Source organism: Sorangium sp. So ce887, from assembly GCF_051521455.1.
GTDB lineage: Bacteria > Myxococcota_A > Polyangia > Polyangiales > Polyangiaceae > Sorangium.
Map to the genome: position 1 here is coordinate 2824596 of NZ_CP150354.1, position 57671 is coordinate 2882266.

Below are 57671 nucleotides of genomic sequence, written 5' to 3' on the forward strand. Positions count from 1 at the left end.
AGCCAGGCAGCCGAGCCACGCGAGCACCTGTCCCTGTTTGACCCGTCGATTCATGAGCTCATCCTCCGTGACGCGCTGCCGTGTGGTGCCCGTTGCCTCTGGAGCTCAGGCGGAAGAGCCGCCCGGGGGAGGCGCTCTGCTCAAGCAAACTCGGAGCCGGCCGGGACCGTCTGCGAGGTGCGCAGGTAGTTCAGCGGCGAGTGATCGCCCCAGGAGTATCGCGTGGGCAACCACTGGAGGAGCGGCAGCCCGGACAGCTGCGTCTGAACCCACGCCAGAACACCGACTACCGTGCTGCCCAGAAACGTGCGCACCTGGCTCGCAGACGTGCTCCGGTACACCCAGCCCCCTTCATCCGACTGGAATTCCCTGCCGAAGTGCACGAACGGCCCCGTCGTGCGCGGCGGCAGGCACGGCACGATGTCCTTGCCATAGACGTGCCGAAAGAGCTTCTTTCCGAATTCTTCGTCGAATCGCGCGGCGAAGTCGCTGAAGCCGACCATCGGTTGCCCGTACGTGTAGATGCCGCGCACCTTTCGCCTGATAGCGTCCAGCTCGGGATCGATGTGGATGAGCGCCGCGGCGACGACGGCGAGCGCGCCGCCGAGGCTGTGACCGGTGATGTAGAGCGCGTCCAACCCGCTCCGCTCTTCCTGTGAGGACCGCGGGCCGACGCCGCGCAGCGCCTCCGGCCCCTCCCCGCCGGGGGCGCCAGGCTGGCCGGCCTCGCCGCAAGCGTGAGGCGCCCCGCGGCAGTCCTGCACCTTCGCCCTTTCCTGCATGGCAGCCTCGCAGATCGAGTCGCCGTTCAAGGCGGATTGCAGCAGCGACCGGATCGTCGGCCACAGAAGCAGGGCGGCGCGGTAAAAGCCGCCGTGGACGCGTCCCGCGCTGAGGAACGTGTCCGGTCTGGCGCTCACGTCCGTCAACCAGTTGACGGTATTCTGCAGCCCGGTCCCGCGGAACGTGAGGATCGCGATTTTCCTGCTGGCGCTCTGGACCAGGTACGCCGTCGTATCCACGAAGAGCGCAGGGTTGGTGTTGGTGAGGCCGACGGTCTCGTTGTACGTCGCGATCCCGCGGCGGTGCATCAGCCTGGCGAAGGTGTCGATGTCGGAGTACGACCACGACGACGCGATACCGAGGAAATTGGCGATGTTGCGGTCGTGTACTCCCTCCCTCACATTCAGCATATATTCGGAGACGGCGCTTTCGGCGGAGGACGAGGCGCCCTCGAGGCGCTGGGATCTCTGGGAGAACTCAGCCTCGTGCGCGCTCCGCTGTGGCCTCGCAATACGGACACCCTGGATGATCATGCTCCACCTCTGCTCTCACGGTTCACTTAGCACCCGCGATGCCGCGGCTGTCGTGCAGCGGCGGAGCAGCGGCTGTGCCGGGCGCTCCCGCCGGGCGTGGTTCGCCAGGGGGGCCCGGTCGCTTCGCGCCTGACGGCCGCTCGTCCACGGGGCGGCCAGCGGCTGCCGACGCGCGCCGCGCTGCGCGTCCGCCGCCCGCAGCCGCTGGCCGCCCCGTGGACAGGACCCCGGAGCAGGACCTGCGCGCGGTGACGCGGTGACGGAGGCGGCGGCCGCGCTCTCCGACCTGGAGCTCGGCGAGATCCTTGACACCCACCGCCCGGCGACGCACCGTCCGTGGCTCGCGGAGATCGGAGCGAAGCTCGTGCTCACACGGCCAGGATCACAGCGAGTCGCATCGGGAGACGGTATCCTCGGCGCCATCGGCGATACGCCGCTCGTGCAGCTCAAGCGGCTGTTCCCCGGCGCGTCGCTCGAGATCTTCGCCAAGCTGGAGTACGTCAATCCCTCCGGCAGCATGAAGGACCGCTCCGCGCTCCGGATGCTGCAGGACGCCCTCGACGCGCGCCTGATCGATGAACACTCGGTGATCGTCGAGTCGAGCAGCGGCAACATGGGTATCGCGCTGGCGCAGGCGTGCGCGTATTTCGGGCTGCGCTTCATCTGCGTGGTCGACCCGAAGGTGACCAGGCACAACCTCGCCATCCTGCGCGCCTACGGCGCCGAGATCGAGATGGTGGAGGAGCCGGATCCCGAGACAGGCGAGCTCTTGCCGGCCCGCAAGCGCCGCGTCGCCGAGCTGTCGCGCCGCGTCCCGGGCGCCCACTGGCTGAACCAGTATGCGAATCCGGGAAATGTGATGTCGCACTGCGACGGCACGATGCGCGAGATCGCCGAGGCGCTGGGCGGCGAGGTCGACTTCGTCCTCTGCCCGACGAGCACCTGCGGCACCATCGCCGGCTGCCGCCGCTACATCGTCGAGCACGAGCTCAAGACAAGGCTCGTGGCCGTCGACGCCGTGGGGAGCGCGCTCTTCGGGGGGCGACGAGCGCCGCGCCGCCTGCCGGGGCTCGGCAGCTCCGAGCGTGGGTCCCTGTTCGACCCGGCCTGGGCCGACGTGGTGGTCCACGTCAGCGACGCCGAGTGCGTGGCGGGGTGCCGCCGGCTGCTGGCCCGCGAGGCGATCCTGGCCGGCGGCTCGTCGGGCGGCGGGGTCGCGGCGCTGGCAAAGCTGCGCGAGCGGATCCCGCCGGAAGCGCGCTGCGTGCTCATCCTCCCCGACCGGGGCGAGCGGTACCTCGATACGATCTACGCCGACGACTGGGTCCGGCGCGAGCTCGGATCCGTACCGGACCTCGCCTCATGACCGCTCCGCACCCTCCGCGCTCCGGCGACCTTCGCCTGCTCTCGGCCGCCGACGTCGCCAGCCTCCTGGCCGACAGCGAGCCGCAGGTGATCGAGGCCGTGAAGCGCGCGTACCTGGCCCATTCGGCCGGCGAGACCACCGTCCCCCACTCGCTCTTTCTGCCGCTGCCCGGCGATCCGCGCAATCGCATCATCGCGCTGCCGGCGTTCGTCGGGGGCGGGGTCGAGGCCGCCGGCCTCAAATGGATCGCGTCGGTCCCGGCCAACCTCGAGGCGGGGCGGCCGCGCGCGTCCGCGGTGCTCCTGCTCAACGAGGTGGCGACCGGGCGCCTGCGGGCGGTGATCGAGTCGTCGACGATCAGCGCGTGGCGGACCGCGGCGAGCGCGGCGCTGGCCGCCGCGCACCTCGTGCCCGCCGGCCGCGCGGCGCAGGTCGGTCTGGTCGGCTGCGGGCCCATCAACGCGGCGATCCTGCGCTTCCTCCGCAAGGCGCTGCCGATCGGCGGAGAGCTCCTCGTGCACGACCTCGACGCGGCGCGGGCGAGGGGCTTCGCGGCGAGCTTCCCGGCGGAGACCGAGGCGCTCGCCGTGCGCGCGGTCGACGGCATAAGGGAGGTGCTGGCCGGCAGCTCGCTCGTGTCGTTCGCGACCACCGCCGGGGCGCCGCACGTCGCCGATCTGTCGCCGTGCGCCCCCGGGACCACGATCCTCCACGTGTCGCTGCGCGACCTCGCGCCGGAGATCCTCCGCGACGCCGACAACGTGGTCGACGACATCGACCACGTGTGCCGCGCCAGCACGTCGCTGCACCTGTGCGAAGCGCTCGTCGGCCATCGCGGCTTCATCCGGTGCACGCTCGGGGACGTCCTGCGCGGCGCGCAGCCCGGCCGCCGATCACCCGGCGGCGTGTCGATCTTCAGCCCGTTCGGGCTGGGGGCGCTCGACGTCGCGGTGGGGGCCCTCGTCCTCGAGCGCGCGGAGCGCGAGCGTCGCGGGCTGGTGGTAGAAGGGTTCCTCGGCGGATAGGATCCCGCCGCCGTCCGACGGCGGCGACGCGAGGAAGACGGATGACGCGCATGCAACTGGATGACCCGGCGCCAGTCCGCCGGAGGACCTCCACCGCGCAGGGCAGCTCCGCCGCGCGCCCGAGGCGGGAGGCGCGGCGTTGAGCGGGGCGCCGGTCTCGTCCGCGCAGCTCCGGCTGCTTGTCGACCACGATCTCGATCCGACGTCGGCCGTCTACAGGTATCCGTACGCACTGTGGTGCAGCGGCCCCCTCGACGTCGGCGCGCTGGAGCGCGCGCTCGAGGGCCTGCTGGAGCGCCACGAGCCGCTGCGGACCACGTTCGCCGGTCCGATCGAGTCCGCGGTGCAGGTCGTGCAGGACGCGCCGAAGATCGCGCTGCAGGTCCACGAGCACGGCGACGCGCCGCCCGGCGCGCGCGACGAGATCGTGAGGAAGGTGGCGCGCGCGCTGGCCAGGCTCCCGATGGACCTGCGCAGGGATCTGCCGCTCCGCGTCGAGCTCGTGTCCTTCGCCCCCGATCTGCACGTGCTCGTGCTCGTGCTCCACCACGTCGCCGTCGACACGTGGTCGCTGGGCGGAGGCGGCCACCCGGGCCGGGGCGCGCTCGTGCGCGATCTGGCCGAGCTGTACGCCGCGCGCTCGGCCGGACGCGCCCCGCGCCTCGATCCCCCGGCGCTCGCCTATCGCGCCCACGCCGCGTGGCAGCGCGAGCGCGCGGCCAGCCCGGCGGTGGACGCGGCCCTGCGCGAATCGACGGCGCGGCTCGCCGGTCCGCCGCCCCTCGTCGATCTGAGCGGGGACAGGCCGCGCGATCGGTCGCAGAGGTCGCCCGCGGACGCCGTCTGCCAGGTGCTGTCCGCGGCGTCGGTCGCGGCGCTCCGGGCGCGGTGCCAGCGCGAAGGCGTGACGATGTTCATGGCCTTCCTCGCCGCGCTCGCCGTCGAGCTCGGGCGAGCGACGCGGCTCGATGACATCACCCTGCTGACGTCGTTCGCGGGCCGCGAGCAGCGGGGCACCGAGGCGCTGGTCGGCAACTTCATCAACCTGCTCCCTGTCCGTCTCGACCTGTCCGGAGCCCCGAGCTTCCGCGCGCTCCTGGCCCGGGCGCGCGAGGTCGTCGGCGGCGCGCTGCGGCGGCGCGAGGTCCCCTACGAGCGGATCGTGGGGGCGCTCGACCTGCCGCGCCACGCAGGGCGCGCGGTGCTCTCGCCGATCCTGTTCGAGCTGCTGCCCGAGCTGATGCCCCACCCCGTCGACGCGGCGGGCGTCTCGATGCAGCTCCGCGAGCTGCCGCGCGTGGAGCTCGACGTCGATCTGAACCTGGTCGTCACGGTCGGCCCGCGCGACATCACCCTCGTGGCGCACTGCGCGGCGGACGCGCTGGCAGGCGACGCGGCCTCGCGCCTGCTCGCGCGGGTGGCGTCGACGCTCGAGCGGGGCCTGGAGGAGCCCGAGCGGCGCCCGGCGTCGTTCCCGCTGCCCCGCGCCGAGCAGGCGCTCATCGACGCGTGGGGGCAAGGCGCGCCGGCGGTGGCCTCGGAGCCGGGCCTGCTGCCGGAGCTCGCGCGGATCGCGCGGGAGGACGAGGCGCGGACGGCGATCGTCGCCGGCGACACGCGCGTGACCTACGGCGCGATGCTCGACGCGGCGTCCTCCGTCGCCGCTCGGCTGCGCGCGGCCGGCGCGACGCTCGAGACCCTCGTCGCGATCCACGCGGCGCGGGGTCCGGGGTTCCTGGCCGCCGTGCTCGGCGCGTTCCTCGCGGGGGCAGCCTACGTCCCCCTCGACCCGAGGGACCCGCCGGATCGCCGCGCGCAGCTCCTCGCCGCCTCCGGAGCGCCGATCCTCGTGACGGACCGGGAGCTCTGCTTCGCGCCGCCCGCGGCGGTCGGGATCCTCGACGTGCGGGAGGCGCTCGAAGCGCCCGCCGGATCCCGGGCCGAGCCGGACGCGCGACCGCCAGGGACGCTCGCGTACGTGATCTACACGTCGGGCTCCACGGGCGCGCCCAAAGGGGCCATGGTCGAGCACCGGGGGATGGTCAATCACCTCCGCGCCAAGGTCGTCGACCTGGGGCTCTCGGCCGAGGATCGCGTCGCGCAGACAGCGCCCATCGGCTTCGACATCTCGGTGTGGCAGCTCCTCGCGCCGCTCCTCGTCGGGGGTCGGGTCCACGTGTACGACGACGACACGGTGCGCGATCCGGAGCGGCTCTTCGCCGCGATCGCGCGCGACGAGATCACCGTGCTCGAGCTCGTCCCGTCGCTGCTCGCGGCCGCGCTGGAGCTGCCCGGCATGCCCGAGCGCCTCGCCCTTCGCTGGCTGGTCGTCACCGGCGAGGCCTTCCCTCCCGAGCTCGCGCGCCGCTGGCTCGCGCGCTACCCGTCGATCCCGCTGGTCAACGCGTACGGCCCGACCGAGTGCTCCGACGACGTGACGCACCACCTCCTGGAGGAGCCGCCGCCGGCGGGCGCGGCGCGCGTGCCGATCGGTCGTCCGGTGCTCGGCACGCGCCTCCACGTGCTGGACGAGACGCTCGCGCCGGTCCCCGCGGGGTCGATCGGCGAGCTGTACGTCGGCGGCGTCGGCGTGGGGCGCGGGTACCTCGGCGATCCGGCGCGCACCGCGGCCGCGTTCGCGCCCGATCCGACCTCGACCGAGGCGGGGGCACGCCTGTATCGGACCGGCGATCTCGCGCGCTTCCTGCCCGACGGCGCCATCGATTTCCTGGGGCGCGTCGATCGGCAGGTCAAGGTCCGCGGCCACCGGGTCGAGCCGGGGGAGGTCGAGGCCGTGCTCGCCGCGCACCCCGACGTCCGGCAGGTCGCCGTGGCGTGCCGCGCGCGCGGCGGCGAGCACCTGGTCGCGTTCGTCGTGCCCCGCAGCGGCGACGCCGAGCGCGGCGCCCTCGCGGCGCAGCTGCGGGCCCGAGCGCGCTCCGCGCTGCCCGCGGCGATGGTGCCGGCGGCGATCTTCGTCCTCGACGAGCTCCCGCTGACGCCGAACGGGAAGATCGATTCAAAGGCGCTCGCCGCGTACGAGGCTGCGCCGGAGCCCGCCGCCGTCGAGCCCGCGGCCCTGTCGGCGGTGGAGCGAACGCTCGCCGCCAGCTGGTCGGAGGTCCTCGGCGTGCCGCGCGTCGGCAAGCGCGAGGACTTCTTCGCGCTCGGCGGCGACAGCATCCGCGTGCTCCACCTTGTCGCGCGCGCGGCGCGCGCCGGCCTCGCGATCCTCCCGTCGCAGGTGTTCACGCACCCCACGATCGAGGAGCTCGCGGCGGTCGCGGCCCCGGCCGGCGCGCCCCCCGAGCGCGGCCCGGCGAGCGGCGACGCGCCGCTGACCCCGTTCCAGCGCTGGAGCCTCACCCAGGCGATGGTCGATCCGTCGCAGTGGGCCTTCCTCGTCGAGCTGGAGCTCACGCGGCCCCTCCCGGTCGCGCTGATCGACGCGGCGCTCGACGCGGTGGTCGCGCACCACGACGCGCTGCGCCTGCGCGTGCTGCCCGAGCGAGGCGGCCGGCGGCAGACGTACGGCGCGGCCGCGCCTCGATCGCCGATCGCGCGTCACGACCTCGCGGGCGTCGAGCCCGGCGCGCGAGCCGGCGCGCTGGCGGACATCGCTCGCGGTCTGCGGGCGTCGCTGTCGCTCGACAGCGGGCCGCTCGTCGGCGCCGCGTTGGTCGACACGGGGGGGACGTGCGTCCTGCTGCTCGCCGTGTGCCACCTGATCGCGGACGGCGCGTCGCTCTCCATCTTGATCGGCGACCTGGAGACGGCCTGGTCAGCCCTCGAAAGAGGCGCCTGCCCGGCCCTCCCTCCCCGAACGGACTCCTTTCGCGCGTGCGGCGAGCGCCTCTTGGCCCGGGCGGCCGCGGCGGAGGACACGCTCCCCCGCTGGCGGGCGATCGTCGAGCGGAGCGAGCCGTTGCCGCTCGACCATCCGGACAGGCTCGGCGGGGACGTCGAGGACAGCGTCCTCGTGGTCCAGCGCGCGCTGTCCGAGCGCGAGACAGCGATCCTGTCCGCGGGCGCCCGGACGCGGTTCCACGCCTCCGTGGAGCAGCTCGTGCTCTCGGCGTTCGGCCGCGCGCTGACGCGCTGGACGGGGCGGGCGGTGCTCGTCGATCTCGAGCGGCACGGCCGCGACGTGTTCGAGGGCGAGCTCGACGTGACGCGCACGGTGGGCGCGCTCGCGACGATTCATCCGGTCCTGATCGACGCCGCCCCCGACGGAGGTCCCGCGGCGGCCGTCCAGGCGGTCAAGCTCGGCCTGGCCGCCGTGCCGGAGGATACGGTCAGCTACGGCGTCCTCCTCCACCTCGCGGAGCATCCCGCGCTGGCGCGGCTGCCGCGCGCGGAGGTGCTGCTCGACTACCTCGGCGATCTCGACCGGATCGTGTCCGCGGGCGGGCCGTTCCGCGTCGGTCGCCTCACGTCGGAGGGCGAGCGCGCGCCGCGCGCGCCGCGGCCGTATCGCCTCGAGCTCCGCGGCTTCGTGCGCCGGCGCAAACTCTGCCTCGAGCTGCGGTACGGTCCGGCGGTGCTCGACCGGGAGACGGTGGGCCGGCTCGCGGACGACCTCGAGGGCGCGCTCCGCGCGCTCGCCGCGACCGAGGACGTCGCGACGATCGAGGACGTGGTCCCGCTGACGCCGGCGCAGGAAGGGATCTTGTTCCACGCGCTGGCCGACCCGGCGAGCGACGCCTACGTCACGCAGGCGACGTGGGCGGTCGGCGCCGCGGAGGTGGCCGCGTGGATCGACGCGTGGCCGCGCGTGGCCGCGCGCCACGCCGTGCTGCGCGCCTCGGCGCTCTGGAGCTCGGTGCCGGAGCCGTTGCTCGTGATCCACCGGGACGCGGCCACCCCGATCGAGCGCCTCGACCTCACCGCGCGCGACGGCTCGCCGGACGCGCGGCTCACGGCCTTCCTCGACGAGGACCGGCGCCGCGGGTTCAGGCTCGCCTCTCCTCCGCTCCAGCGGCTCACGGCGGTGCGGGTCGCGGACGACGACTGGCGGATGGCGTGGACGCATCACCACTTGATCCTCGACGGCTGGTCGATCCAGATCGTGCTCTCCGAGCTGGCGGCGATCGTCGCCGGACGCGAGGGCGAGCGCGCGGCCGCGCCGCCGTCCCGCGAGGTCGCGCGACGGGCGCGCGCGCGGCCGGACGCCGCGGCGCAGGCGTTCTGGCGCGCGCACATGGAGGGCGCGCGCCCCGCCTCGATGCCGCCGGACGCGCCCGACGCGCCGCTCGACCCCGCCGGCGGCGGGCCGCGGTGGGGCGAGGTCCACGCCGCGCTCACGATGGACGAGACCCGAGCGATGATCGCGGCGGCGAAGGAGCTCCGGATCACGCTGAATACGGTCGTGCGCGCCGCGTGGGCCCTCTCGCTCGCCCGCGTCGCCGGCGCGCCGATCGTCGTGTTCGGCGTGACGGTGTCGGGACGCCGCGCCGATCTGCCAGGCTCCGACGCGATGGTCGGCATGCTGATGAACACGCTCCCCCTGGCGGCGCCGGTGCCGCTCGACCAGGAGGTCGGCGAGTGGCTGCGCGCCCTCCACCACCGCCAGGCCGGGCTCCTCGAGCACGAGCAGTCCGCGCTCGTGGACATCAAGCGGTGGTGCGGCTGGCCGGTCGACGCGCCCTTGTTCGAGACGCTCGTCGCGTTCCAGAGCTACCCGTCGCGGAGCGCGTCGCTCCGCGACCTTCGCCTGGCGGTCGCCAACCACTACCCGCTCACGCTCCGGGCCACGCCGGGGGACGCGCTCGCGCTGACCCTGCTGCACGACCTCCGGCGGTACGGCGCCGCGGCGGCGACGTCGCTGCTGTCCGACGTCGTCGAGGATCTGCGCGCCGTCGCCGCGGACCCCGCGCGGCGAGCCGGCGACCTGGTCCACCGGCGCTCGCGCTCGGCCCGGCAGCGCGAGCTCGCGCTCCTTCAGGCGGCCCGCCGCCGGCCCCTGAAGGTGGGGAGCGCGGCGCGATGACGCCGGACGCGCGGATCCCGCGGCGCCCCGACGGCGCGCCGCCCCCGCTCATGCCGGTCCAGGAGGGCATGTGGCAGCTGGCCGCGCTGCTGCCCGAGGTGCCGGCCTTCACGATGCCCGCCGCGTTCCGCGTGCTGGGCGCGCTCGACGCCGACGCGCTCCGCGAGGCGCTGCGCGAGGTGGTCGCGCGCCACGAGGTGCTGCGGACGGCGCTCCGCGCGACGGCGGACGGGTGCGAGTCGAGCGTCACGCCCCCGTCCGCCTACGACCTGCCGATCGTCGATCTCACGCGCGAGCCCAGGAACAAGGGCCTCCGCAGCGCCCTCGCGCGCGCGCAGCAGGTGGCCGTCGCGCCGTTCGATCTGGGGGCCGCGCCGCTGCTGCGCGCGACGCTCTTCCGGCTCGCGCAGGACGATCACGTCGTGCTCCTCGTCACGCACCACCTCGTGTCCGACGGCTGGTCGGTCGGGCTCATGTTGCGCGAGATCAGCGTCCTGTACGGCGCGCTCCGCGAGCGCCGGCCGTCGCCGCTCCGGCCGCTCGCCGCGCGCTACGGAGACGTCGCCGCCTGGATGCGCGCGCGCCTCGACGGGGGGCTGCGGGCCCAGCAGCTCGCGTACTGGACCGGTCAGCTCTGCGGCCCGCTGCCGGCGGCGCGCCTGCCTCCCGATCGGCCCGGCACGCCCGGGACGGCGCTGGGGAGGGCGCGCGTCCCCTTTCATCTCGCGACGGAGCTGTCGCTGGCGATCCGCGATCTGGCGCAGCAGGAGGGCGCGACCGAGTTCATGGTGCTGCTCGCGGCGCTCCATGTCCTGCTCGCCGCCGTCCTTCAGCAGCCCGACGTCCGCGTCGGCGCGCACTTCGCGAACCGCGCGCGCCCCGAGACGCACGATCTCCTCGGGCTGTTCGCCGGCACGGTGGTCCACAGGGCGTACGCGGACCCGACGCTGAGGTTCCGCCGCTTCCTGCGCCAGGTGCGGGCCACGGCGCTCGCGGCCTACGAGCACGCGGACGTGCCGATCGAGGAGGTCGCCGCGGCCGTCGCCGCGCGCGAGGACGCGTCGGCCGGCGAGCCGCTCTTCTCGGTCATGCTGCAGCTCCAGACCGCGAGCCCGGCCGAGCTGGAGCTCGGAGGCGCGATCGCCGCTCCGTTCCCGCCGCGCGGGCTCGTCGACGACCGCCTCCGCCTGATGACCCCGGATCTCATCCTGGATCTGACGCCGTCGGCGGCGGGCGTCTCGGGCACCTGCTTCTACCGCCCGGATCGGTTCGACGGCGGGACGGTCCGCGCGTGGCTCGAGGGCTACGAGGCCGTGCTGCGCGAAGCGACAGCGAGCCCCGACGCCCGGTTGCAGGCGCTGCTCTGAGGGTCAACCGTCCCAGGCGACGTGGAGAGAGCCCATCCGCCGCCAGAGCGGGTGCGGGAGCCACGTGACCGAGTCGGGCCCCGCGTGACGCAGGTTCGGCAGGCGGGTGAACAGCGCCTCCAGGGCGACGCGCGCCTCCAGCCGGGCCAGCGGCGCTCCCAGGCAGAAGTGGATCCCGTATCCCAGCGACAGGTGCGAGGCCGCGTCGGGTCGCGCCGGATCGAAGCGGTCGGGGTCCGCGAACCGGCGGGGATCGCGGTTCGCCGAGCCGTAGAGCAAGAGGAGCGAGCTCTCCGCCGGGATCTCCGCGTCTCCGACGCGCACGTCGCGGCGCGCGCGCCGGGCGAGGCACTGCACCGGCGCGTCGTACCGCAGCGCCTCCTCGAAGGCGCCGGCGACCAGCGCCGGTCGGTCCCGCAGCTCCTCCGCGAGCCCCGGGGTCTGAAGCACGCAATGGACCGCGATGCCGATCGCGTTCTTCACGGTCTCGGTCCCGGCGACGAGGATCTGTTGCAGGAGACTGACCAGCTCGGCGTCCGTCATGGGCTCATGCCCCGGCGCGCGGGCCGCGGCCATCTCGCTGATCGCGTCGTCCGTCGGGGCCGCGCGGCGCGCGGCGACCAGGCCTGTGAGGTAATCGCGCAGCGACCGGCGGGCCTCGTCGACGAGCGCCTGGTCCCTGTCATCGAGGATGCCGCCGAGCGATCGCGCGTCGATCTCCACCCAGGCGAGCACCTGTCCGAGATCGGCCGCGGGGATCCCGAGCACGGCGCCGAGCACCCGATCGGCCATGGGCGATGCGAACTGCGCGATCAGGTCAGCGTGTCCGGCCGGCCGCAGCTCGTCGACGAGCGCCGCGATCACGTCGCGCACAATGGGCCCGTAGACCCGGTGCGTGCGGCGGGCGGACCATGCTTCTTGCACGAGGCGTCGCTGCCGCGTGTGCTCGGGCGGGTCCAGCCCCGCGAGCGACTCCACCTCGTCCTCGGCCGGCCCGGCGGTGGGCTGGCAGAGCGCGTCGTCGCTCAGCGTCGCGACGACCTCGTGATAGCGGGTGACGACCCACGCGCCCTCGCTCAGCTCGATCGCGCCGCCTTCGTCGCGCATAAGCCGATAGATCTCGTAGGGATCGCCGCTATCCATCATTTGTCTGTGCCCGGGTTGAGGGTGATTGTTCGGTTGACCTGTCAAGAAGGATCGGCGTAGCCTCGTCGCGAGCCGCTACCATTCACGAGGAGCTACCCCATGATACTCTCCGATCCCTCGAACGGCGCGATCGCACTCGGCCTGATCGTGCTCGCCCATGCTCCCGCCATCCTCGGGAGCCGCAACGAAATCATCAAGATTCGCGACCAGTTCCGTGAATGGGTCTTCGCGCGCGCGGCCGGCAAGAAGGACCTCGAGGCCCCCGAGATCGACCCGGCCTTCGCCGAGGAGCCGGTCGCGACGATCGGCTTGATCAGCGGTCCCGACGTGCTCCTCGCCTCGAGCATCCTCGCCACCGCGATCGAGCAGGCGATCAAGATGAACAAGGATACGGCGCTCGCCGAGCAGCAGGGCAAGGTCCTGCGCGAGGCGCTGCGGGAGGCGATGGAGCTCATCAGCTGCGAGGGCACCACCATCGATCCCTCCGAGCGGCTGTACCAGGCCGCGATCGAGCGCCTCTCGAAAGCCGAGAAATGACCTCCTCGGCCGCGCCGCTCCCGCCGTGATCGGCGATGGAGAGGCGGCAGGTAGCGAGATGATCGATTGCCTGCTCATCGGCTTCCACGAGCCGAGCTTCGCGTCCTACGTGGAGCTGGTCGGGAAGATGGGTTCGAGCGACGGCGCGTACCGAGATCTCGATCTCGCGTTCGTGCGGCACCGGAAGACACCTCGACGGCTCCTCGACCTGTTGTCGGATGTCGCGCTGCCGGATCCATGTGGGTCCGCCCGCCCCTATCACAACGCCGATTTTCTCTGGCCCGTCCTCCTCGCGCTCGGGAGCTACCTGGCGCGCAGGGGGCTCACGTTCGACTACGTGAACCTGCCGCACCTCGAGGAGGGCTCGTTGAGGGCAAAGCTCGCGGCCGGCCCGCGGACGGTGGCGATCACGACCACGGTCTACGTCTCGCCGCTGCCCGTGCTGGAGCTCGTCCGCGCCGTCCGGGAGCACGCGCCCCACAGCCGGATCGTCGTCGGCGGACCGTACATCGCGAATCAGGCGCGCGTGCTCGAGCGCGAGGAGCTGGAGCGCCTCCTGCGGTACCTGGGCGCCGACGTCTACGTGATCGCGCAGGAGGGCGAGCGGACGCTGGCGGAGCTCCTCGGCGCGCTGCGCGCGGGCGCGCCGCTCGACGCGATCCCGAACCTGGCCTACGAGGAGAGCGGGGCCTACCGCACCACGCCGGCCGCCCCCGAGAACAACCCCATCGAGGAGAACCTCGTTGATTACACGCTCTTCTCGCCCGAGAGCCTGGGCTCGATGGTGTCGGTGCGGACGGCGCGCTCGTGCCCGTTCGCCTGCGCGTTCTGCGGGTTCCCGACGCGCGCCGGCAAATACACGTACGCGGGGGTCGACCTGGTCGAGCGCGAGCTGGACGCGCTGCACGCGCGCGGCGTGACGACGATAAGCTTCCTCGACGACACGTTCAACGTCCCCAAGCGGAGGTACAAGGATCTCCTGCGGCTGATGATCCGCAGGCGTTACGGCTTCCGCTGGAACTCGTTCTACCGCGCGGACGAGGGCGACGAGGAGGCCATCGAGCTGATGCGGGAGAGCGGCTGCGAGGGGGTGTTCCTCGGCGTGGAGTCCGGCAGCGACCGGATGCTCGCGCTGATGAACAAGACCGCGCGGCGCGCCGACTATCTCGCCGCGATTCCGCAGCTCAAGGCGGCGGGCATCGTGACGCACGCGAACCTCATCGTCGGATTTCCGGGCGAGACGCCGGGCTCGATCCGCGAGACAGAGGACCTGCTCGCGCGCGCGCAGCCCGATTTCTATCGCGCTCAGCTCTGGTACGCCGATCCGTCGACGCCGATCTGGAAGCGGCGGCTCGAGCTGGGGATCCGCGGCTCCGGCTTCTCGTGGCGACACGCCACGATGACGAGCGACGAGGCGGCCGGCTGGGTCGATCGGATGCTGCTGTCGGTGCCGGGCTCGACGTGGCTGCCACAGAGCGGCTTCGAGATGTGGAGCCTCTTTTACCTGCAGCGGCGCGGATTTTCGCTCGAGGCGGTGCGGCGCCTCGTGCGGTGCTTCAACGCCGCGGTCGCCGAGAAGCTGCTCGGGGACGCCGACGCCGACATCGATCCCGCGCTGCTGGCCACGTTCACGGAGGCGGCCCGCGCAGGGCACGCCGACCCGGAGGGGCCCGACGCAGGCGCCGTGCGCGCGCTCTCGAGCGCCGCGTACCTCGAGGCCGAGCGCTGGTGGTACGGCTCGCTCGGCGCGCCGTCTCCGGCGGAGGAGGGAGGGGCCATCACCGACGCCGGTCGCAGCGGCGCGCGGCGATGGATCACCACGTCTTCCGTGATCGACGGCGCGCTCCTCGACGGCGCGGCGCGCGCCTTCGGGGTGAGCCGCAGCGCAGCCGCCCTCGCGGCGTTCGGGATCGCGGTCCGCCGAGCGACCGGCGCGGCGCCGCTCCGCGTCCTCGCCGGACAGGGCTCCGCCGACGGGGACGCCTGGGGGCCCGTGCGGCTCGACGACCTCCCGCCCGGTGAGCTCGGACGCCGCGTCGAGGAACATTTCGCCGCGGCGGCGCGCCACGCGCGGTTCGCGCGGCGCCTCCTCTGCGGCTGGTGCGATCGGGCGGCCGGACGGCAGGGCGCCGTCGGGTGCGGGGCGTGGTTCGCGTGGCGCGAGCCGGGCGCGGGCGACGGCTGGGCAGCGCCGCTGCGCGACGCGATCGACGCGTCCGAGGGGGTCGGCCTGGGGCTCGAGGTCGTCGCCGGACCGACCGTCGAGCTGCGCGTATCCGGCTCCGGCGAGCGCGGGGAGCGCGTGATGTACCGGGTGGCCGCGGAGCTGCTCGCGACGATCGCGGGGTGCAACGACGCGGACCCGCCGCGCGAGCCCGCCCGCGAGGCGGTCAGCACGTTTCGGTTCTGAGCGCGATGAAGCTTCCAGCGCGCGTTCGCGAGGGAAAAAAGCGGTGTCGCGCGCCGCAGGCGCAAAGTAGACTCGCCACCTCTTCCGAGCTGAAGCGATGCTCACAGCGGAAATCCCCACAGCCAAGGACGCTTCATCGAGCGCCCTGCGATCCCTGCCGGAGGTCGTGGGCGCCGAGCACAGGGTCGAGATCCCGGGTCGAGGGCTGCGCCGGGTGGTGCGGCTCAACGCCGCGGCGACCACCCCGCCCCTGCGCGCCACGCTCGACGCGGTCACGCGGTTCCTCGGCCATTACGGCGCGCTCCACCGCGGCTCCGGTCCGCTCGCGCGGGCGGCGTGCGAGGACCTCGAGGCGGCCATCGCGTCGATCCGCAGCTTCCTGGGCTGCGGTCCGGAGCATCACCTCCTGTTCTGCGACAACACGAGCGGCGCGATCAGCCAGTTCGCGCGCATGCTCGCGCTGAAGCCCGACGACGCGGTCGTGATCTCCGAGGGCGAGCACACGTCGAACAACCTGCCCTGGCGCTTCACGACCCGCGCGCGCGTCGTCGATGTGCGCTCGTTCGACGACGGCTCGATCGACGAGCAGCACCTGGGAGAGGTGCTCGGCGACGAGCGCCTGCAGATCCGGGTCGTCGCCGTGTCGGGCGCCTCGAACCAGACCGGGTACATCCCCGATCTCCGGCGCCTCTCGGAGCTCGCCCGCTCGAGGGGCGCGCTGCTGTTCGTCGACGCCGCGCAGCTCGCGCCGCACCGGCCGATCGATATGGTCGCCTCGGGGATCGACGCGCTGGCGCTCTCGGCGCACAAGCTCTACGCGCCGTTCGGGGTCGGCCTCCTGGTGGTCCCCAAGCGGCTGCTCGATACAGCGCCGCTGGAGCCGGGCGGCGGCTCGATCGACATGCTCAGCGACGTCCGGGGGGACGCGACCGTGGTCTGGGCGCCGCCCACGCTCCGCCACCAGCCCGGCACCTGGAACGGCACCGGGATCGTGGCGCTCGGCGCGAGCTGCGAGGCGCTGGCGAAGTCCGGCTGGGACGTCGTGCTCGAGCACGAGCGGCAGATCGTGGAGCGGATGGCCGCTCGGCTGTCGGGGATCGAGGGGCTGCGGCTCCACGTGCCTGCGGCCGCGTACGGCGAGCATCGGATCGGGGCGTTCCCGTTCAGCATCGCCGGGATGCACCACGCCCTCCTCGCGGCCGTGCTCGACCACGAGCACGCGATCGAGGTGCGCGCGGGGACGATCTGCAACCACCGCCTCGTCCGCCGATGGTTCGGCGTGAGCGACGAGGAGCAGCAGGCCGTCGAGGCGCGGATCCGCGCCGGCGATCGGCTGGCGTCGTACGGGATCGTGCGCGCGAGCGTCGGCATCCACACCACCCTCGACGACGTCGACGCGCTCGGCGCCGCGCTCGAGGAGATCCTGGCCGGAGGGCCGCGCCTTACCTACGAGCCGATCCAGGCGGAAGAGGCGTATCGGCGGGCCGGATGACGACGCGAGGCGCTGATCGATCCGCGCTCGACCGCGCGCGGCGGCGACCGGTCACCCTGGACCAGATCGTCGAGCTGATCGACGGGGCCGACGGCGCGTGGTCCCCGGCGCTGGCGCGGCCGGCGGCGGCGGGCGTGGACCTCGCGTGGTGGCTGTCGAGCCATCTGGACGAGGTCGATCGGCGCCTCGATCGAGCGGGCGCCGTGCTGTTCCGCGGGTTCGCGATCCCGTCGGCGGACCAGTTCCGGCGCGTGGTCGAGGCGGGCTCGCGCGGGCCGCTCGTGCCGTACACGTACGCATCCACCGACCGGAGGCACCTCGGTCACCACGTCTACACCTCGACCGAATACCCGCGGACCTACGCGATCCCGCTCCACAACGAGCTGTCCTACGCCGCCGACTGGCCGATGAGGCTCTGGTTCTGGTGCGAGCAGCCGCCGGAGGCGGGCGGAGCCACGCCCCTCGCCGACGCGCGCCGCGTCCACGCGCGCTTGCCGAGAGAGCTCGTGGACCGGTTCGAGCGCCGGGGCGTCCAGTACGTCCGCCGCTACAGGCGCGATCTCGACCTCCCGTGGCAGCAGGTGTTCGCGACCGAAGACAGGGACGAGGTCGCGCGCTTCTGCGCGCGCGCCGGCATCGAGCACGCGTGGATGCCGGACGGCTCGCTGCGCACGTCCCAGGCGCGGCCCGCCGTCGCGAGCCACCCGCGCACCGGCGAGGCGGTGTGGTTCAACCAGGCGCACCTCTTCCACCCCTTCGCGCTGCCCAGCCAGGAGCGGCTCGCGCTCGCGTCGTGCGCGGATGAGGCGCCCAGGACCGCGACGCACGCCGGCGGAGCTCCGATCGACGTGTCCGATCTGGAGGCGATCGCGGACGCCTATGCGCGGGAGGCGGCCCGCATCCCCTGGCGAGCCGGCGACGTGCTGCTGCTCGACAACATGCTCGTCGCGCACGGGCGCGATCCGTTCGAGGGGCCGCGCCGGATCCTCGTCGCGATGACCGAGATGCGCCACGGCCGCGCCACGATCGAGGCGCCGGATGGGTGAGCCGGCGGTCGAGGGGTTCCGGCTGACGCCGCAGCAGCAGCGGCTCCTGGCGTCGGGGGTGGGCGGACTGAGGGCGACCTGCGTGGTCGCGCTGGAGGCCGAGCCGGACATCGCGGCGCTCGAGCGGCGCCTCCAGACGATCGTCGAGCGGCACGAGATCCTGCGCACGGCGTTCCGCGCGGCGCCGGGGCTCGCGTACCCGCTGCAGGTCGTCGGGCCGGCGGCCGGCGCGCTCGCCGACGGCACGGCGCCGGCGCTGCGGGCGCTGCCGGGAGCGCGCGTCGAGATCGAGGTGTCCGCGCTGCAAGCCGACGCCCCCTCGATGCTGGGGCTCGTCCGCGAGCTGTTCGGAGCGGAGGGGGAGCCGCCGCTTCAGTACCCCGACCTCGGCGAGTGGCAGTGGGAGATGCTCGAGGCCGAGAGCACCGCGCCGGCGCGCGAGCGCCACGCCGCGCGACGGCGCGCCCAGCCGCGCCCATCGGTCCTCCTGGGCGCGCCTCCGGAGCCGGACCCCGGGGGGGCGTGGGCGACCGAGGAGACCGAGGTTCACCTCGATCCGGGGGCGGCCTCGCAGGGCGCGGCGGTCCTCCTCGCCGCCTGGTGGGCGCTGCTCGCGCGCGTCACCGGGGCCGGCGGCGTGATGACGGCCGTGGTCGCCGGCGGCCGCTCCTTGCCGGAGGTGGCGTCCGCGCTCGGCCCGCTCGCGAAGCACGTGCCGGTGTCGGCGCAGGACGTCGCCGCGCTCGGCATGGAGGCGCTGATCGAGCGAGCGCGGGCCGAGCTGGACGCCGCTGCCGAGTGGCACTCCTATCACGATCCCGGCGCCCCTCCGGCGCCGACCTGCTTCGAGCTCTGGGACGCCGACGTCGCGCCCAGCGTCCGCGTCGAGCGCCTCGCCGTCCACGCCGATCGCTTCGATCTCAAGCTGTCCGTTCTTGTCGGCCGCACGCCGCGCGCGACGCTGTACGCCGATCGGAGGCGCGTCGGACGGGCGGCCGCCGAGCACCTCGCCCGCCTGTACGAAGATCTCCTCGCCGCGGGCCTGGCCGCGCCGCGCCGGCCGATCGGCGAGCTGCCCTTCCGGGCGCGTCCCTGGGCGCCGGCGCCCCCGCAGGCCGTGGCCGCGCCGCCGGACGCGGCGTCGATCGACCCGCGGATCTGGGCGTATTCTGTCGCGCACGGGGACGCGATCGCCGTCGCCTGCGGCGCCGAGCGGCTCTCGTACGGGGCCCTGGTCGCGCGCGCCGAGCGCCTCGCGCGCCGCCTCGTCGAGATCGGGCTGCCGCCCGAGGCGCGGATCGGGCTCTCGCTTTCGCGATCGCCTGCCTGGGTGACCGCGATGCTGGCCGTCCTCCGCGCGGGGGCCGCCTTCGTGCCGCTCGATCCCGCCCTGCCGGCGGCGCGCCTCGAGCGGATGCGGCAGATCGCGGGCGTCTCGCTCGTGATCGACGAGGCCTGGCTCGACGCCCACGCCGGCGCGGATCGCGACGTCGCGCTGCCGGCGCCGCGCCCCGACCGCCTCGCCTACGTGCTGTTCACGTCGGGCTCGACCGGCCAGCCGAAGGCCGTCGCGGTGGAGCACCGGCAGGTGAGCGCCTACGTGCGCGGGCTGGAGGCGCACGTGGGCCGCGGTCTCCGCTGGGCCTGGGTGTCGAGCGCAGCGGCCGATCTCGGCTACACGGCGGTCTTCGGCGCGCTCGCGCTCGGCGGCGCCCTGGAGATCGTCCCGCAGGAGGGCGCCCGCGCGCTCGCGGACCGGCTGCGCGCGTCGCCGGTGGACGCCATGAAGATCACGCCGTCGCACCTCGCGGCGCTGCTCGAGGACGGCGCCGGCGTGCTCCCGCGCTCGCACCTCGTCCTGGGGGGCGAGCGCCTGTCGCGCGACCTCGTCGCGCGGATCCGCGCGCTCGCGCCTGGCTGCGCCGTGTGGAACCACTACGGGCCGACCGAGACCACGATCGGCTGCACCATGGCGCGCGCGGACGCCTCGCGCCCGGGAGCGCACCTGCCGCTCGGTCGCCCGCTCGCGCACGCCACGGTCGAGGTGATCGACGCGAACGGGCGCTCGCTGCCGCCGCTCGTGGTGGGCGAGCTGTGCGTCGGCGGCGAGGGGGTGGCGCGTGGCTACCTCGGCGATCCGCGCGGGACATCGGAGCGCTTCCTCCCGGATCCCGGCTCGGCCCGTCCGGGAGCGCAGCGCTACCGCACCGGGGATCTGGGCTGGATGGACCTCGACGGGACCCTCGAGCTCGTCGGCCGCGCGGACCGGCAGCTCAAGGTGCGCGGGTTCCGCGTGGAGCTGGAGGAGATCGAGGCCGTGCTCGCGCGGGCGCCGGGGGTCGAGGGAGCCGCGGTGATCGCGCGCGACGTCCGGGAATCTGCTGCGCGCGACGATGTCCTCTCCGCGTTCGTGGTCCCCTCCGCGGCCGCCGTCGCGGCCCCGACCGACGCCGAGCTGCGCGCCCACCTCGCGCTCTTCTTGCCGGAATACATGCTGCCGGCGTCGATCTCGATCGTGCCGTCGTTCCCGCGCACGCCGAGCGGCAAGGTCGACCGCGAGGCCCTCGCCGGGCTCGTCGCCCGGGCCCAGGCGCCTCGTCGCCCGGGTCCGCGGCCCGCGGCCGGGCTCGAAGCGGAGCTGGCCGCGCTGTGGGAGGAGCTCCTCTCGACGAGCGACGTCGGCGCCGAGGACGACTTCTTCGAGCTGGGCGGTCATTCGCTCGCGGCCATGCGGCTCGTCGGCCAGCTCCACCGGCGCTACCGCGTCGACGTGCCGCTGATGACCGTCTTCGAGGCGCGCACCGTCCGCAGGCTGGCGCGCGCGATCGACGCCCTGCGAGGAAGCGCTGGATGAGCCGCCTGGAGACGGCCTCCGCTGCGCAGCGGCGGATCTGGCTCTCGCACATGTTGAACGAGGGCGACTCGTCGCACACGGTGAGCAACGCCCTTTGCTTCTCGGGGCCGCTCGACGTGGACCGGCTGCGCGCGGCGGTGCGCGCCGTGGTCCGCCGCCACGAGGCGCTGCGGACGACGTACCGGCTGGAGGGGGCCGGGCTCGTGCAGCGCATCGAGGACGACGCCGACGTGCTCCAGCCCGACGTGGATCTCCGCGCGATCCCGCGCGCCGAGCGCGCCGCTGCGGCCGCGGCGGTCGCGACGGCCGACGCGCGCCGCAGGTTCGACCTCGAGCGCGGCCCCGTCATGCGCGCGACGCTCGTCTCGGTCGGCCCGCTCGAGCACCGCTTGCTCCTGACCGTCCATCATATCGCGATCGATCGCTGGTCACGGCACGTCCTCGTGCGCGAGCTCGCCCACCTCTACGGCGCGCTCGCGGCGGACCGGCCGGCGCCGCTCCCCGAGCCTCTCCAGTACGCGACGTACGCGGCCCGCGAGCGCAGGGCCGCCGCGACGCCTGGCTACGCGGAGAGCCTCGAGCACTGGAAGCGCCGGCTCGCGCAGGCGAGCCCCGTGCGGCTGTCGCCGCGCCCGCGTGGCGCGGGCAGCCGCCCCGCGGGATACCGCTCGTTCGTGCTGGCCGCCGAGGCGCTGGCGCCGCTCCGCGCGCTCGCGCGCGAGGCGCGCGTGACGTTCTTCGTCGCGGTGCTCGCGGTGATCGACGTGCTCCTCTTCCGGCTGACCGCCGCGGAGGACATCGTCGTGGCGGTGCCCCACGCCAACCGCGGCAAGCCGGGGACGGAGACCCTCGTGGGCTGCGTGGTCGAGATGCAGCTCCTGCGCGTGGATCTCTCGGGGGATCCGAGCTTCCGGGAGGTCCTGCGCCGGGCGCGCGACGTCGTCCTGGACGCCCATCGCCACGGCGTCGTCCCCTTCGACGCGCTCCTCCAGGAGCTCGGGCTCGCGAACGACGCGGGGCGGCCGCCCCTGTGCAACGTCGTCCTCGCGTTCGCGAATGATCCCGATCCCGTCCCCGAGCTCGCCGGGCTGGCGGTCCGGGTGGAGGAGAGCCTCGCGGACACAGCCAAGTTCGATCTCACGCTGTCGTTCATCGACCGCGGCGACGCCATCGACGGCTGCATCGAATACGACGCTGGCCTGTTCACCGGGGCGCAGCTCGACGCGCTCGTCTCGCACCTCGGTGCGCTCGCCGCCGGCGCCGCCCTGCTGCCGGACCGCCCCGTTCTCGACCTGCCGCTGACGGTGACCGAAGAAGGAGCCTGACCCATGACGTTCTCGTTAGATCAACTGCTCCGGCAGAGCGCTGAGCGAACCCCCGACAGGCCGGCGCTCCGGTCGGCGGCCGGCGCGCGGACCTACAGGGAGCTCGACGAGGCCGCCTCGGCCGTCGCCGGCTTCCTCGTCGAGCGCGGCGTGCGCCGCCAGGATCGCGTCGGCGTCTACCTCAACCGGGGGTTCGACTCGATGGCGGCGATCTACGGGATCCTGCGGGCGGGCGCGGCGTACGCGCCGTTCGACTCGGCTGCGTCGGAGAGGCACCTCGCCGCCGTCGCCCGCGACGCGGACATCCGCGTGGTGCTCTCGGAGCCGGCGAAGGCGCCTCGGCTGCGGAAGCTGCTCGCGCTCGGGACGCCGATCGAGACGGTGGTCGGCGGCGACGACGGCGGCGGGCTCCCCGTCTCGGCCCCGAGCTGGTCCGAGGTGGCTGCGGCTCGCCCGCGCTCGGACATCGGGGTGATCGAGGGCGATCTGTCGGTGCTGTTCTACACCTCCGGGACCACCGGCACGCCGAAGGGCGTCGCGCACTCGCACCGCAGCATGCTCTCGAACGTCGCGTGGGCCCTCGACAGGTTTGGCGTCTGCGAGACGGATCGGGTCAGCAACGTGACCTCGCACCACTTCGATCTCTCGTGGTTCGAGCTGTTCGTCACGATCGCCGCCGGCGCGCTCCTGGTGCAGCTCGCCGAGGACACGGTGAAGTTCCCGGCGAGCCTCGCCGGCGCGCTGGAGCGCGAGCGCCTCACGGTCTGGTGCTCCGTCCCGTCGCTGCTGGTCGGGCTGGTCCAGCGGGGCGACCTCCAGGCGCGCTCGCTCGACACGCTGCGCTGGGTGCTGTTCGCCGGCGAGCGGTTCCCGGTCCCGCACCTGCGCCGGCTCATGGAGCTCGTGCCGTCGCCGCGCTACTGCAACATGTACGGTACGACCGAGACGCACATCGCGGCGCACTACGAGATCCCGCCGCTGCCGGCCGGACCGCCGGACGTGTTGCCGATCGGGCGAGCCTGCGCGCACGTCAACCTCGAGGTCGTCGATCCGGAGGGCGTCCCGGTCCCGCGCGGGCAGGAGGGGGAGCTGGTGGTGCGCGGGCCGAGCGTGATGGAGGGGTACTGGCAGCTCCCCGAGCGCTCGGAGCGGGCGCTGCGGCCGGTGGCGTTCACCCCGTTCGGGCCGCAGCGCTGCTACCACACAGGCGATCTCGTCGCCGAGCAGCCGGACGGCAACCTCGAGATCCTCGGCCGCGCCGATCGCCGCGTGAAGGTGCGCGGCCACCTGCTCGATCTCGACGAGGTCGAGCGCGCGCTCCTGGCCCACGAGACCGTGCAGGAGGCGGCCGCCTTCGTGCTCGGGGAAGAGGGCGCGGACGCGGACGTCGTCGCCGTCGTTGCGCCGAAGCCCGACGCCGCGATCGAACCGTCCGCGCTGCGCGCGCACGCCGCGTCGCGGCTGCCCGCGTTCGCGGTCCCCTCGACGTTCGCCGTCGAGCCGATGCTGCCGAAGACAGGGTCCGGCAAGCTCGATCGCCGAGCGGTGCAGGAAGGCCATCGCGCGCGGGTCGGCGTCGCCGCGGCGGCCACAGAGGCGCCGGCGGCCGCGCGGGAGGAGGGCGACGACGCCGATCCGATCCGCGCGTTCCTCCGCCGCGAGGCCGCCGCCGACGGGATCGAGCTGGACGACGACACCGACCTCCTCGTGGGGGGCGTGGTGGACTCGCTGTGCGCGCTCCGGATGGTCGCGTTCCTCGAGGGGCACCACGGCATCCACATCCCGAACGACAGGCTCGCGCAGGAGAACTTCCAGACCATCCGGGCGATCCGGGCGATGGTGGAGCGGCTTCGATGAGCGACGAGGCGCTCCTCGTCTTCGACCGAGCGCTGATCGAGGAGCGCGCCTGGTGGGTGCGGCGGCTCGCCGACGTCGACGCGCGCACGGAGCTCCGCCCGGACGCGGCCGGGCCGGCGAACCGGCGCCCGGCGCGCTTCAGGGAGCCGATCCCGGCGCCGCTCGCGGCCGGGATCGCCGACCTCACCGGGAGCGCGCCGCTCCTCGTCTACACCACGCTCCTCTGCGGCGTGGCCGCGTGCCTCGCGCGCACGCACGATCGGCGCACGGTCGTCGTCGGCGCGCCTGCGTGGACGACGGCGCCCGCCGGCGGCACCGACGCGGTCGCGATCCTCGTGGAGATCCCGGCCGAGGCGAGCTTTCGCGAGCTGCTCGTGGCGCAGCGCGAGCAGCTCCTCCTCGTCGCGCAGCGCCAGCGTTATCCGCTGAAGCGGCTGCTCGCCGACCTGGGCCTGACGACCCGGGGCGCATCCCCGCTGTTCGGCGTCATGGTCGCGTCGGCGTCCCTCCATCGCCCCGCGCCCTCCGCCGGCCAGGACATCACGATCACGCTCGACGTCTCCGGCGCGCCGGCCCTGGAGATCGAGCTCTTCCCCGAGCGACACGCGGTGTCCACGGTGAGGCGCTTCGCCGGCTACGTGCTCCACCTGCTCTCGGCGGCGCTGCTCGATCCCGACCGGCCCGTGGCCGACCTCCCGATGATCGGCCCGGAAGAAGAGCGGCGCCTCGTCGATGGCTGGGAGGCGCCTCCGCCGGCGGTCCGCAGCCGCGCCCACGCGCTCGCCGCCGGCGCGAACCTGACGCGCAACCAGCTCCTCGTGTGGACCGGGCAGAAGCTCCAGCCCGGCGTCCCGCTCTACAACATGGCCACGCTCTCGCTCGTCGAGGGCTCACTGGACCCGGCGGCGTTCGCGGCCGCGTGGCGCGAGGTCGTGGCCGGCACCGACGCCCTGCGCACCGTGGTGCGCGAAGAGGCGGGCGAGCCCCGCGCTGTCGTCGTCGACGGCTTCGCCGAGGTCGTCGAGCACCTCGACTGGACCGGCGATCCCGCGCCGGTCGATCGCCTCGACGCCTGGGCGCGCGCGCGGCAAGCGCGGCCGCTCGACCTCGCGCGCTGCCCGTTCGACTGCGCCGTCATCACGCTCGGCCCCTCGCGGTGGGCGCTCTACCTGTGCGCGCACCACCTGATCACCGACGGGGTCACGAGCGCGCTGCTCCATCAGCGCGCAGCCGAGCTGTACGAGCGAGCGCGCGCCGGCGATCCCTTGACGCACCCGCCCTGGCCTCCGTTCGCGCGCCTCGTCGCGGCCGATCATGCGTACCGCGAGGCGCCCGCCTCCAGCGACGCGGAGGCGTACTGGTCGCGCCTGCTGCGGCCGCTGCCCGAGCCGCTGCGGTGGTTCGGGCGGTCGCCGCGCCGGTGCGACGCGCGGACCGAGCGCGTCTCCCGCGGGCTCGGGCGACCTCTGACCGACCGGCTGAAGGCCGCCGCCGCGAAGCCGCCGCTCTTCCTGTTCAACGAGGAGCTGTCGCTGCTGATCAGCCTGTGCTGCGTGGTCGATGCCCTCGTCCATCACCTCGCGGGCGCCTCCGACGTGTCGGTCGGCGTCGTCTTCCACAACCGCGGTGGAGCGGCCGGGCGCGACGTCGCCGGCCTTGTCATGGAGGTCGCTCCGGTGCGCGTCGCTGTAGAGCCCGACAGCACGTTCGCGGAGCTCGGGCGCCGCGCCGGCGAGCGCATCCGGTCGCTGCTGCCGCACCTGCGTTACTCGGTCGGAAACCCGGGCGGCAAGGACCACTACGACGTGCTCCTGAACCTCCAGACCGGGAGCTTCGGCCCGTTCGGCGGCGCTCCGGCGCGGACGAGGCGCCTCTCGGCCGGTCACGGTCACGAGAGCCTCTCGATCGAGGCGCACGTCGAGGAGGGCGAGCTGTGGCTCGATCTCGACCTCCGCGCCGAGCAGTTCCGCGCCGAGGAGCGCGAGGCGGTCGCCGACCACCTGGTGCAGCTCGTCGAGGCGCTCGTCGAGGATCCGGAGCGCCGGCTCGACGCGGTGTCGATCCACGTCTCTGGCCACGTCTCTGGCCACGTCTCTGGCCACGTCTCTGGCCACGTCTCCGGCGACGTCTCCGGCGCGCCTCGGCTCCCGGTCGTCGAGCCGATCCCCGAGGGGCTGAGCGTGCTCGATCTCTTCGCGGTCCAGGTCGCGCGGCGACCCGACGCGGTGGCCGTGGACGGGGAGGACGGCCGGCTCACGTTCGCCGAGCTCGACCGCCGGGCGACGGCGATCGCGGAGCACCTGCGCGCTGCGGCGGTCGCGCCCGAGGCGACGGTCGCCGTGTCGATGCCGCGCGGTCCCGCGCTCGTCGCCGCGGTCCTCGGCGCGCTCCGCGCCGGCGCCGCCTGCGTGCCGATCGACACGGGCCTCCCGCTCGCGCGGCGCCGGCGGATGGCCGAGATCGCGGGCGTCGTCGTGACGCTCCACGAGAGCGACGTCGCGGCGCTCGGCGCCGCCTCTTCGAGCGCCCCGTTCGCGCCGCCGCACGGCGAGCAGGTCGCGTTCGTCTACTTCACGTCGGGGACGACGGGCCAGCCCAAGGCCGTCGAGCTGCGCCACGGCCCGCTCGCTCGCTACGCGCGCTTCGCCGCGCGCGCCTTCGCGCTGAGGGCCGGCGATCGTGTCCTTCAGTTCGCCTCGCCGTCCGCCGACACGTTTTGCGAGGAGGTGTTCGCGACGCTGGCCGCCGGCGCGACGCTGGCGCCGCGCCCCTTCGACGCCGTCGTCGCGCCGGAGGAGCTCCTGCGCGTCTGTCACGAGCGGCGCATCACCGTGCTCGACCTGCCCACCGCCTACTGGCACGAGCTCGCGTTCGGCTGCCCGGCGGACGCGGCGGAGCGGCTCGAGCACGTGCGCCTGATCGTGCTCGGGGGAGAGCGGCTCGCCGCCGATCGGCTGCGGGCGTGGCGCAAGGTCGCCGGGACCGCGCACCGCATCCTCAACACCTACGGCCCCACCGAGGCGACGATCGTGACCCTGACGCACCCGGTGGACCCCCGCGACGGCGTATCGAGCGAGGTGCCCATCGGCCGCCCGGTCCCCGGGACCCGCGCGTACATCCTCGATCATCGCCTGCGACCCGTGCCCATCGGCGTCCCCGGCGAGCTCTACCTCGGCGGAGACTGCCTCGCGCGCGGCTACAGGTCGGCCCCCGATCTGACCGCCGCGCGCTTCCTGCCCGATCCTTTCGCGACCGAGCCGGGGATGCGCATGTACCGGACCGGCGATCGTTGCGCGTGGCTCGCCGACGGCTCCGTCGAGTACCTCGGGCGCATCGACGATCAGGTCAAGGTGCGCGGCCACCGCGTCGAGCCGCGCGAGGTCGAGGCGGCGCTCGTGCGCGCTCCCGGCGTCCGGGACGCCGCGGTGGTGGCCAGCGGCTCCCCGGTCCGGCTCGTCGGCTATGTCGTCGGCGAGGAGGGGGCGCCTGCGGACTGGGCCACCGCCCTGCGGCGCGCCCTCGCCGAGGAGCTGCCGGAGTACCTCGTGCCGTCCGTGCTCGTCGCCGTCGACCGGATCCCGAGGACGCCCGGCGGCGAGCTCGAGCGGCGGAGGCTGCCCCCTGTCCCCGCCGACCGCGCCGCGGGCAGCGCGTTCGTCGCGCCGCGCGGCCCTGTCGAGGAGGCCGTCGCGTCGATCTGGCGCGACGTGCTCGAGGTGGAGCGCATCGGCGTCCACGACAACTTCTTCGATCTCGGCGGGCACTCGCTGCTCGCCGTCCGCGTGATGGCCCGCATGCTCGAGACCTTCGGCGTCGAGCTGCCCATGCGCGTCCTGTTCGAGCGCCCGTGCATCGCCGAGCTCGCCGAGGCGCTCGGCCCCGCGGCGCTCAAGTGACCCGCGTCAGCTTCTCGTCCCCCAGCAGCACGACCGTCTCGTCCGCGCGCCGCCGCGCGAACACGGCGTTGTGCCCCTTGCCTTCGGACACGACGACCATGTCCGGGCCGAGCGGCGTGAGCCGCCGCCGCCGCTCGCCCTGCACGAGATAGAGGTCCTCCCCGTCGACCTCGATGACGGCGGCGCTGCGCTCGCCCTTGAACGTGCCCGCGAAGCCCGGGAGGGCCGCCGGATCCGGCAGCATCGAGGGAGGCTCGGCGCCGAGCGCGACGTCGAGCGCGGCGTGGACGAGCTGCAGCATGGCCGACCAGTGAAAGTTGCTCATGACGACCGCTCCCACCCCCACGTCGGGGAGCAGCGTCATCCCACAGCGGAACCCGACGTCCCACCCTCCGTGCCCCAGCGCGCGGTGACCCCGGTGCTCGTACACGCGGAACACGTGGCCCTGCGAGATGCTCGCGTCCTGCTCCCACGGGACGACCGGCTTTCCCATGTCCTCGAGCGTCCCGGCCGCGAGGACCCTCACGCCGTCGAGCTCGCCGCGGCCGAGGAGCGTGCGGACCCAGCGCGCCATGTCGAGCGCGTTCGAGAACAGCGTGCCGCTGGCGGCGTGCGAGCGCGACCAGGGATAGACGGGCGCCGTCGCCACCTCGCCGGCGTCGCCGAGCACGTGCCCCGCGGCGCGGACGCGCGGATCGGCTGGAGGCGCGGACATGCGGGAGGCGCTCATCCCGAGCGGCGCGAGGAGGGTGCGCTCCACGCGACGCTCGAACACCTCGCCCGTGACCTGCGCCACGAGCGCGCCGAGCACCTCGAAGCCGTCGTTGCTGTACACGCGGCGCTCGCCGGGCGCGGCGAGGAGCTCCTTGTAGGGGAGCTCGCGCACGTAGCGCTCGAGCGCGCCGTCGTCGAGCTGGGGATCGTCCCAGAGCGCCAGCTGATCGCAGTCGGGGAGCCCGCTCGTGTGGGTCAAGAGGTGCCGCACCGTGATGTTCTGGGTGCGCGGATCGTCGAGCCGGAAGAAGGGGACGTGGCGGCTGACCGGATCGTCGAGCGAGATCAGGCCCTGTTCGGCGAGCTGCATGACCGCGACGCCCGTGAACGTCTTCGTGATCGACGACATGGGGAACAGGGTCTCGGGCGTGACGGGCGCGCCGGACGTCAGGTCGGCGACGCCGTACCCTTCCGCGAGGACGACGCTGCCGTCCCGCACGATGGCCACGGCGACGCCCGGGGTGCGCTGGCGGCGCATCGCCTCGACCACGAGCGGGCGGAGCCGCGCGTCCAGATCCGGGTTTGACGAGACGACGGTCGCGAGGGTCATGGCGCCGGACTTCGTATAGTGTCCAGCCGGCGCGTGTCAAAACGCGCTGCGGTTCGCCGTCGACGGCGCACCGCAGGACGGATTACCCTCCTACCGCACCAGCCGCTCGGACGGCCGCCGGGAAGATGAGCCCCTCGCGTCTCGATTCTTACTTCGATGAAAGCGCGGCGCGGTATCCCGATCGACCGGCCGTGCACGCGGCAGGGGCGTGGGTCACCTACGCCGCGCTGCGGGACCGAAAGCGGGAGATCGCGGGTCGCCTGCGCGCCCGTGGGCTCGGAGGCGCCGGCGTCACCGTCGGGCTCCTCGCGGAGAAGGGCGCGGAGGCGTATGCAGGGCTCCTCGGGATCATGGAGAGCGGGAACATCTATGTTCCGCTCAGCCCGAGGAGCCCGCGCGCGCGCCTCGCGACGATCGTCGAGGAGGCGCGCCTCACCGCCCTGATCGTCGATGGCGCCTCGGCCGGCGCGGCGGTGGATCTGCTCGCGACGAGCGCGCGGCCCCCGCTCCTGATCCCGGCCGAGCCCGGCGCGCCGGCGATCGCTGGCCCCGGCGGCGCGCTTCCGGGGCCGCCCGACGACGTCCCGCGCCGGCCCGGCGACCCCTACGCGTATCTGCTCTTCACCTCCGGGAGCACCGGCAGGCCGAAGGGGGTGGGCATCACGCACGCGAACGGCTGTGCGCTCATCGACGCGCTCGCCGCGGAGATCCACACCACCCCGGACGATCGCTTCACCCAGTTCGCGGAGCTCAGCTTCGACTTCTCGATTGGAGAGCTCTTCCTGTGCTGGCAGGCCGGCGGGTGCGTCTTCGCCCCCTCGTTCCACGAGACGCTGATGCCGCGATCGTTCGTCCAGCGGCACCGGATCACCGTGTGGAGCTCTGTCCCGACGCTCGCGAACAACCTCAAGGTCCTGAGCGCGCTCCGGCCGGGTGTCTTCGATTCTCTCCGCTGGTCGCTCTTCTGCGGCGAGGCGCTCCCCTCGCAGCTCGCCGAGGCGTGGCAGGCCGCCGCGCCCTCGTGTCGGATCGTCAATCTCTACGGGCCCACCGAGGTCACCGTGTTCGCGACGCTCTATTTCTACGACCCGAGCGCGCCCCCTGCGGCGGAGATCGTCCCGCTCGGCCGCCCGCTCGCGCCCGTCCGCACCTTCATCGAGCCGGGGAGCGGCGAGCTCCTCCTCGCGGGGGCGCAGGTCGCGCCCGGCTACTGGCGCGACTCCGCGGCGACGGCGCGCTCGTTCGTCACGCTGGCCGGCGATCCCGGGGGGCTCGTCTGGTATCGCACCGGCGATCGCGCCGGCACGGACGAGCGGTCGGACCTCGTCTTTCTGGGCCGGTGCGACGACCAGGTGAAGGTCCGTGGCCGCCGCGTGGAGCTGCGCGAGATCGAGGGCGTGCTGCGCCGGGTGACGGCGGTCGATCTCGTGGCCGTCGTCCCGATCCGCGCCGCGAGCGGCCTCTGCGAGGACGTTGTCGCGTATGTGAACCGCCTCGACGGCACGGACGACGAGGTGAGGGCGAAGTGCCGGAGCTATCTCCCCGAGTACATGGTCCCGCGGCGGATCTTCGTCCTCGCGGAGTTCCCGCTCAACGAGAGCGGGAAGATCGACCACCGCGCCCTCGCGGAGCGCGCCGCGGAGGAGATCAAGAGGTGATGGCCGGAGTCGACCCGAACAGCCCGGAGGCGGTGACGGCCTATCTCACGCAGCTCTGGCAGGACGTGCTGCGCGTGGGCGAGGTGCGCCCGGAGGACGACTTCTTCGCGCTCGGCGGCGACTCGATGCAGCTCGTCCGCATGCTTGTGACCGTCTCGTCCGAGCTCGGGCGCGAGCTCGACTCCGACCTCTTCTTCCAGCGTCCGAGCATCGCCACGCTCGTCCGGATCGTCACCGAGGGCTGACGAGGCGGGGCGCCGTCACGCGCCTCGCCCGTCCTTCGAGACCAGCAGCAGGGCTGCGTTCGCGGCGATCAGCCGGTCGTTGCTGATCATCAGCGGCGCCGCGAGCGCGTCGCGGACGTGGCGCGCGACGCTGTGATCGCCGTCGTTCATGTACCCCTCGATGCCGCAGATCTGGAGGCATTCCAGGCAGATCCGCGCCGTGAGCTCGGACGCTTCGATCTTGAGGTGGTTGATCCGGAGCGCCTGGCCGACGAAGGACGGCGCCCGCGCGCCTTCCTCGTCGGTCCTCGCCCGATCGAGCTCGCGGGCGGCCTCGCGGGCGAGGCTCCGCATCGCCTCCAGGTCCGCGCCGATGCGCGAAAGGCGCGTCGCGCCGGGCGGCGTGATGCCCGGCTTCGACCGGGCGTCGCGTGCGACCCGCGCTCGAGCGACGGCCCATGCGTCCTCGGCCAGCCCCAGCCAGCCGAACGACCAGAGGACGTGCGAGGTGGGTACCAGCGTCTCGGCCGCGATCGTGCGGAAGGGCTCGGCGAAGATCTGCTCGACCGGAGCCGCGGCCGTGAGGACGTACGGCGGGCTGCACGTCCCGCGCATTCCGAGCGCGTCCCAGCGGCCTGTGCGCTCGAGGGTGTAGTCCTGCTTCTGGAGCAGCACGAGCGCTTGCTGGCTCGGGCTGCTCTCCGGTGCGCTGCGCGCGGTCGTCAGGAGCGCGTCGGCGTGCTCGCCGTAGGAGACGACGGTGCATCGCTTTTTCAGCGTGAACCGATCGCCGTCCCGCTCGACCGGAGCGATGCTCGACCGGAGATCGCCGCCGGTGCCCATCTCGGAGGCGGCGGACGCGATCAGGAGCCGCTCGCGCGCGATCCTCCGGAGGTAGTCGTGGAAGAACGGACTTTGTCCGTGTCGCGCGAGGCACGCCACCTGGCTCGTGTGCATCGCGAAGATCGCCGCCGTCGAGGCGCAGGCGCGCCCCAGCAGCGCGCACGCTTCACCGAGCTCTGCCGTCGAGGCGCCCGACCCCCCGAGCTCGCGAGGGACGGCGGCCGCGAGGGCGCCGGCCTCCCCGAGCGCCGACATGGCCTCGTGCGGGAAACGGGCCTCGCGGTCGACGATGGCCGCCAGCGGGCGTGCGACCTCCGTCGCGATGCGACCGACCCTTGTGTGCCACGCGTCGCTCGAGCTCAAGCCACGTGACTCTAGAGCAACGCGTGGGGCCGTTTCCAGCGCCTTGATGCGGCGCCGGCCGAGGGGATGCGCTCCAGGATCGAGGTGGCCGCGCGGCGCCTTCGAGCCGTGGGGTTCGTTCGGATGCCTCGGGGAGCGGAGCCGGCGCGCACGGAGCGAGTCTGCCCACGCGGTGACCGCAATCTCGAAGGCCAACGCCTCTTCGTCTATGGCCGGGTGCGTATCCTGAGCGTACGCAAGAGCAGTGAGGGTGCCGGTGCTCCGCGCCCCTGCGCGCGCTGGAGCGCATTCCGATCATGAGCCACATATTACCAATATTCGTTTTGCTCTCTCCCTCCTGAGCATTGCTGCCGTCGCGCTTGACTTCCCACAGGGCGGTTGGGCATGCTCCCACCCAGCGGCGTCACCGACGCCGAACCCCGACGGATCCTCCCCCGCAGGATCCCTCGAGTGGGGCAAAGGGGAGATGACTCCTCCGGCGGGTCGGAAGAACATCATCCGCGAGCGACAGGCGAGGACCGGTGAATCGTATACAGCCGCCCGCGCTCACGTGATGCGAGCCCGAGCGAAGCGCCTCGGGCTTCCGCCCGACGCGCCGAGCCCCATAGGAGCCCTCGGTGCCTCATGGCCTCCGGGGCGCCCGATGGAGACGCATCGAGCAGTCTTCCAGCACACGCGGCGAGGCTCGCCTCGTCGAGAGAGGCATCTACCAGCGAGGTGAGCGATGTTGGACGAGGTCACGGCGGCGCTCGCGGCCGTCGAAGCAGAAGGTGAGTTCGCGACCGAGCTCGGATGCGGCTCGGACGATCTCCACATCGAGATCGAGGGGGTCGGTCCCATCCGTTTCCCGATCTCGATCGCCGCGGCGCGAAAGCTGTGCGCCGTCGCCCGTCCGGCGCCGTACGGGCGGCGCGACAAGACAGTGCACGACGTGCGCGTGCGCGACACGTGGGAAATCGACAGGCGTAGGATCTCGATCGACCCGCGATGGTGGCGGCGCACCCTCGAGCCCAAGCTCGCGATCCTCCGGCAGCGCCTCGGGTTGCCGGAGGAAGGCCAGATCGAGGCCGCTCTCGACAAGATGCTCGTGTACGGCCCCGGCCAGTTCTTCGCGCCACACCAGGACTCCGAGAGGGACGATGACATGGTAGGATCCCTCGTGGTGGAGCTGCCGTCCAAGCACGAAGGCGGAGCCATCGTCGTCCAGCACCATCGGGAGACGAAGGTCTTTCCGTCGGCCACGCGGGGGCCGAAGGACCTGTCGCTCATCGCCTTCTACGCGGATTGCCGCCACGAGGTGAAGCCCGTCGAGGCAGGCTACCGGATCACCCTCACGTATCATCTCCTCTACCGCGGGGCAGCGGGGGCTCGCGTGCCGCTCCACCTTCCCGCCGTCGAACGCCTCTGCGCGAGCGTCAAGGCGTACTTCTCGACGCCGGTCGCGATCCCGTACTCGAAGGCTCCCCCGCAGCGGCCGGACCGCTTGATCTACCTCCTGGACCACGAATACACGCAGAAGAGCCTGGGGTGGGACCACCTCAAGAACGCGGATCGGCTGCGCGCCGCTGCGCTGCGGCAAGTGGCCGAGCGCCTCGATTGCGAGGTGTACCTCGCCCTCGCCGACGTGCACGAGAGCTGGTCGTGCGAGGGGGACGATTGGGACGACGGGTACGGCCGGCGCGCCTTCGGACGCCGTGACGACGAGTCCGATGACGCTCGCGACGCGGAGGACCATGAGCTCATCGAGCTCATCATGACGGACGTCGAGCTCCGCCACTGGGTGGGACCGGACGGGCGGCTCGCGCCGGGCCTCTCGGCGCATCCGGCGAGCCACGAGATCTGCTTCACCAGGGGGTCGGTGGAGATGGATCCGTTCCGGTCCGAGCACGAAGGCTACATGGGCAATTACGGCAACACCGTGGACCGCTGGTACCATCGGGCCGCTCTCGTGATGTGGCCGCGAGATCGCGATTTCGTGATTCGAGCGAAGATTGACCCGTCCTGGGCCGTGGACGAGCTCGTCTCGCGCATCGACGCGGGCGCCACGGACGAAGCGCGCGACAGGGCGAACGAGCTCCTGCCCTTCTGGAGCCAATCTGCTCCAAAGGACCCCGACGAGAGGTTCTTCCTGAAGCTGCTCGAGGTGTCGGCGTCGCTCGGCGATGCCAATCTCGCGCTCGGGCTGCTTTCGCCCTTGGGGCCGCACTGGCTCCGCCCCCGCACGACGCCCGCCTTCGTCGCCCTCGTCCAGCGCTACGGCTTCGAATGGTCGCAACGGGTCTTTTCCGCATGGGCCGAGGACGCACGCTACGATGCGCCGCCGTGGCTCTCGGTCCTCCCCGGTCTCTGCGAGGCGCTCTGGGCCGGCGGAGAGCACGGCAAGGCGCTCGCCGCGTGGCTCCTGTCGCGCGAGGTGGCCTCGTTCAAACAAAGCTACACCGGGGCGCTCAGGCTGCCCGGGGCCCTCCGGGAAGAGGGCGTCGAACGTCACCTCGACGACCTGCTTGCGCTGCTGGAGACCGCCGCCGTGATCCAGGCGCCGTCCATTTGCGACGACCTCATCGCCTTCCTCACCGCGCTCGAGACGGCGCTGCCGGTCATGACGGCCGGCGCGCTGCTCCGGAAGTGCCGGGAAGGACGCACGCCGGCCGCCGTGAGGGGCCTCGGGCTGCAAACGCTGTATCGCCGTGTCGTGGGCTCGCTCGAACGAATCCTCGCGGCGAAGGCGCGCAGCTCGGATGACTGGTCGATCGAGCCTCCGTCCGGATGCACGTGCGAGCTATGCAAAGGGCTCTCGATGTTCCTGCGCGATCGAGGCCGGATCGAGCATGCGTGGCCTCTTGCGAAGGAGCGGCGGAGGCACATCCATGGCGTCATCGAGCTCCACCGCTTGCCCTTGACCCACACGACGATCCGCAGCGGGCGCCCCCAGACGCTCGTCCTGACGAAAGAGAAGGCCCTCTTCGAGCGCGACGCCGAGCTGCGAGCGCGACAAAAAGCGCTCCTGGCCTGGCTCAAGAAAGAACGGAGGGCGTTCTCGGATACCCACCCGAGCGCCGCCTCCTCGTAGTCCGAAATCCCCTGCTGAGGCGCGAGCGCGCGAGCCTCGTCCACCCCATCTCGTCCCGCCGCATCAGAAGCCGCCCTCCAGGCCGAAGTTCGGGATCGTGACCGGCCCGAACTCGGTCGGCTCGCACGACGAGAACGCATCGCACATCCCCGGCATGGTCTCCTTCGACAGCGTGGAGTTGAGCACGTCGAGGACGAGCGACAGCCAGCCTGACTTCCCGATCGGCCAGCGCTTCTCCAGGCGGACATCGAGGCGGAAGAACGGCGGCAGCCGCTCCCACCGCGGCGCTCCGCCGGCGAGGGGCCCGGATCCTCCAGGGACGCCGCCGATCGGCGGGAGCGTCGCGCCGCCAATCTTCTGGGGAAGCCCCGAGTAGAACACGATGCGCCCGCCAGCCCTGTATCCGCGGCCGAGGTCGTAGGTCAGCGCGACGTTCGCCACGTGGGCCCGATCGAACGAGCTCACCTGCCGATTTCGGCCGATGCTGCGGGTGGAGCGGGACAGCGTGTACGACGCGAATCCACCGACGCGCCGCGTGAGCCGCCGGTGGGCCGACAGCTCCACGCCGGTCGCGGCGCCGAGCGCGCGGAGCGTGAAGGCGTCCTCGACCGAATCAAGGCCCAGAGAGCCGAGCGCGTCGGTCATGTTGAAGAACGCGTTGTGGAACACCGAGACCGTCGCGGTGATGTCCTCCGGCAGCGCGAGCTCGAGGCCGGCGCTCGACTGGAAGCTCCGCTGGAGGCCGCCGTCGAGGCCCGGGCGGAAGCCGGGGATCGGGACGACGAAGCTCGGCAGCTGGGACGCGAGGCCGTGCGCCTGCACGAACGTCACGCCGCGCCCCAGGGAGAGCCGCGCCGACAACCGCGGATCGACGGCGAGCGCGACCGTATCGTCCGAGCGGTAGAGATCGAGCCGGAGCCCCGGAGTGATGCGCAGGCGCGAGGTGACCGCGATGTCGGATTCGATGTAGCCGCCCACCGTGAGGTCGACACGGCTCGAGAGGAAGTCGTCGACGGGGACATCGTCGTCCGGCGCGGCGTCGCCCGGAGGGCCGCCGGCGTCGGTCTCGAGATCGAGCTCGTTGTCGTCGACCACAGCGTCGATGCCGGCGCGGATCGTGGTCTCGTCGGGGAGCCGATGAGCGAGCGTGAGGCGCGCACCGAGGCTCCGCGTCAGCGCTTTCTGGTCTCCCCCGATCCCCGTCTCGTCGTGGCCGAGCGTCAGCGCGCCGCGCAGCGCGCTGCCCCGGCCATAGGCATGATCGTACCGGAGATCGATCCGGTGAAATGTCGTGTCGAAGAGGGTCGTCGTCTCGCCCTCTTCGTCGGTCGCCAGGAAGTCGTGCGCGCCGAACGCGAAGAGGCTCACCCGGCCTTCCGGGACGATCTCGTAGGACAGCCGGGCCTGGTAATCCCAGTAATCGAGCGCGACCTCGGGGGCGGCGAGCGAGAGGAGCAACGCCGTGTAGGAGTAGCGGCCGCCCACGAGCGCGACCCCGCGGCCGCCGGCGAAGGGGCCCTCGACGAGCCCGCCCACGTCGACGAGCCGGAGCATGCCCTCACCGCGCCAGTACGGGAGCGGCGGCGTCGTCTCGCCGGAGACGATCCCGCCCGCGTACCGCCCGTGACGCGCTGGGTAGCCGCCAGGATAGAGGTCGACGCGATCGACGATCCCGGGATGGACAACGGAAGGCCCGAGCCCGAGGTGATAGAGGTAGGGGACGCGGACGCCATCGAGGAAGTAGCCGACGTTGCCCGGCGGCGAGCCGCGGACGTAGAAGAACGGGAGCCCCGAGACGATGGGGGTCACCCCGGGGAGCATCTCGATGGCGCGGAAGGGGTCGCCGAACGCGCCGGGGACGATCCTGACCTCGCCGCGGCTCAGGCTGGAGACGCCGGGCGCCGGCAGCTCGCCGCGCACGGTGACCTCGAGCGACCGCGGCGCCTCCGGCGGCAGCCCGGGCGCCCTGGCCGCTGCCGGAGGCGCGGGCGCAGGTGCAGGCGCGGAGGCGTCGGGCGGCGCGGCTTCGGTGAAGCGAACCTCGACGCGGATCTTGGCTGCGACCGGCGCGCCGTCCCGGGTGGCCGGCGCAAAGCGGAACGACGTCGCGGCGGCCACGGCGGCCGATGCGAACGGCTCCGGCCCCTCCTCGGCGACCGCGGAGCGGACGGTCCCGTCCGCGTTGACCGTGAGAACGAGGCGAACTGTCGCGTCGCCGTGCGCCCCGTCCGGGTAGTCGGCGCCGAGCGCCGTGAGCGGCGTCGGCGGGACGAGCGCGGCGGGCGGCGTATCGCGAGACGGCTCGGCCGGCTGCGCGTCGCGGGACGGCTCGGCCGGCTGCGCGTCGCGGGACAAGGCGGCCGGCGGCGCATCGGGGGACGGCTCCGCCGGTGGCTTTGCATGGGGCAGCGGCGTCTCCGGCGCGGCGGCGGCGAGGCACGGCGCGAGCGTGCTCGCGAGCAGCGCTGCGGCTGTCGTGGATCTCCGGAGGAAGCGCCTCGCCACGCCGTGGAGAGGCGGCCGAGCGAGGACCGGAGCGGAGCGCTGCGCCGAGGAGCGTGGAGGCCAACGAATCGAAACCATGGAGGCTTTCACGTGAGGGGCTCTCGAGGCGATGTCCTGATGGGCTTTACAGGGACCCGGTCGCACCTGGACCGCTCTCGCCTGCACGCTGTCGGGGCAGGCCACCCTTCGTCCGAATCGTGCGCTGTCCGGCAGGGGGGTCGACCCGATTCTCCGTGAAGGCAAACAAAGAACCGTGAACCGGGGCTGTCCTGGAGCACGGCCAGCTTCAGCCACGATCTACGCCGAACGACCGCTCACTTCCCCTTCACCAGCTCGAACACCACGTTGCGCTGCCAGGCGAGGCGGCCAGGGACCTCCGGTCCACGCCTCCCTCACCGCCTCCTCGCCCGCTCATACGCCCTCAGCCACCGCCCCGCCATCACATCGAGGCTCTCCCTCAGCCAGTCGTCGAGCTTGCCGAGGTCGAGCCCCGCGAACGCCTCCGCGTGCTGCCGCGCGAGGATGCTCACCTGCGCCTCCAGCACCGCGCGGAGATCGCGCTTCGACAGGTTCTCGATGTCCACCGCGGCCCGCCCCACGCGATCCCGGAGCAGGTACACGCTCCTGCCGACCTGCACCTCCACGTAGAACGGCACCTCGAGGCCGCGCCATATCGACGCCTTCGCCCGCTCGAGCCTGTCCTCGTCCTCGTGCAGGAAGTTGTTCCAGCTCGTCGCGGCGTGCGTCGTCTCCTTGAGCTCCAGGAGGCGCAACCGCCGCTCTCCACCCCGCTCGCGCGCGAGGATCAGGTACCGATCGAGCCCCCCCGAGCCGCCCGAGTCCCGATCCCGATGGGCGAGCTCGAGCACCTCGACGTCCGCCGGCGGCCCGAGCCGCCCGATCGCCTCGAGCAGCCGCTTCCCCGTCCCGGCCTCCGCGCGCGAGAGCTTCAGCGCGGGCTTGTCGAACCGGAACGCCTCGCCCTCGGTCCACTTCTCGAGCTGGCGCGCGTCCCTGGCCGCGACGTCGGGGTACAGGGCCTCGGGGAGCTCGCGCAGGGGCTGGTGGCCCTGGAGCATGTCCTCGTACAGCTCCATGAGCTCGCAGAGCGCCTTGCGGTCGTCGAGCAAGAGCCGGAGCACCGTGAAGTACCGCAGCACGTCCAGCGCGGCGAGCCCGGGGCCCGCGTCGTCGAGATCGTTGAACACGTAGCGCGGACCGACCGTGAACGTGACGAGCCCGAAGTTCTCGGGGTGCGCGTCGCCGAAGCACAGGCAGCGGCCGCCGGGCACCCTGCCCCGCGGGACGTCGAGCAGATCCACGTGCCACGCCTGCGGGAAGCTCCGCATGAACCGCATCGGCGAGCGCGACGCAGCCTTCCACTTCTCCTCGAACTCGGCCGGCTCGACGTGCGGATTCACCGCCCGGAAGAACGCCCGGGTGAGCTCCTTGACGGGCGGCAGATCGCTCTCTCGAATGGGTTGCATCGCGTCTCCTGTGACCGGACGCGGGACGCGCTCGCAGGGGCGGCCCTCCGCCGCCTCGCGAGCGCGCCGCCGCCCGCGCGCCGGTCTCGTAGCACGCGCACGGGCAGACCGTGAGGAAGGAGATGGACAGCCCGGCACGCGCGCGGGCGGACCGTGAGAAGGGAGAGGGACCGCGCGAAGGCCGCCGCTTACGGGGCGGAGGCGGCGACGTCGCACGTGAACGACGAGAACGGGTCGAACGACGCGACGAGCACCGTGTAGACGCCGCTCTCCGGACACACGAACGACGCCTGCGGGCAGTAACCGCACGCGTCATCCACCGAGGCCAGGGCCTCGAGGGCGGCGCACCCGGACGCGCCGTCGCACACCCGGAGCATCGGATCGCCCCCGCAGGTGCCGGCAGGGCAGCCGCAGCCCACGGTGATCGGCGCGCCAGGGGTGCACGCCACGCCCTCGTGGCCGGGCGCGATCGACCAGCCGCAGTCGCGCCCCTCGCCGCCCACCGGAGAGGAGCAGGTCGCGAGCGGATCCCCGGGGACCGTCGGGACATCCTCCGGGATGGTCACGGGGACCTCGATCGTGTTGTTGCCGTAATCGCTCTCCGGCAGCGTGCGATCGGCGTTGATCGTGATGCGGAGGTCATAGTCCCCCGGGACCACGCCGGTGATGTCGACCCACTGGCAGTCGAGGCCGGCGCCGTAGATGTCGCTCCAGCCGCGCTGGATGCCCTGGAAGCCGCAGTGATAGCGCGGCGTCGTCGGCGACCCCGGGATGCCCACGGGCGAGCTGTCGAGCAGGCAGAACGCCTGCTTGTGGCCGGTCGCGACGACCGCGCCCGTCCCGTCGAGGAGCTCGTACCGGGCGTACCCCTCGAAATGATAGTGGCCGTGGCACGAGGAGAACTCGAAGCCCTCGACGAGCGTCGGATCGCCGAGGATCATGTCCGCCTCGCCGACGTTCGGCGTCTCCGTCGAGAAGCGCATCAGGCGACGATCGCCCGCCCCGCCCACGCAGCCCTCCACGATCGCGCAGCTGTCCGCCGGGAAGGCCTCGTGGCCGATGCTCAGGCTGAGCTGCGCCTCGTCCGCGGAGACCGTCAGGTCGGGCAGCGGGCACGTCTCGCCCGGCCCGAGGCTCGTGCAGGTGCCCATGAAGCCCGCAAGGCAGCACGTCTCGCCCGACCCGCACTCGCTGTCGTCCGTGCACAGCACCGACTCGGCGGGCCGCTGCTCCTCCTCGACCTCGATCACGATGTCGAACGAGCCCTGGTCGAGCACCACGTCGTCCGCCCCGACCCGGAAGCGCAGCGCGACCGTCGTGTTCTGGTTCGCGAACACGTCGAACCAGACGGGGTTCGGCGAGAGGAGCTGCGCCTCCACCGGCTCGATCGAGCTGTCCAGGTTCAGGCGCTCGAGCCGCCAACCCTCCTGCAGAAACGTGTAATAACCGCCGGGCGGGACGGCCGCGCTCAGGCGAAACCGGTTCGGGTCGTCCTCGGTATTGAAGAAGATCGTGTCCTGAGGGCCCTGGACCATCACGATCCCGTCGCGCAGGCGGTACGTGTTGCCAGAGGCCGCCGAGCCGATCAGGTTCAGCTCGAGCTGTCCGGTCTGCTCCTGCTTTCCTTCCTCCTCTCCTACGCACCCGGCGAGAGCGATCATCCCAAAGAGCGCAAATTTCGTGAGCTTCATGTGAGCCGCGGTCCTCCTCATTCACTCCACCCCAAGATCCTTGATGCTCTCACCGCACCAGGTCCTTCACAGGGAGATCGGGGTACGCCCGAAATTGTCAGGTGCTCACAGGTTTCCGACGCTGTCCACCGACGCGCAGGACGCCGTCCGACGAAAAGCAGCTCTCCCGACGCGCTCTCTCTCGACGCGAGTGTCTACTTGACAGTTCTAGTGTCGCGATCCAGGATGCTCCCCGTGACGACGTACAAGCTCGACGAGCTCGCGGGCGAGGCGGCCGTGGCGCCGCGCACGGTGCGGTATTACGTGCAGCGCGGCCTCCTGCCGGCCCCCGAGTTCCGCGGGAAGGACACCTCCTACGGGCGAGAGCACCTCGCTCGGCTCCGTGCCATCAAGGTCCTCCAGCAGGCGCACCTGCCGCTCGAGGAGATCCAGGCGCGCCTCGCTGGCGCCGGCCTGGACGAGATCGAGCGGCTCGCCGCGGGGGCGCCGCCCGCCGCGCAGGCGGCTCGCTGCGCCGGTCCGGAGGCGGCGGCCGCGGCAGAGCCCCCCGCCGCCGGAGCGCCGCGCGGCGGGCGCTGGGAGCGGGTCGAGATCGCCGACGGGGTGGAGCTCCACGTGCGGAGCGACGCGCCCGAGCGCTCGCGGCGCATCGCCCTCGATATCGAGTCTCGCTACACACCCCTTGCCCCGAAAGGCTCGCGATGATTCCGACCACCGATCCCTCGCGCCCGGCGACGACGCCGATGTCGTGTCTATGCACCTCGGAGGGCCACCCGGTCCCGCTGCTCGGCGTCTCCCTGTCGGGGGAGGTCTTCGGCGGGGTGGCGCGGCTCGTGGTGCGGCAGCGCTACCGGAACGAGGAGCGCCGGCCGATCGAGGCGATCTACACCTTCCCGCTGCCGAGCGAGGCGAGCATCGCGGGCTTCGCCATGGAGTGCGCCGGCCGCAGGCTCGAGGGGGAGGTCAAGGAGCGGGAAGAGGCGTTCCAGGCCTACGATGAGGCCATCGCCACCGGCCACGGCGCGGCGCTGCTCGACGAGGAGCGGCGCAACGTGTTCACGGCCAGCGTCGGCAACCTCCTGCCCGGGGAGGAGACGGTCGTCGAGGTCGCGTTCGTGCAGCCGCTGAAGGCCGACGAGGGGGCGCTGCGGCTCATGATCCCGACCCTCGTCGCGCCCCGCTACATCCCCGGCGCGACCGGGGGCGAGCGGACCGCGCACGGCGTCCACGAGCCCACGGACGAGGTGCCCGACGCCGACCGCATCTCCCCCGAGATCGCGCGGGTCGACTACGGCATCACCGTGGACATCGTCTTCGATCTCGGGCGCGACGTCGCGATCGAGAGCCCCTCGCACGCGCTCGCCGTGCGCCGCGAGGCGGGGGGGCGACAGCGCGTGTCGCTCCGGAGCGACAAGGCCGCGCTCGATCGGGACATCGTGCTGATCGCCGCGGGCGCGCCGGGCGTGCAGGCGGGCCTGGTCTGCGACAGGGCCGCCGGCCGGGAGGGGACCTTCGCCCTCACCGTGGTGCCGGACCTGTTCGACGCGCAGCGGTCGTCCGCCCGGCGCGACGTCGTGTTCGTGGTCGACGTGTCGGGCTCGATGCAGGGCGAGTCGATCGACCAGGCGAAGCGCGCGCTCCGCCTGTGCCTCCGCCACCTCGCCGAGGGAGACCGGTTCGGGGTGATCGCTTTCTCCAATGATTTCCGGGCCATGCAGCCGTCGCTCGCCCCCTTCACGCAGCGGACCCTCGAGGCCGCCGACGCGTTCGTCGAGGGCCTCGTGGCGTCCGGCGGCACGGAGATGCTGAATCCGCTGCTCGCCGCCGTGGGCATGCTCGGCGAAACGGACCGGGACCGGGTGATCGTGCTGTTGACCGACGGTCAGGTGGGCAACGAGGCCGAGATCGTCGACGGGGTCGCCGCGCTGGGCAAGGGGGTGCGGGTCTACACGTTCGGGATCGGGACGAACGTGAGCGAGCTGCTCGTGCACGACCTCGCGCGCCGGACGCAGGGCGCCGCGGAGCTCATCCACCCGGGCGAGCGCATCGATGAGAAGGTGACGGCGCAGTTCGCGCGGGCGACGGCGATCCGGGTCACCGGGATCGAGGCGCGCTTCGAGGGCATCGACGTCGGCGAGCTCGCGCCGGCCGAGCTCCCGGCGCTCGTCGACGGCGAGCCGTGGGTGCTCCACGGCCGCTACGGGCAGCCGGGGATGGGGCGCGTAGAGCTGCGCGGGAGCCTGCGCGGAGAGCGCTTCCACCTCGAGGTGCCGGTCGAGCTCGCGGCGGAGGCGTCGCGGCCCGGGCTCGAGGCGCTGTGGGCGGGCGCGCGGGTGCGCGAGCTCGAGGCGTCGGAGCGAGGGCTGTCCGGCAAGCGCGCCGAGGCGATGCGCAAGCGCATCGTGGATCTCGCGGTCCGGCACCGGGTCGCCTCGAAGCACGCGTCGTTCGTGGTGATCGAGCGGCGGACGGGCGATCGACGGGCCCACGGGCAGCCCGAGGCGAGGCCGGTGCCGGTGAGCGCTCCGGCGGGGTGGGGGATGTCCAGCCGCCGCGGCCCGGTAGCGCCGGCCGCCGCGTTCGCCGCGATGCCGAGGAGCAGCGGCGGTCCGAGGTTGGGCGGTCCTGTCATTATGAGGGCCAGGGCCGTCGCGCCCGCTCCGATGGCGGTCCACGACGACCGGTCGATCGACGCCATCGAGTCGGCGCCGGCCGCCCGCGGCGGCCTGCTGTCGCGCGCCAAGCAGCTCTTCCAGCCGAGCGCCGCGGCCGGATCGGCGGGCGCCGCGGCCCCCGCGGGCGCCGTCGCGCGCTGCGGACCCGGGGGAGCGCAGCACGGGTCCGGGCCGGGAGCGCCCCCGTCGCCGGCGCCGAGCGCCGCTCCCGGAGGGGCCGAGCCGCAGGGAGCCGGCCTGGGGCGCGTCTTCGAGGAGCAGCTCGCGTCCGGGCTCTGGGAGCGCGGCGAGTCGACCGATCTCGGCCGGCTCACCAGCACGGCGCTGTGCCTCGCGGCGTGCCACGAGCAGGGCATCGACTCGGCCCACCCCATCTACGGCGCTCAGGTGGTCAAGGCGGTCGAGGCGCTCTGCGGGCTGGCCGAGTCGCTCCTCCAGCGCGGCGGCGCCGACAGGGAGGTGGCCGCGGCGCTCGCGGCCGCCTACCTGGTCGCGAGCGGCCGGCGGCTACGGGCGCGGGTCCACGACACCGTGGCGGCCGCCGCGCCGGACGCGGTGCGCGCGGTGCTGGGCGAGCTCGGGGACGCAGGGGAGCTCAGGAGAAGGGTCGAGGCGCTGCGGGGCGCGTGACGGGCTCGCCGCGGACGACCGTCCGCGGCCGCGCTCGGCTCGCTTTCAGGGATACGTCTCGTCCGCGCTCTTCACGCCGGCTCCCGGGCGGGCCTCTCCGGCGGGGCGGGCCTCTCCGGCCGGACGGGCCTCTCCGGCCGGGCGGGCCTCTCCGGCCGGACGGGCCTCTCCGGCCGGGCTCTCCGAGATCTGCGCCGTCCCCTCCACCACGATCTCCAGGCGCGCATCCTGCGGCTGCGCGGGGGCACCGCCGCCCGCGTCGGCCGGCGGAAGGTCGGCGAAGCTCGCCAGGCTCAAGCGCGCGACGGGCAAGCCGGCCTCCTTGGGCTGCCCGAGGAAGAGCAGCACGGCGCGCGCCTGGGCGACCGTCACATCCCAGCCGTTGCGCCACGCCACGCCCGGCGTGCCGCTCGCCGTGTGGCCGACGACCTGGTAATCGAGGCCCTTGAGCGGCTCGTTGCTGCGGATGATCGCGGCGATGTCCCGCAGGATCTTCTCTCCCGCCGGGGAGAACGCGTCGCGGTTCCCCTTGAACAGGACCCGCGTCGGGATCGAGATGACCACGCGGCCGTCGCGCGGCGCGACCGTGACCTCCCCGGCGGCGACCGGGAGGAACGCCCTCAGGACACCGCTGTCGCGCTCGGACGGCGGGCGAGCCCCGGCCGGCTCTCCGCGCTGCGCGCCCGGGGCGGCGCCGAGATCGAGGCCCTCCGCGCCCAGCGGATCTTCCGCCGACACCCCCGCAGCGCCCCCGCGCGCGGCGTCGTCTTCCAGCCGGCGAACGCGCTGCTGGGTGGTCTGCAGCTCGCGCTGAAGGCGCTCGGACCGGTCCAGCTGGGCCTGCATCTCGAACTCGGTGTAACCGCACCCGACGAGGAGCGCGGGCGCGAGCAGCGCGGCAAGCCGGCGCGCAACACGAGCGCTCCGGACGGGGAGGGAAGGGGAGACCCCGGCGCTTCCCTTCACGCTCACCTCTGCGACACCCAAAGCAGGCAATTGCACTTGGCAGGCTCCTTCTCGCCGGATCATCCGGATCCATCCTCCACGCGCCGGGGCGCTGAGCGGCGGGAGCCTATCCGAGCGGTCCTGGTCCCACAAGGCGCCCGCCGGGCCCCGCCGGAGCGCGCGGGCGCAGGACCGCGCCGACCGCGTGCCGGAAGAGCCCGGGAGCGAGCGCGAGCGCGGACAGGAGGCCGTCCCGGAGGCGCGGGCGCCGCGCGACGAAGAGCACCGCGCGCGTCGCCACCGCGTAGCGCAGGAAGGCCTGCCGGAACACGCGGGCATAGGCGGCGAGCGGGGCCGCGCCGCCGCCGCGCAGGGCCGCGTCGAGGGCGGTCGACAGCGCCGCCGCGCCGACGAGCGCGAGCGAGATCCCCTCGCCGGTGATGGCGTCGATGTAGCCCGCCGCGTCGCCGACCAGCACGAAGCGGTCGTCGTGGAGCCGCGAAGACGCCCGCTCGAGCGGGCCGCTGCCCCGCGCCGTCGAGTCGACAGGCGCGCCCGCGACCCGCTCGGCCAGCGCCGGGAAGCGGCGCACGAGGCGCTCGGTCGACGCGCGCCCCCCGAGGCGATCGCCGTCCCACAGGAACGCCACCCCGACGCGCTGCGGGCCCGCGGGCGTCACGTACGCCTCGACCCCGTCGCCGAGGTGCACCTCGACGAACGACGACCACGGCGCGCACCGGAAGTGCTGGCGCAGGCCGAGCCGGCGCGGCCCCGAGGGCGGCGCGTCCCAGCCGAGCGCGCGGCGCACGCGCGAGCCGAGCCCGTCGGCGCCGACGACGTAGCGCGCCTCCACGACGCGCCGCCGCGTGACGAGCCGCGCGCCGCCCGCCGTCCGCTCGACATCGAGCAGCGTCTCGCCCGCAGCGAGCCGCGCGCCGGCAGCGCGCGCCCGCGCCGCGAGCGCCGCGGACAGCGCCGTGCGGCGCACGCCGAGCCCCCCGGGCGCCGGCAGCGGCGCCTCGACGCGCAGGCCGTCCGCGCGCAGGTACCGGATGCCCTCGATGGGCGCTCGCTCGGCCGGGTCGAGCTCGGACAGGACGCCGAGCTCCGAGAGCGCGCGGCAGCCCTCCGGCATCACGCCCTCGCCGCACGCCTTGTCGATCGGCCACGTGGACTGGTCCAGGACGAGCACGTCATGGCCCCGCAGCGCGCAGCCGATCGCGACGGCGAGGCCCGCCGGCCCCCCGCCGACCACCGCGATGTCGCACCGCGCGATCACGGCGCCGAGGGGCGCTCCGGTGCAGGGCGGCGGCCCGGCACGAGCCGCGGCAGGCCGCCCATCCGCGCCGCGTACGAGGGCCCGAGCGCCTCCTCCTCTGCGCGGATGCGCACGTGGAGCACGGCCGCGTTGAGCGCGCTGAAGACGAGCGCGGTCAGCCACGCGCCGTGGATCATCGGGATCGCGACCATCTCGACGATCACGGCCGCGTAGTTCGGGTGGCGCAGATAGCGGTACGGCCCGCCGGAGACCGGCGCCGCGCCGGGCACGACGATGATCCGCACGTTCCACTGCTCCCCGAGCGTGGCGATGACCCAGTACCGCATCGCCTGCGCGAGCAGCGCGGCGGCGAGCGCCGCGAGGCCGACGAGCCCGGGGAACGGCCGGTCGAGCGCGTCGACCTCGATCGCGCACACCGCGAGGAAGGCGGTGTGCATCAGCGCCATCACCCGGAAGTGCCCCTGCCCGACCTCGACGCCGCCCTTCGCGAAGGCGCGCCGCGCGTTGCGGCGAGAGATGAAGAGCTCGGCCAGCCGCTCGAGCGACACGGCGCCCAGGAAGCCGAGGTAGAGGAGCTCGGAGGTCACCATCGCAGCAGCGCGATCTCCGAGCAGAAGCCCGGGCCGAACGCCATCATCACGCCGTAGTCGCCGGGCCGGGCGCTCGCCTCGTCGAGGACGTCGCGCAGCACGAACAGCACCGACGCGGAGGACACGTTGCCGAGCTCGCGCAGCGAGCGCCACGAGCGGGCGAGCGCGTCCTCGGGCAGCTCGAGCGTCTCGGTGATGGCCTCGAGCACCTTCGGCCCGCCCGTGTGGACGATCCAGTGGCGGATGTCGCCGCGCGACAGGCGGTGCCGCGCGAGGAACGCGTCGACGTCGCGCCGCACGTGCTCGCGCACGAGCGCCGGGACCCCGGCGGAGAGGACGACCCGGAAGCCGGTGTCCACGACGTCCCACCCCATGATGTGCTCTGTCTCGGGGTAGAAGACGGCCTGCGCGTCGAGCACCGCCGCCTCGCCCGGCCGGCCGGCCTCGCGGGCGGCCTGCGCGCCGCGCGCCACGACGGCGGCGGCGCCGTCGGCGAAGAGCTGCGCGGCGATCACGTTCGCCGCCGAGGTGTCGTCGTGCTGCAGCGTGAGCGAGCAGAGCTCGACCGACAGCAGCAGCGACGTGTGCCCCGGGAAGGCGCGCAGCGTGTCGGTGACGCGCCCGACGCCGGCCACGCCGGCCACGCACCCGAGGCCGAAGACCGGCGTGCGCTTGATGTCGCGCCGGAAGCCGAGCCGGTTGACGAGCCGCGCGTCCAGGCTCGGCGCCGAGATGCCGGTGACCGAGACGAAGACGATGTGATCGATGTCCTCGGGCCCGAGCCCCGCCCGCTCGAGCGCGGCGCGACAGGCGCGCTCGCCGAGCTCCAGCGCGCACGCGTTCCAGCGGCGGTTCTGCTCGGCGAACGTCGAGTCCGCGTAGTAGGCGTCGAGCGGCAGCGCGAGGTGCCGCCCCCGCACCTCGATCGACCGCCGGACCCGCTCGACGAGCGCGAGCGCGTCGCCCTTGCCGGCCCAGAGCCGGCGCAGCCCCGCGCACGTCTCCTCCTGCGTCGCGTAGTGCGGCGGCAGCGCCGTCCCCACCGCGGCGATCGTCGGCGCAAACGACATCTCCACCCCCCCCTCGAAGCTCATGGCGCGCGGCAGTCTCGCACCGAGGCAGGCGGCCGGCCACGGCCATTTCGGCCGAGCTCGCCGGCGAAGCTTCACCGAGCGTTGCCGCGAGGCGCGAGGAAGGTGCGCGCGCTTCACGGTTGATCCATGCCGCCCGCTGCGCCAGAGGTCTCCCGGGAAGGACGAGCCTCCGGGGCCCCGGCGCTCGTCGCACAGCAGACATGGCTCAAGGTTACCTCTTCCTCATCATCGCCCTCGTCTTCAACGCGACCGCGAACATCCTCATGAAGCTCGCCTCGCGGCGCGTCCCTCCGATGGAGGGGCTGACGCTCGTCGAGAAGGGGCTCGCGCTCGCGACGAACTACCACCTCGTGCTCGGGCTCGTGCTCTTCGCGTCGAACATCCTGTTTTACGTCCTGGCGCTCAAGCGCATCAACCTGTCGATCGCCTATCCGATCATGTCCTCGGGCGGCTTCCTGATCATCTCGGTCTTCTCCGTCTACTACCTGCGCGAGACCCTCACGACGCTGCAGATCGGCGGCATCGTCCTGATCGCGGCGGGCATCGCGATGGTCGCGTACAACATGAGCTAATCCGTCGCGGCGGCTGTGATAGTTTGCCGGTCGCACGTCGCCGTGCGCCCATGCGCGCTCGCCTCGGAGGAAACATCCATGCCCGACCGATCGATCCCGCGCGCCCTCCTCGCCGTGCTCCTCGCGGCTGCCGGCTGCGGCAGCGCCGCGGCAGACGACAGCGCGCAGCCGGCGCCCGGGATGACCTGCGAGGGCGGGGAGCCGATGATCCGGACCGAGCTCTTCTTCGGTCTGGATCGGTTCGACGAGCCCCCCGTCACCCAGGAGGAGTGGCAGGCGTTCGTCGACACGGTCGTGACCCCGCGCTTCAGGGACGGGCTGACGCAGTTCGACGTCGACGGCCAGTACCTCGCGACCACAGATGAGCTGATCCGCGAGGACAGCCGGCTGATCATGCTCCTCCACGGCGGCAGCCAGGCTGTCTCGGACAGCATCGAGGCCATCCGCGAGGAGTACAAGGCACGCTTCAACCAGGAGTCCGTGCTGCGGATCGACGAGCCCGTCTGCGTCGATTTCTGACGGTCGGGACATGGCTGTCTCGCCTCTCTGGCGTGAGCCGGTCCGCGAAGATTCTTGACCTGAAGGGATCGCGCGACAAAGCTCCTCGTCCGCTGGCCAGCCCTCGATCGCCCACGATCGAGGGCGGCGCCGCGTGGCGCCCGCTCTTCGCTCGTCGGAGGATGGCGCTCGAACCCAAGGCGCTCGACGCGAGCGCCCCCTCGCGGGCTCCGATGAGGCCATGCCCGCAGTGAGGCCGATATGCGATCTCTCTCGCTCTCCGTGCCGAACGCCTTGCTCCTCGCCGGCGCGCTCGCCGCCGTCTCGTGCGGCCGCGAGAGCGATCCGGCGGTTGCCGGCGCTGATCCGGGTCCGCCGCTCCCGGCGCAGGGCGGCGCGGCGGCGGTGCGATCGGCCCCGGCGCCGGGCGTCGCGGTGCCGGACGAGGAGCTCGTGGATCAGGACGGCGCGCCGGTGCGTCTCCGCGAGCTCGCGAAGGATCGCGTGCTCGTGGTGAACTTCGTCTTCACGACCTGCACCACGATCTGCTCGCCGATGACGGCCATCTTCGGCCGGCTCCAGACCGAGCTCGGCGACGCGCTGGAGCGGGACGTGCGGCTCGTCTCCATCTCGCTGGACCCCGCGACGGACACGCCGGAGCGGCTGAAGGGCTATGCGGAGAAGTTCGGCCGGCGGCCGGGCTGGGTGTTCCTGACGGGCAGCCGCGAGCGGGTGGGCCGGGTGCTCGACGCGCTCGGCGGACGCGCGCCCATCAAGGAGCAGCACACCCCGATCACGCTCATCGGCCGCGCGGCGGAGGGGCGCTGGACGCGCATCGACGGCATCGCGCCGCCCGCGCGCCTGGCCGAGGAGGTCCGGGCCTCCCTCTCGCGATGGCCGGCGGCGCAGAGCGCGGGCGGGCGGCGGCTGGATGATCCATGGCGGAATTTCTGACGCGCGGGATCAGGCCCAGTCCCTTGTCGCTCGAGTGCGCCCCTGGGCCCTGCTCCCCCGGCGCCGGCTCAGCGATGACTACTCCAGGGTCGGAGTAGCCCACTCTCGCCACTCTGACAGGTTGCCAGTTGCCTTGCTCGCTGCCGAAATAGCGCCGGCGCTGTCTCCAGTCCTCGTCAAGAATTTACGGATGTTCTGCCGCAAGGGCTCGTTCCATTCCGTCTGCTGGTGAACGACCCGAACCCGTCACCTGGCCAATAGGTCTCGCCGTAGGCGCTGCTCGGGCTCTGGGCGTTTTCTCCGGGGATCCCGCGCCATATCGGGACGCCGCCGCTGCCGGACTCGATCGGCAGGGTCAAGGCGATGCGCTGATCGAAGGCGCCTATCGTGAATGCGCCCTTGCCGAAGTGGGAGCACCCCGAGACCCCGATGCCATCCGCTCTGAGGAGGTCGCCGCCCGACGCCTCGAGGACATCGATGATCCGGCTGAAGTGCGACACATGCCGGCACAAGGGCTGAAGTCAGGAGGGCTCGCTGGAAATTCATAGGCGTTCTCACCTTCACGCTATGTGAAAAATTCCGACGTAAGGATCTATCGGCCTGGCGCAGATGACCGGGCTCTGCAGTCGACTCGCTCCAGTGATCCTTTCCGCTCACCGCGGAATCGATTTTGCGGGCGAAGGGATTGGGGCAGAGCGCGATAGTGACAATCGCAAGCAGGTACGATGACGCTGTTTGTTTACAGTTCGACGGTCGATTCGGAGCGCCGTCCGGCAATTCCGTGATCCGGCGCCTCGCCGGCCGAGCTGCTGTCCGCACGATGCGCAGCTGTACGATCGTTGCGCAAGATCTCGTGATCGGGCCGAGGCGTCGAAGGACCTTTGCGGCCACCGCCTCGGCGTTCTCTCGCGACCGGCAGCATGGCCGCCAGCTTGCAATGTCCTCGCGTCGAAGCTCCCGGCGCGCGCCGGGGACGCGACTTCAACGTGACAAGCCACACATCGAGGACAACGACTCATGAACCGATCGCGCCAGAACCGAACATCGCAAACGATGCATCGCCTCGCTCCGCCCGGCATCCTGCTGCTCGCCGTCGGGCTCTCTCCCGCGTGCGCCGTGGAACCCAGCTCGGACGAGTCCGGCGCAGATGAGCTGCTGGGCGGGCTCGCCGCGGCGCCCGGGCCGTGCGGTGAGCGCTCGAGCGGCAGGACCCTCACCGTCGCTCGCTCGGGCGGCGACCACCGGACGATCCAGGCCGGCCTCGATGCGGCGGCCGCAGGCGACACCGTGCTCGTGAAGGCGGGCACCTACAACGAGAACGTCTCCTTCAGGAGGAGCGGCACGGCCGCGGCCGGTTGCATCACCCTGAAGGGCGAGGCAGGCGCGATCCTCGACGGGAGCGGCAAGAGGGGGGTCGGAATCAACATCTCGAGCAAGAGCTACATCCGGGTCGCCGGCATGACGGTGCAGAACTTCAAGGGCGCCGACACGCCGATCGGGATCGGCGCGAGCGGCAGCTCGAGCTTCCTCGAGATCCGCGACAACGTCGTGCACCACATCGAGAGCTCCGAGGACGCCCACGGCATCGCCCTCTATGGCACGTCCGCGACGCCGATGACCGAGATCCTCATCGACGGCAACGAGATCCGGGACTGCAAGCTCGGCTCGAGCGAGTCGCTGGTCCTCAACGGCAACGTCACGAACTTCGTTGTCTCGCGCAACACGATCCACGACAACGACAACATCGGCATCGACTTCATCGGCTTCGAGGGCCACGGCCCGGCGGGCTCGGATCAGGCGCGGAACGGCGTCTGCGTGGACAACATCGTCTACAACATCACCTCGGCCCGGAACCCCGCGTACGACGGCGAGCGGGCCGCCGACGGCATCTACGTCGACGGCGGCAGAGACATCGTCATCGAACGGAACAAGGTCGATAACAGCGACATCGGGATCGAGGTCGCCAGCGAGCACCGGGGGAGGACCACCAGCAACATCACGGTGCGGAACAACTTCGTGTCGCGGAGCTACCAGGGCAACATCATGGTCGGCGGCTACGAGACCAGCGTGGGCAACGCGGCGAACATCTCGGTGCTCAACAACACCCTCTACCAGGCCGCCGGCGGCGAGATCATCATCCAGAACAACTCGGACGGCGTGCTCATCCAGAACAACATCCTGTATGCCAGATCGGGGAACGACTACGTGAGCAGCGGCAGCAACAACAGGAACGTGCGCGTCGACAACAACATCTTCTTCGGCGCGAGCCGCAGCTCGGCAGGCGACTTCACCGACCCGCGCGCGAGGTTCGTCGATCCGCGGCTGGTCGGGCCCCCGTCCGACCTTCACCTGACCAGCGGCTCACCCGCCGTGGACGCAGGCATCGATCTGGGCGGTCAGAGCGGGACGTCCGACATCGACGGCGCCCCGCGGACGGGCGGCGCGCGCATCGACATCGGCGCCGACGAGCGCTGAGGCAGGCGATCGAGCAGGCCGCGCGCACCGGCCTCCGGCAGAGCGTCGTCTAGACGGCACCAGCGGATGCGGCGGCTCCTCGCGCCGACGCGACCGCTTCCCCTCGCGCCGCGCGGTCGGTTAGAACACCAATCATGTTGAAACCCGGAGAATTTTCACAGGGAGGCGAGGAGGCGGGGAGGAAGAAAAAAAAGAATCTCTCCCTCTCGCCGTCTCTCGCTCCCCGCCTCCTCGCCTCCCTGTGAAATTTCTGCTTTTTTTCGGGATTTCAACCCGTCTGTCGCTCCAGCCGCCTAGCCGCCGGACCGGGCCCGGCGCCCCGGCCCCGGCGCGCGCGACGGCTCGCCGGGCCGCGGGCCGCGCTGCTCGGCCGCTCCGCGCCGCCGCTCCTCCTCGGCGGCTCGCGCTTCGTTCAGCGCGAAGAGCCGGTCGATCACCTCATCCTCGAAGGCGCTCGCCGCGCTCCGCTCGCGGGGCGTGACCGGCGTGGTGTACGGCGGAACCTCGATGTCGCCGAACCCGTACGCGGCGAGGACGGCGCGGTCCATCTCCTCGTGGAGACGGCGGAGCTCGACGACGCCCGGGCGCGCGCAGGCAGGGGCCTTGAGGAGATTGTACATGGCGGTCAGGCCCTCTCCGAGCTCGACCATCAGCGCTGCGCGCGCGGTGTAGAGGCGCTCGCCGGCGGCCTCGACGCGCCCGCCCGCGGCCAGGTGCTCCGGGTGAGGGAAGGGGAACGTCTCCACGCAATCCGACGGCGCATACCGGAGGCCCTCTCCCATCGTCGAGGAGAGCAGGCGCGCCCACGACTCGTGCGCTCGCGACTGGAGGACCGCGAAGCGCGCGTAATCGTCGATGGCGAACACGCACAGCTGGTCCGAGAACGTCCGCCCCGCCGGCTGGAAGGCGAAGCACAGGTGCTTCGTCACCCGCGCCGCGACGAGGCAACGCCCGAGCGGCGCGATCGTGCGCCGGAGCTCCGGACGCGGGTTGGCGAACTGCCACCATCGGGCCCGGTGGCCCGCGTCGACCCCGGTGAGCCTCAGGCGATCCCGCGCCGGCTTGACCCGACTCCGCACGATCGACAGGAGCGCCGGCCAGCGCCCCGCGTCCTCCAGCCCGCGCTCGCCGAAATCGATGACGTGGCGGTGCGGGCTGTGCGAAGGCGACGAGTTGACCTCCTCGCCGCCCAGGAACGGGCGGAGCACCTCGCCGGCCGCCGGGTCGCCCGCGCAGAGCCCCCGCGCCTCGCCGTCGGTGAGGACGAAGCCGTCGCCGCGGAGGAAGCAGCCGATGAAGCAGAGATCCCGGCTGGACTCCAGCGGCCTCGGGTCGGGCCGCTCCGGCATCGCGCGCAGGTGGGAGTTGATGTGGCGCACAGGGAGCCCGTCGAGCCGGGGCGGCGGGACGCCGTCGGCCGGCGACATACCCACGGCGAGGTGGACGACGGCGACGTGGACGGCGGCGTCCCCGGGCCACGGGACGCTGCGCACCGCGTGGTAGATGACCGCCCGCCCCGCCTCGACGAGCGGCTTCAGGCCCGATCGCCGGGTGTCGCCCTGAGCTATCGTGTTCGTGGCGATGAGCCCCACCGTGCCGCGACCCCCGAGCAGCGCGGCCGCGCGGCGGAAGAAGTGGGCGGCGAGATCGGTGTTCTTCGTGGCGCCGTGCAGCTGCTCGAGCCACGCGGCGTAGGTGTCCCCGTGATCCGTCGAGATCCGCTTTCCCCCGAGGAAAGGCGGGTTCCCCACGAACGCGTCGAGCCGCGCCGGCCGCGGCGCGCGATGGCCGTCCGGACGGCCCGGGCGCGGCTCCTGAAACACCTCCGGGAACTCCAGGGCCCAGTGGAGCGGCGGCAGGGGAGGCGCCCTGCTCGGCGCGCCCTCCCCCGGCGCGCCCTCCCGGAGCGCCCGCTGCATCGCCAGGAGCTCTTCCGGAGGCGGCCCTCCGCCGCGGAGCCACGCGATCGCGAGCTGTGCCCGCCGGTCGCGCTCCTTCAGCCGGTCCCTGTCCTTCCCGTGCGCGAAGAACGCCCCCACCACGAGGTCGCCGAGGAGCCGCGCCCGGCCGATCGCCTCCTCCGCCGCGCGCGCGAGCCGCTCCCGCTCGCGCGCCGCGCCGCCGTCCCCGAGCCCGGCGAGCTGCTGCCGCAGCGCGATCGCCCGCTCGATGGCGCTGTCGATCGCCTCGCAGCACGCCGGCAGCGGCGCGGCGGGCTCCCAGTGGAAGCCGCGCAGCTGGGCGAGGTCGAGCCCCACCAGCGAGTCGCCGTGCCGGAGGGCGTGATCGACGAACGTGAACGGCTCGTCCCGCGCGCGCGTCACGAGCCAGAGCGACAGCCTCGCCAGGCTCACGGCGAAGGGGTTTTTGTCGGCGCCGTACAGGCAGCGCTGTGCCACGAGCCGCCGCGCCTCGCCCACGGCGTCCTCGCCCGACCGGGCGAGCCGCTCCGCCGCGGCCGTGTCGCCGCGCGCCGCCTCGCGGGTCCAGGCGGCCACCACAAGGTCGGCCAGGTACCGGCACGCCTCCATGAGGAACGCGCCGGACCCCATCGCCGGATCGCAGATCGCGAGCCCGAGGAGCCGCGCCGACGCCGGCTCCTCGCCCAGTTGCCGGAGCAGGGGAAGTAGCGGCAGGAGCGGAAGCAGTGGATCGAGCGGAAGCAGCGGATCGAGCGTCCGCGCGACGATGGGCGCGGACAGGCTGCGCGGGGTATAGTGAGAGCTCGTGCGCCGCCGCTCGGCGCCCGGCTGCAGGAAGAGCCGCCCCGCCCCGAGCACCTCGGTGTCCCTCGCGCGCAGCGGGCCGAGCGCCTCGAGGAGCGCGGCCTCGGTCCTCGCGCCGGCGAGCGCCTCGCCGAGCTTCCTCGCCTCGCGCCGCGAGAGCCCCGCCCGCTCGGCGAGCCACGCCGCCCGCCGCGCCGTCGGCTGCGCGAGCGCCTCGGCCGCGCTCACCCAGACCCGCTCGGGCCGGAGGCACACCGTCGGGCCGGCGGCGCGCTCGACCCGGTAGCCCATGAGCGCCTCGTAGAGGCCGCCGAGCTGCTCGACGTCGAGCGCCTGGTACGACAGCGGCCGCCCGTCGAGCACGAGGAGCCGCTCGAGCACCGCGTGCACCGTGGCGTCGTCCACCGACGGCGCTTGCCAGGGACCACCGCTCGCCACGCGCTCCAGGAACGGGTAGCGCTCGGGGTCGAAGAGCTGCCCTCGCCGCGCCGGCAGGGTCAGCTCGGGGCGGGAGATCCCGTGAAACACGGCGTGGAACAGCGCGACGAGCCGCGCCCACGCCCCGAAGCGCCGCCGCATCGCGGCCGGGCGCGCGCCGTGCTCCGCCGCGAGCTCCCGGAACAGCGGGAGCACGCCGAGGTGCGCCGCGTAGTGCGGGTGCTCGACCGGCAGGAGCCCGCGGGCCTCCGCGTGGAGCAGGAACACGAGCCGGAGGAGCGCGGTGAGCAGCCCGCCGTAGAGGTGCTCCGGACCGCGCGCGAGGGCGTCCTCGAGCGCGTCCGGCCCGTCGCGCTCGGCCGCGTCCTCGAAGCCGCGGAGCAGGACGCCGAGCGCGTCAAAGGCCCGATCCGCGAGCGCGCCCGCGACGTCTGCCTGCTGCGCCCTGCTGTCCCCGGGGACGGGCTGATCCATGCGGAGCCCCGGAGTGTACGCGAGCGCCGCGCGATCCGCTGCAGGTTCTGCCTGGCGAACGTCGCGAGCGGCCGGACCGCCGGCCGAGCTCGAATGGAGCTGTTTCAGTCTTCCTCGCGCGCGCTCCCCGGGCGCTTGACGGCCGTCGGGCGGAGCCCAATAGGACGTTTCCCAAGCTCATTCCTGGCGCCGTGATGGGGAAGAATTCGAACACAGAGGATCTGAGCCATAGAGGTATAGAGGACGCAGGGTTTCCTCGTCCTCTCCTCCGTGTCCACCGCCCCGGTGACGCGGGAAGCCGTCGACCAGGTCGACGATGATCTGCCCTGAGCTCGACATCCGAACGCACCCCTGCGTCGCTCCTTCAGGCTTGCTGTGCGTTGCGGCGCACATCCTTTGCTTCCCTCTACCTGCTACCTGCCTCCCTACGGCCTACCTTCCACCTGCCTTCGACCTCCATGAGCTCCCTGTCGCGGAGCTCGCGCGCCTGTTCCGCGCGCGCTCGCTGTCGCTGCGGGGATGGCGTCTCCACTCGAGGCTGCGCGCTCCGGCTGCAGGCCTACCAGCGCCAGCGCCAGCCCGCCTGCATGCCACCAGCGTCGTGGCCTCGAACCTCATGGAGGATCCGGGCGCGCCGGCAAATCATCGCGACCGACAGGGACCAGGTGCGTGCCTGTTGCAAATTTCTATTGGAGGTCCCGCCGACTCTCATGGTAGGGTGGTCCTGCTCGGGGGGAGACGCCCTGTAGATAGGTGGAAGAGGGGGAGTCATGCTGGCCATGCGCGATGGCACGGCCGCGCCATGTCCGCTGAATCGGATCGAGGGGGGCAACGATGCGTCGGAAGAAGATTCTGCTGGTCGACGATTCTCAGACCATCTTGCGTATCGAGCAGACGGCGCTGAGCAAGCACTACGACCTCATCACGGCGAACGACGGCGGCCAGGGGATCGAAGTGGCCTTGGAGCAGCGGCCGGATCTCATCCTCCTTGATGTCGTCATGCCGCACATGAACGGGTTCGACGCCTGCCGGCAGCTGCGCGCGGATGATGCGACGCGCAGCACGCCGATCCTGCTCGTCACCAGCCGGAGCGATGTCGCGCACATGGAACAGGGATTCCGGTGCGGCTGCTCCGATTTCGTCACGAAGCCCATCGACACGATGGAGCTCCTGGAAAAGGTCAGGAACTGCCTTGGCGACTGACACGGCGGCGAGGGCATCCGAGGGCACACGTCTCGCCCCTTCCAGCGGCGACGATGGATCCGTACCCCTGCCCGACGATGTCGGCGGAGAGGAGAGGACCAGTCCGTCCGACCCAAGGGCGCCGTCCGCGTCGGTCGGACCGCCCAGCTGGCGCTCGCTGCCGGCGGAGGCCCAGCACATCATGCCAGGCCAGCTGTTCGCCTCGCCCGAGCCGACCATGGTGACCACCATCGTTGGGTCCTGTGTGGCGATCTGCCTCTGGGACGCTGCCACCGGCATCGGCGGGATGAACCATTACGTGCTTCCGGAATGTCCAGGCCAGAGGGT

Annotated in this window: 37 protein-coding genes (2 of these 37 cut by a window edge); 23 read left to right on the forward strand and 14 right to left on the reverse strand. The window is 72.9% G+C overall.

Features of this window, described 5'->3' with window-relative positions:
- Both WMF36_RS10800 and WMF36_RS10805 read right to left on the reverse strand, forming a co-directional pair.
- Positions 1–54: the beginning of a hypothetical protein gene (locus tag WMF36_RS10800; RefSeq protein WP_437579522.1), read on the reverse strand. Its footprint begins 447 nt before the window's first position; 54 of the gene's 501 nt are visible here — the first part of the coding sequence; it begins with the start codon at positions 52–54; the stop codon falls past the left edge of the window.
- 86 nt (positions 55–140) lie between these two features.
- Positions 141–1316, reverse strand: a complete 1176-nt coding sequence (locus WMF36_RS10805) for a lipase family protein (RefSeq protein ID WP_437579523.1) — start codon at positions 1314–1316, stop codon at positions 141–143.
- A gap of 364 nt (positions 1317–1680) precedes the next feature.
- Between WMF36_RS10805 and sbnA the strand changes: the two genes are divergently transcribed.
- From sbnA to WMF36_RS10825, 4 genes are all read left to right on the forward strand, one after another.
- On the forward strand, positions 1681–2682 hold the full coding sequence (gene sbnA / locus WMF36_RS10810) for a 2,3-diaminopropionate biosynthesis protein SbnA (protein WP_437581889.1): 1002 nt from the start codon (positions 1681–1683) through the stop codon (positions 2680–2682).
- Complete coding sequence (gene sbnB / locus WMF36_RS10815) at positions 2679–3707, forward strand: 2,3-diaminopropionate biosynthesis protein SbnB (RefSeq protein WP_437579524.1); 1029 nt, start codon at positions 2679–2681, stop codon at positions 3705–3707. Before sbnA ends, sbnB begins: the two co-directional genes overlap by 4 nt.
- Before the next feature lie 139 nt (positions 3708–3846).
- Positions 3847–9696, forward strand: coding sequence for an amino acid adenylation domain-containing protein (locus WMF36_RS10820; RefSeq protein WP_437579525.1), 5850 nt, complete (start codon positions 3847–3849; stop codon positions 9694–9696).
- The gene (locus WMF36_RS10825; protein ID WP_437579526.1) at positions 9693–11063 is read left to right on the forward strand and encodes a condensation domain-containing protein; all 1371 of its coding nucleotides are present in this window, start codon (positions 9693–9695) and stop codon (positions 11061–11063) included. The genes WMF36_RS10820 and WMF36_RS10825 overlap by 4 nt, the downstream gene beginning before the upstream one ends.
- Before the next feature lie 3 nt (positions 11064–11066).
- Here WMF36_RS10825 and WMF36_RS10830 read toward each other — a convergent pair whose 3' ends face one another.
- A complete protein-coding gene (locus WMF36_RS10830) occupies positions 11067–12170 on the reverse strand; it encodes a cytochrome P450 (RefSeq protein WP_437579527.1) in 1104 nt (367 codons plus the stop codon).
- A gap of 138 nt (positions 12171–12308) precedes the next feature.
- Here WMF36_RS10830 and WMF36_RS10835 point away from each other — a divergent pair, with 138 nt between their 5' ends.
- The 8 genes from WMF36_RS10835 (at position 12309) to WMF36_RS10870 (ending at position 27626) form a co-directional block, all read left to right on the forward strand.
- Entirely contained in the window at positions 12309–12746 is a 438-nt protein-coding gene (locus tag WMF36_RS10835; protein ID WP_437579528.1) for a hypothetical protein, read from the forward strand.
- Positions 12747–12804: 58 nt separating this feature from the next.
- Positions 12805–15156 (forward strand): PhpK family radical SAM P-methyltransferase, encoded by a 2352-nt coding sequence (locus WMF36_RS10840; RefSeq protein ID WP_437579529.1) that lies wholly within the window; start codon positions 12805–12807, stop codon positions 15154–15156.
- A gap of 97 nt (positions 15157–15253) precedes the next feature.
- A complete protein-coding gene (locus WMF36_RS10845; protein WP_437579530.1) occupies positions 15254–16648 on the forward strand; it encodes an aminotransferase class V-fold PLP-dependent enzyme in 1395 nt (464 codons plus the stop codon).
- Positions 16645–17694 carry a TauD/TfdA family dioxygenase gene (locus WMF36_RS10850; protein WP_437579531.1) on the forward strand — a complete coding sequence of 350 codons (1050 nt, stop codon included), beginning with the start codon at positions 16645–16647 and terminating at the stop codon, positions 17692–17694. The genes WMF36_RS10845 and WMF36_RS10850 overlap by 4 nt, the downstream gene beginning before the upstream one ends.
- Positions 17687–20548 (forward strand): amino acid adenylation domain-containing protein, encoded by a 2862-nt coding sequence (locus WMF36_RS10855; protein WP_437579532.1) that lies wholly within the window; start codon positions 17687–17689, stop codon positions 20546–20548. Before WMF36_RS10850 ends, WMF36_RS10855 begins: the two co-directional genes overlap by 8 nt.
- Positions 20545–21873 carry a condensation domain-containing protein gene (locus WMF36_RS10860; RefSeq protein ID WP_437579533.1) on the forward strand — a complete coding sequence of 443 codons (1329 nt, stop codon included), beginning with the start codon at positions 20545–20547 and terminating at the stop codon, positions 21871–21873. Before WMF36_RS10855 ends, WMF36_RS10860 begins: the two co-directional genes overlap by 4 nt.
- 3 nt (positions 21874–21876) lie before the next feature.
- Positions 21877–23730, forward strand: coding sequence for a non-ribosomal peptide synthetase (locus WMF36_RS10865; RefSeq protein WP_437579534.1), 1854 nt, complete (start codon positions 21877–21879; stop codon positions 23728–23730).
- A complete protein-coding gene (locus tag WMF36_RS10870; protein WP_437579535.1) occupies positions 23727–27626 on the forward strand; it encodes an amino acid adenylation domain-containing protein in 3900 nt (1299 codons plus the stop codon). The genes WMF36_RS10865 and WMF36_RS10870 overlap by 4 nt, the downstream gene beginning before the upstream one ends.
- Here WMF36_RS10870 and WMF36_RS10875 read toward each other — a convergent pair.
- Positions 27619–28950, reverse strand: a complete 1332-nt coding sequence (locus WMF36_RS10875; RefSeq protein ID WP_437579536.1) for a serine hydrolase domain-containing protein — start codon at positions 28948–28950, stop codon at positions 27619–27621. The genes WMF36_RS10870 and WMF36_RS10875 overlap by 8 nt on opposite strands.
- 125 nt (positions 28951–29075) lie before the next feature.
- On the opposite strand from WMF36_RS10875, the gene WMF36_RS10880 reads away from it, so the two are divergent.
- Positions 29076–30608 carry an amino acid adenylation domain-containing protein gene (locus WMF36_RS10880; RefSeq protein WP_437579537.1) on the forward strand — a complete coding sequence of 511 codons (1533 nt, stop codon included), beginning with the start codon at positions 29076–29078 and terminating at the stop codon, positions 30606–30608.
- Positions 30608–30853, forward strand: coding sequence for an acyl carrier protein (locus WMF36_RS10885; RefSeq protein ID WP_437581890.1), 246 nt, complete (start codon positions 30608–30610; stop codon positions 30851–30853). The genes WMF36_RS10880 and WMF36_RS10885 overlap by 1 nt, the downstream gene beginning before the upstream one ends.
- 15 nt (positions 30854–30868) lie before the next feature.
- Here the strand turns inward: WMF36_RS10885 and WMF36_RS10890 are convergent, their stop codons facing one another.
- Positions 30869–32038, reverse strand: coding sequence for an acyl-CoA dehydrogenase family protein (locus WMF36_RS10890; RefSeq protein WP_437579538.1), 1170 nt, complete (start codon positions 32036–32038; stop codon positions 30869–30871).
- Positions 32039–32762: 724 nt separating this feature from the next.
- Here WMF36_RS10890 and WMF36_RS10895 point away from each other — a divergent pair.
- Positions 32763–35108, forward strand: coding sequence for a 2OG-Fe(II) oxygenase (locus tag WMF36_RS10895; protein WP_437579539.1), 2346 nt, complete (start codon positions 32763–32765; stop codon positions 35106–35108).
- Positions 35109–35171: 63 nt separating this feature from the next.
- Here WMF36_RS10895 and WMF36_RS10900 read toward each other — a convergent pair whose 3' ends face one another.
- From WMF36_RS10900 to WMF36_RS10910, 3 genes are all read right to left on the reverse strand, one after another.
- Positions 35172–37613, reverse strand: a complete 2442-nt coding sequence (locus tag WMF36_RS10900) for a TonB-dependent receptor domain-containing protein (RefSeq protein ID WP_437579540.1) — start codon at positions 37611–37613, stop codon at positions 35172–35174.
- A gap of 392 nt (positions 37614–38005) precedes the next feature.
- Positions 38006–39100 carry a DUF2252 family protein gene (locus WMF36_RS10905; protein ID WP_437579541.1) on the reverse strand — a complete coding sequence of 365 codons (1095 nt, stop codon included), beginning with the start codon at positions 39098–39100 and terminating at the stop codon, positions 38006–38008.
- Positions 39101–39288: 188 nt separating this feature from the next.
- Positions 39289–40791, reverse strand: a complete 1503-nt coding sequence (locus tag WMF36_RS10910) for a lysyl oxidase family protein (protein ID WP_437579542.1) — start codon at positions 40789–40791, stop codon at positions 39289–39291.
- Positions 40792–41016: 225 nt separating this feature from the next.
- Between WMF36_RS10910 and WMF36_RS10915 the strand changes: the two genes are divergently transcribed.
- Positions 41017–41496 carry a helix-turn-helix domain-containing protein gene (locus WMF36_RS10915; RefSeq protein ID WP_437579543.1) on the forward strand — a complete coding sequence of 160 codons (480 nt, stop codon included), beginning with the start codon at positions 41017–41019 and terminating at the stop codon, positions 41494–41496.
- Positions 41493–44096, forward strand: a complete 2604-nt coding sequence (locus tag WMF36_RS10920; RefSeq protein ID WP_437579544.1) for a VIT domain-containing protein — start codon at positions 41493–41495, stop codon at positions 44094–44096. Before WMF36_RS10915 ends, WMF36_RS10920 begins: the two co-directional genes overlap by 4 nt.
- 45 nt (positions 44097–44141) lie before the next feature.
- On the opposite strand, the gene WMF36_RS10925 is transcribed toward WMF36_RS10920, so the two are convergent.
- The 4 genes from WMF36_RS10925 to WMF36_RS10940 all read right to left on the reverse strand — a co-directional run bounded on the left by WMF36_RS10925 (position 44142) and on the right by WMF36_RS10940 (position 48004).
- On the reverse strand, positions 44142–45098 hold the full coding sequence (locus WMF36_RS10925; protein ID WP_437579545.1) for an OmpA/MotB family protein: 957 nt from the start codon (positions 45096–45098) through the stop codon (positions 44142–44144).
- A gap of 70 nt (positions 45099–45168) precedes the next feature.
- Entirely contained in the window at positions 45169–46320 is a 1152-nt protein-coding gene (locus WMF36_RS10930) for an NAD(P)/FAD-dependent oxidoreductase (RefSeq protein ID WP_437579546.1), read from the reverse strand.
- The gene (locus WMF36_RS10935; RefSeq protein WP_437579547.1) at positions 46317–46910 is read right to left on the reverse strand and encodes an isoprenylcysteine carboxyl methyltransferase family protein; all 594 of its coding nucleotides are present in this window, start codon (positions 46908–46910) and stop codon (positions 46317–46319) included. Before WMF36_RS10935 ends, WMF36_RS10930 begins: the two co-directional genes overlap by 4 nt.
- Positions 46904–48004, reverse strand: coding sequence for a type III polyketide synthase (locus tag WMF36_RS10940; protein ID WP_437579548.1), 1101 nt, complete (start codon positions 48002–48004; stop codon positions 46904–46906). Before WMF36_RS10940 ends, WMF36_RS10935 begins: the two co-directional genes overlap by 7 nt.
- 200 nt (positions 48005–48204) lie before the next feature.
- On the opposite strand from WMF36_RS10940, the gene WMF36_RS10945 reads away from it, so the two are divergent.
- The 3 genes from WMF36_RS10945 to WMF36_RS10955 all read left to right on the forward strand — a co-directional run bounded on the left by WMF36_RS10945 (position 48205) and on the right by WMF36_RS10955 (position 50028).
- The gene (locus tag WMF36_RS10945) at positions 48205–48576 is read left to right on the forward strand and encodes a DMT family transporter (protein ID WP_437489535.1); all 372 of its coding nucleotides are present in this window, start codon (positions 48205–48207) and stop codon (positions 48574–48576) included.
- Positions 48577–48654: 78 nt separating this feature from the next.
- On the forward strand, positions 48655–49095 hold the full coding sequence (locus WMF36_RS10950; protein ID WP_437579549.1) for a DUF3574 domain-containing protein: 441 nt from the start codon (positions 48655–48657) through the stop codon (positions 49093–49095).
- Between the two features lie 240 nt (positions 49096–49335).
- On the forward strand, positions 49336–50028 hold the full coding sequence (locus WMF36_RS10955; RefSeq protein WP_437579550.1) for an SCO family protein: 693 nt from the start codon (positions 49336–49338) through the stop codon (positions 50026–50028).
- Positions 50029–50204: 176 nt separating this feature from the next.
- On the opposite strand, the gene WMF36_RS10960 is transcribed toward WMF36_RS10955, so the two are convergent.
- Positions 50205–50528, reverse strand: coding sequence for a glucuronyl esterase domain-containing protein (locus tag WMF36_RS10960; protein WP_437579551.1), 324 nt, complete (start codon positions 50526–50528; stop codon positions 50205–50207).
- Positions 50529–51081: 553 nt separating this feature from the next.
- Between WMF36_RS10960 and WMF36_RS10965 the strand changes: the two genes are divergently transcribed.
- Complete coding sequence (locus tag WMF36_RS10965) at positions 51082–52503, forward strand: right-handed parallel beta-helix repeat-containing protein (RefSeq protein WP_437579552.1); 1422 nt, start codon at positions 51082–51084, stop codon at positions 52501–52503.
- Between the two features lie 293 nt (positions 52504–52796).
- Here WMF36_RS10965 and WMF36_RS10970 read toward each other — a convergent pair whose 3' ends face one another.
- A complete protein-coding gene (locus tag WMF36_RS10970) occupies positions 52797–56141 on the reverse strand; it encodes a DNA methyltransferase (protein WP_437579553.1) in 3345 nt (1114 codons plus the stop codon).
- Between the two features lie 834 nt (positions 56142–56975).
- Here WMF36_RS10970 and WMF36_RS10975 point away from each other — a divergent pair.
- Both WMF36_RS10975 and WMF36_RS10980 read left to right on the forward strand, forming a co-directional pair.
- On the forward strand, positions 56976–57344 hold the full coding sequence (locus WMF36_RS10975; protein WP_437579554.1) for a response regulator: 369 nt from the start codon (positions 56976–56978) through the stop codon (positions 57342–57344).
- A gap of 181 nt (positions 57345–57525) precedes the next feature.
- Positions 57526–57671, forward strand: partial view of a chemotaxis protein CheD gene (locus tag WMF36_RS10980; protein WP_437579555.1) — the 5' portion only. 286 nt of this gene lie beyond the right edge of the window; the window shows 146 of its 432 coding nt (coding positions 1–146); the start codon lies at positions 57526–57528; its stop codon lies off the right edge, out of view.

Excerpts from the sequence above, each read along its gene's own strand:
- WMF36_RS10805 (WP_437579523.1), bottom strand. The coding sequence starts at position 1,316 with ATGATCATCCAGGGTGTCCGTATTGCGAGGCCACAGCGGAGCGCGCAC.
- sbnB (WP_437579524.1), top strand. The coding sequence starts at position 2,679 with ATGACCGCTCCGCACCCTCCGCGCTCCGGCGACCTTCGCCTGCTCTCG.
- WMF36_RS10825 (WP_437579526.1), top strand. The coding sequence starts at position 9,693 with ATGACGCCGGACGCGCGGATCCCGCGGCGCCCCGACGGCGCGCCGCCC.
- WMF36_RS10830 (WP_437579527.1), bottom strand. The coding sequence starts at position 12,170 with ATGCGCGACGAAGGCGGCGCGATCGAGCTGAGCGAGGGCGCGTGGGTC.
- WMF36_RS10835 (WP_437579528.1), top strand. The coding sequence starts at position 12,309 with ATGATACTCTCCGATCCCTCGAACGGCGCGATCGCACTCGGCCTGATC.
- WMF36_RS10840 (WP_437579529.1), top strand. The coding sequence starts at position 12,805 with ATGATCGATTGCCTGCTCATCGGCTTCCACGAGCCGAGCTTCGCGTCC.
- WMF36_RS10845 (WP_437579530.1), top strand. The coding sequence starts at position 15,254 with ATGCTCACAGCGGAAATCCCCACAGCCAAGGACGCTTCATCGAGCGCC.
- WMF36_RS10850 (WP_437579531.1), top strand. The coding sequence starts at position 16,645 with ATGACGACGCGAGGCGCTGATCGATCCGCGCTCGACCGCGCGCGGCGG.
- WMF36_RS10855 (WP_437579532.1), top strand. The coding sequence starts at position 17,687 with ATGGGTGAGCCGGCGGTCGAGGGGTTCCGGCTGACGCCGCAGCAGCAG.
- WMF36_RS10860 (WP_437579533.1), top strand. The coding sequence starts at position 20,545 with ATGAGCCGCCTGGAGACGGCCTCCGCTGCGCAGCGGCGGATCTGGCTC.
- WMF36_RS10865 (WP_437579534.1), top strand. The coding sequence starts at position 21,877 with ATGACGTTCTCGTTAGATCAACTGCTCCGGCAGAGCGCTGAGCGAACC.
- WMF36_RS10870 (WP_437579535.1), top strand. The coding sequence starts at position 23,727 with ATGAGCGACGAGGCGCTCCTCGTCTTCGACCGAGCGCTGATCGAGGAG.
- WMF36_RS10875 (WP_437579536.1), bottom strand. The coding sequence starts at position 28,950 with ATGACCCTCGCGACCGTCGTCTCGTCAAACCCGGATCTGGACGCGCGG.
- WMF36_RS10880 (WP_437579537.1), top strand. The coding sequence starts at position 29,076 with ATGAGCCCCTCGCGTCTCGATTCTTACTTCGATGAAAGCGCGGCGCGG.
- WMF36_RS10885 (WP_437581890.1), top strand. The coding sequence starts at position 30,608 with ATGGCCGGAGTCGACCCGAACAGCCCGGAGGCGGTGACGGCCTATCTC.
- WMF36_RS10895 (WP_437579539.1), top strand. The coding sequence starts at position 32,763 with ATGTTGGACGAGGTCACGGCGGCGCTCGCGGCCGTCGAAGCAGAAGGT.
- WMF36_RS10905 (WP_437579541.1), bottom strand. The coding sequence starts at position 39,100 with ATGCAACCCATTCGAGAGAGCGATCTGCCGCCCGTCAAGGAGCTCACC.
- WMF36_RS10910 (WP_437579542.1), bottom strand. The coding sequence starts at position 40,791 with ATGAAGCTCACGAAATTTGCGCTCTTTGGGATGATCGCTCTCGCCGGG.
- WMF36_RS10915 (WP_437579543.1), top strand. The coding sequence starts at position 41,017 with ATGCTCCCCGTGACGACGTACAAGCTCGACGAGCTCGCGGGCGAGGCG.
- WMF36_RS10920 (WP_437579544.1), top strand. The coding sequence starts at position 41,493 with ATGATTCCGACCACCGATCCCTCGCGCCCGGCGACGACGCCGATGTCG.
- WMF36_RS10935 (WP_437579547.1), bottom strand. The coding sequence starts at position 46,910 with ATGGTGACCTCCGAGCTCCTCTACCTCGGCTTCCTGGGCGCCGTGTCG.
- WMF36_RS10940 (WP_437579548.1), bottom strand. The coding sequence starts at position 48,004 with ATGAGCTTCGAGGGGGGGGTGGAGATGTCGTTTGCGCCGACGATCGCC.
- WMF36_RS10945 (WP_437489535.1), top strand. The coding sequence starts at position 48,205 with ATGGCTCAAGGTTACCTCTTCCTCATCATCGCCCTCGTCTTCAACGCG.
- WMF36_RS10950 (WP_437579549.1), top strand. The coding sequence starts at position 48,655 with ATGCCCGACCGATCGATCCCGCGCGCCCTCCTCGCCGTGCTCCTCGCG.
- WMF36_RS10955 (WP_437579550.1), top strand. The coding sequence starts at position 49,336 with ATGCGATCTCTCTCGCTCTCCGTGCCGAACGCCTTGCTCCTCGCCGGC.
- WMF36_RS10965 (WP_437579552.1), top strand. The coding sequence starts at position 51,082 with ATGCATCGCCTCGCTCCGCCCGGCATCCTGCTGCTCGCCGTCGGGCTC.
- WMF36_RS10970 (WP_437579553.1), bottom strand. The coding sequence starts at position 56,141 with ATGGATCAGCCCGTCCCCGGGGACAGCAGGGCGCAGCAGGCAGACGTC.
- WMF36_RS10975 (WP_437579554.1), top strand. The coding sequence starts at position 56,976 with ATGCGTCGGAAGAAGATTCTGCTGGTCGACGATTCTCAGACCATCTTG.